The organism is Rhizobium sp. AC27/96, from assembly GCF_001692325.1.
GTDB lineage: Bacteria > Pseudomonadota > Alphaproteobacteria > Rhizobiales > Rhizobiaceae > Rhizobium.
Genome location: NZ_LXKN01000016.1, coordinates 56,600 through 100,591 on the forward strand (window position 1 = coordinate 56,600; position 43,992 = coordinate 100,591).

The following is a 43,992-nucleotide window of genomic DNA, read 5'->3' on the forward strand; positions in this document are numbered from 1 at the left end:
GCGCGCAGTCGCACCTGCTGACGATCGAGCGGAGGGATCGCAATGCGCCGATGCTGCTTCATGATGTGCTGACTCTCTTCAGGCAGGATCCACGCGCCAAGCTGATGATCAACGGCAAGTCGGGCCGGCCAGCGGTGATGGTGCCGACCCGCTCGATCATGCTGGACGACGGTTCTGTTCAGGCGCGCGTCTCACTGATCCGGCCGATGGACGAGCTGCGCTTCGAAGTCCGGCAGCTCGAAGAGACGTCCTGGGAGGGGGCTGACGAACAGGTCTTCGCCCTTGCCTGGGAGGCCGAAGTCGCGGCCGTGCCGGAATTCTCGACATCGGTAATGCATATCGTCAGCGGACTGCTCCTGCCGATCTGGAAACTGCTGCCGCAGGATTTCTGCCGCGTGCGGCGCCTGCAGACGGATGACGGTGAGCGCATCGTCGGCCGTGTCGTCGCGCCGGATCGTTTGGCCGGCCTTTGCCGCAACTTCGGGATCGACCAGACCATGGTGATCGCCCCGGAGCAAGCATGGGCGGCACTGATCGACGGATCCTCGTTCATCGGTCTTGCCGGCGACATGACGCTCCGCCGGGTGCGTGTGATGAACGAGTACCGCGTCGAGCTCATCGGCTTCATCGACGGCATGCGTGACTGGCTGCGGTCGGTCGGCCTGTTCTCCGAGATGATCAGTTGGAAGCTGCGTTTCTTCGTGCCGATCACTGACGAGGGGCCGGGCATTCTGTCGAAGCTGATGCAGCGTCACCGCCTCATCGACATTGCGCGCCGGTCGTAACGGAGGCCTGCCATGCTTTCCGCCTCCGATCTGGCGGACCGTCTCGCGCAAAACGCCGAGTCGGTCTGCCGCCACTATCTCTCCGCCGGCCGCCGGGCCGGCAATTACTGGCTCGTCGGCGACGTCGCCAACAACAAGGGCCGGTCTCTTTACGTGCATCTGATCGGCCCGCGCGCCGGCCGCTGGACGGACGCGGCGACCGGCCAGTTCGGCGATCTGCTCGATCTTGTCCGCGAGACCTGTGGCCTCGTCGATTTCCGCGACGTTGCCGAGGAGGCGCGTCATTTTCTCAGTCTGCCCCACCCCGAACCGGTGTCGGCCCGCAGGACCCGCGGCGGTGATGCCTCTCCGGTCGAGCGGCCGACGGCTGAACGGGCACGGCGGCTGTTTCGAATGACGCAGCCGTTGGCGGGTACGCTCGCAGACACCTATCTGCGTGAACGTGGTATTCTGCGGGCATCCACCCATGGCGCGCTCCGTTTCCACCCGTCCTGCTACTATCGCGATCTCGTGACGGGCCGGACGACCAGTTATCCGGCATTGGTCGCAGCCGTGACGGACGCCGCCGGAGCGATCACCGGCGTCCACCGCACCTATTTGTCCTCGGGGCTCGACCCGGATGGGGTCGGCAAGGCCAAGTTGGACGATCCCCGCCGCGCGCTGGGCGGGCTGCTCGGCAATGGCGTTCGCTTCCGCTTTCCGGTAAATGCGCCTGTGCCGGTCCTGGCGGCGGGCGAAGGCCTCGAAACCATGCTGTCGCTCTCGCATGTGCTGCCCGGCATGCCGATGGCGGCGGCGCTCACGGCCAATCACCTCGCTGCCTTCCGCTTCCCGCCCGGATGCCTGCGCATCTATATCGCGGCCGACGCTGATGCGGCGGGCCGGCATGGGATCGAGGGATTGAGCAGACGGGCTCAGGAGTGCGGGGTCCTGCCGCTGGTGCTGTCGCCCGAACTTGGCGACTTCAACGAGGATCTGCGCTGGCTGGGTCCCGACCGGCTGACCGCCAGCCTGCGGGCTCAACTCACCCCGGAAGACGCGATGGCTTATCTGCCCGCATGAGGCCGGAAGGGGCCGGTGGGCGGGGCCGGCGGCTTTGGTGAAGCACGGTCCGAGGATGCCTCCTGGGTGGGCGCGCCCGCGGGCCTGCCGAGAGGCGACCCTTACCACGCGGGCCTCCGGGCCTTCAGCGGGTCAGTCGGGTTTCTTCCCCTGCCGGTCGCAGGGCGACTCGGCATTCCTCGCGAAGCAAGAAACCCTTCTTCCGCCGCCCGGCGCTTCGCTGGGCCGCTGCGCTTTGCTTGCGGTTCCGGCCTCGGCCCGCGTGACCGGGTTGCCGTCAGGCCGCGAGAGGCGCGGCCCAGCGAACGGAGATCATCATGAACCTGATCCTTAACCCCGACGATACCTTCGAGCCCCACCACGCTTCGTCTCCCACCGACCGCTTCATCTATGAGATGCAGGTCTTCGGCTATCGCCCCTTCCAGGACGAGCCCGATCCACGGCCATTGCCGGAGGAGCCGCAAGTCCAGTCGGCCATCACCGCGATCTTCGACGGCTTCACCGAAATGCTCGGCGACACCCGGCTGGAGCCCGATCTCGAAGACCTGTTCTGGTCGATCCCCAACCTCTTCCATCGCGCCGGCGAGCGCATCCAGCGCGAACTCGACCGCAACGAGGAGGCGCAGCGTACCGGCCAGCGCGCGCAGGACGGCTCGGAGGTGAAGAGCGTCGAACTCGAACGCCTCATTGCCGAAGGCATCACGCTCTTGGAGCGCCGTAACGCGTTCGAGTTCATGCGCGACTATTCGGCCGACCTGTTCGAGGCACAGACCGGTTCGTCCTGGCGTCCGCGCACCGGCTCCAAGGTCAACCACGCCAACATGACGGCGGCGATGATCGATAGCAGAGATTTCCTGTCCGCCCGTCGCCGCGCCGAGACCGAGGTGCTGATCCCGGCCGGCACCAAGATCGCGTTTTCTGGCGGTATGGACTATAACGACCACGAACTGATCTGGGCGAAGCTCGACCAGGCGCATGCCAAGCACCCTGATATGGTGCTGCTGCACGGCGGCTCTCCGAAGGGCGCCGAGCGCATCGCCGCCTGCTGGGCCGAGGCCCGCAAGGTGACGCAGATCACCTTCAAGCCGAACTGGACGAAACACGCCAAGGCCGCGCCCTTCCGGCGAAACGACGACATGCTCTCCGTCATGCCGGCTGGCGTCATCGTGTTTCCCGGCTCGGGTATATCAGGCAACCTCGCCGACAAGGCACGTCGCCTTGGTATCCCGGTCTGGCAGAAGACAGGAGACGGCGCGTGAGCGCCATTTCTTGAAAATATGGAAAACATGGAGTATATGGAAACCGAAGCGGAGACCATATCGATGAAGCAGTTCACGACAGGCGATCTCAACAAACAAGTCGGCGACGTCACCGATGCGGCAAGCCGCGAGCCGGTCGTTCTCACCCGTCACAACAAGCCGCGTTTTGTGCTGATGAGCTACGAGCATTATGAGCGCATGCGCACCGGTGGCGATCCGCGCCGTGCCTATCATATCTCTGAAATGCCCAACGAGCATGTCGCACTGTTCGACGAGGCGCTCGATCGGTTGGCGCGCGGCGAAGGCTACGACGATGAGCCGTGAATTCCGCCCCGGTGAGGTCATCTCCTATCCCTATCTCTGGGCATGGCAGCAGCAGCGCGGCGAGACCGAGGGGCGCAAGCAGCGCCCGGTCTGCGTCGTCATCGCGATCCGTGGCACTAGCGACGGAAACACGCATCTGGCGCTTCTGGCCATCACCACCCAGCCGCCGCAGGCAGGCCGGAGCGCTCTCGAAATCCCTGATATCGAGCGCAAGCGCGCCGGCCTTGGCGACTTGAAGCAGAGCTGGATCATGGTCGACGAGTACAACTACGATATCGTCGAGCGCTCCTGGTACATCGAGCCCGATCAGGACATCCTCGGCCGCTTCAGCAAGTCCTTCATGGTGAAGATTGCCGGCATGTTCGCTGAGGCGCGGAGCCGATCCGGCCGAGTCAACCGCCTCGATTGAGGCGTGCCGGCATCCCGGGTGTGTCTTCCGCCGTTGGGTATCGCTGGCGCGCCGTCGATGCTCAATGCCGACCCTGGCAGCGTCGGCTGGCAGGCTGCCGGCCGTTCTCGACCGATCTTGGCACCTCTCCATCACCGGACGCCGGAGCAACGCCCCGAAATCATGCCCGGTCACCCACAAGAGCTTCAGTGCAACTGAAGTCCCGTCAGGGTGGATGGCAATTCGAATGCAGCGTTGACCGAAGCGGTCTGTGCAGACGGCGATAGGCTAGGTCGGGCGGATCAGACGCATCTAGTTCAGCCCATTGACAGCGAGAGTGCATTGACCTGAACGCCGGCAATGCCCGACACGAGCGCTGCACGTCCGGCGGGCCGCAAACCGGTCGCCACGACAGGACTCCCGCCGACGTCGCACTCAGAGACCATTCCCGTTCTTCATGTCGCCTTTCTAAGGGACCGGCCGCGACCAGCGTCAACCCGCAAGGGGTTCCCCTGCGCTGCGCTCCGGTGACGCCTGCGGCGCGGCCCCTTCTTCGGGCGCCATCGGGAATGGTCCCGATGCAACGAAGGAGACACCACCATGGCTACCACGATCGCAACCCTCACCGAAAAGACCGACGGCACACTCGAAGGCATCTTCGCCACCATCCGCGTCAACGCCCCGATCGCCCTCGTCCCGAACGCCAACAAGGCGAGCGAGGAAGCCCCGGACTACCGCATCATCCACCGCAAGACCGGCTTCGAGATCGGCGCAGGCTGGAACCGCATCTCCCGCCAGACCGGCGAGGAGTACATCTCTACGAAGCTCGAAGCACCCGAAATCGGCGTGATCTTCGGCAACGTCGCCCCCGCCCCCGGTGGCGAGCCCGGCAAGAAGGTCATCCTCTGGAACAGCCCGGCCTGAACCGGACCGCCGGCCCCGAAATCGGGGCCGGCGTCCTCATTCCAAAGGAGGCCGCCATGAGCCGCTACACGATCACTGTCACCCGAACCGCATCCCGCCACGCTGACCCGGATGCCACTATCGGCTACGACCGCCCGCTTCAGACGTTCTTCCTCCAAGCATTTCCGGACGCGGATGGCGAGGATCTTGAACTCTGGCTGGGCAGGGAGTTCCGGGAGTTCGAAACACTGTCGCAACTGAGGACCGCGGCAATCGCACGCGGTTTCGACTTCATACCCTTGGCGTCCGGCATTCTTCACAAGCTGCTGGACGACCATGCCCGCGAAGCGCATCACGCGGTCAGCGACACGATCATCCAGGATCTCCTTGAGCGGACGTCCGCGCGCTGATGCAAATTCAGAACGGAAATAGCCCGGCACGGCGCCGGACTATTTTTTTGCTTGTCTGGCAAGATTACTTGTTCAGCGCATCCTTGAGAGCCTTGGCTGGCGTGAACGCCAGTTTTTTCGCGGCGGCAACCTTGATCGTCGCGCCAGTCGCGGGATTGCGAGCCTCGCGCTCCGGCGTTTCTTTGACTTTAAACTTGCCGAAGCCGGGGAGGGAGGTCTCGTTGCCGGCCACCGCCGCCGCGGTGATCGAGGCGATGACCGCCTCGACGATGGCTTTTCCCTGAACCTTTGTAAGGCGGTGCTCGCCTGCAATCTTGTCGGCGATTTCATTGGTGGTGGTCATTTCATGTCTCCGCATCGTGTTTGACCCGGAATCCCTGCCATCGCCATCAGGAACTGTCATCGACACGCTGCTGCAAATGGCCGGAAACTCCGGGATCTCCACAGTTATTCACGTGCGACAGGTCAGATGACCCGAAGACGGGCATCGAGCCCGCCTTCGGTTTCGGGTGCGATACGGAGAGGAAATGTCTGCTCAGTCCGTCCGAGGATGTCATGGGTGCATGACGGCATCAAGGACGAGCGGTGCCCCCAATTTTGCCTCCGCTCCGGTTCCCTGCGCTCCGACAAAATCGGCTCCCCCACTCGCCGGCTCCGCCGGTCGCTGGCGCGATCCTTGACCCCGCCACGCCCCCATGACCGCGCGCGTCGTCTTTCACAAACGTCAAGGAGACGACGATGCTTCTGGAACAATACATTGAAGAGCTTTGCCTCGAACTGCGCGAAGCAATCGACCCGGCCGAACGCCGCGAAATCGAATCCGAGCTGGAGCTAGCACGCGCCGAACTGGCCGTGATCACCGCAGAGCAGGAAGGCGCAATCGACGCCGAGCCACCCTTCTGAGGGAGGCCTTTGCCATGTCGCCTGGTGTGATGCGCCGGGTCGACCGGCGCGTCACGCCCGAAGCATCGCTTGGCCGTCCCTCCATCCGTCATCGATCAAGCAATCACCTCTCGCGGTAAACGTGATCTCGGGCCGTAGCCGCGCCTCCGCTTCTGCCGCAGGAGTTGGAGGAAGAGCCCAACCGCTTCCTCTTCCGTCTCGAAATGATGGATCAGTCTTTGGCCTCTGGCACCGATGCGGCCCCATCGGCGGATCAGACAGGCTTCGCCGAACAGGTTGTGCTCGATCGACATCGCATAGTAGCGCGCCATGTTCTTCCTGGCGTCCGTGCGTTCGACATAGAGCTGGTAGCGCTGCGCGATCATGGAACACAGAATCGGACACGGAACTCTTTGCGTCCAACGACATATTTGAATCGGCCGGTGTTGATTGATTCACGGCGATGATGATTGGTGGATGACCCGGGCGAGCCGCTTGCGGCGGACGGTGCTATTCACTTTCGCTCACGGAGTCCGCAGGCGGTCTCCGCCCATTCGGGTCACGCCCCTCTCGCGGTTGCCGCGCCCTAGCGCGATTGTCGGGCGTCAGGGGAAGCGGAAAGACTGCAGGGCCGGCTGCGCTCGGCAAGCGGTCACGGCGCCTGCCGGCGCCGTGGTCTATCTCTCTCTGACTTCCTATTGTCGCATTCGCCCCGGCGGCCTCAAGGACATCGCGGCCCCTCCAATTTTTCCGCCGCGCCGCTGACGCGACACGACGAAAAAATCGGTTCCTCCGCTCGCCGCCGCTGGCGGTCGCTAATCGCGATCCTTGACCCCTTGGGTCGCCAATGCGGGCGCCTTTTCGTCAGAACGAAAAGGAGGCTTCTTATGTCTGATTTCAACTTTCTCATGTTCTATGCCAAGCTCGCTGGCTTCAAGCTTCTCGTGAGCGCAAACCGTATCGGTTGCGAGGATGAATTCTCAAAGACGCTCCACGACCGCCTGCTGGCCGGTCTCGATGCAGCGATCGACTCGACGCGCCACATCATGGATCTGCAGCGCGAGCTGCTTTCTGGAGATGATCCAGACGGCATGATCTCGTGCGAGCTTCAAGGTGCGGAAGAAATCCTCGCCCGCTGCAGGATTGTCCTGCTGGATGAGTTGGAGATCGATTTCGACACCCACGAATATCGGGTCGACGGCGGCGAGTGGTATAACGCACTGTCGGCAGACTGCGACGGCATCGAGATCAGCTATCCGACGACCGTCTCTGTGAGCGATACGGAGATCGGTCCCCTCGCTACGATCATCCGTGATATTGCGCGCGAGACCGGCATCGCCATCAGCGTTGCGCGCGTCGTCTACGATTGAGGTTGCAGGGCGAGAGGCGGCGGAGCCGCCTCTCGCCTTTCGTCTTTTGCGTTGGCTTGACCGCTTGCAGGCATCGAGCCTGCGCACGGTTTTGAGGAGAAAGACTTGCCGCCTCTCCCCTCAAACTCCCCTCTCCCTGTGGTGCGGGTCGAGACCCGCCCGGCCTTTCGGGCCGGTTAAGCGGACGCTGCCGCGACTTCCCCAAACAAGACGGAGAGGACGAGTACCTTGCGCTACGCCCTCATGCTTCGGGCATTCGCTCCAGGTGCTCGTCCTCTCCTGCGGGGCGCTCGCCGTCTCATCGTTCGCATGTCGTTGATACCCGTCACCTCCGGTGACGGTTCTCTCGACTGCTCACGACGACGGCTCGCTTCAGCATCTTCTAACCAATCGGCCTGGCCACCGTGCTGTTCCTCGGGCGCGGATCACAGGCCATAGCCTGTGATCGCTGTTGCTTTGTCTGACGACTCGCAACAGCATCGGCGCCTCGGGCACGGTGGCCAGGCCGATTGGTTAGAAGATGGCAGGATAGGCTATTGGTATACCATTAGCCGTTTCGCCCGAGGGGCGATCGCCTCAAAGGCGAGCGAGGGTTTCCCGGTCTTTCATTTCTCAAACGAAACAAGGCCATGAGGGAGAGACGTCGAGCCGGTAGGAGGGGAGGCTGGGAGCCGGCTCTTTGGGGCAAGAGTCTCCGGCCGCTGTGAAATGCAGCAGCATCTAGGAGATCAGGCGCTTGCGCTAATCGGCGAATGGGCGAACCCGTCGATAGGTGGTTCGCCGATTGGACCGGCTTGCGAATGTGCGAATAGGCGAATCCGTGCATATGTGAATAGGTGCGTCACCGTTTGGGCGTATCGGTACGTCGGCGAATGAGTGGAGCAGTGATTGGGCCATCGGGTGAAACGGCAGATCGGCGAAGCAGCAAATCCGTGAAATGGTGAGACACCGATCCGGCGAATGCGTGTTTAGGCGATCCCGTTAATCAGCGAATCGGTGAATACGCAGATCGCTCAATGGGTGTTTGCGTGGGCGCGCGATTGGGCGGCTCAGCGAACAGCTCATTCTGCGAACAGGCATTTGAGCGATCCGGCGCATCGGTGAATGAGGGATTCACCCATTTCGCGAAACGGTGAAAGCGCGTCCCCGCGGTCTGCGTCTTTGGACATTCCCTCAATTGGCAAGGTTATAATCGCAATCCTGGTTGCTGCGGTTTTCGCAACAACCAAGACGGCGACAACATGACTTCGGCAACGCCTCTATTGAAACCGTCAGCGTTAGCGGGGCCAACTGAGCGACGTGATCAACCGAGCATCTACATATCTACCACGGACCCCGACATGTCTAAGTATCAGGCTTTTTCCCGCTTGAGCAAGCCATCTGCTACTGATAAAATTATACCGGAGTATAAGTTATTCATTCGGTCAAAGCTGCGGACCAGGCGGTATTCAGTTTCTTCAAGAATGGGGTTTGACACTGATACACAATCGATCCCTCCTGACGAAAGAATGGTACAAGGTGCCATTTTCAGCGGACTGCCCGGGCTGTGGTGCACAGACGCGGTCCGCCGCTGTCGTGGTTGGCCCTTCGAGTTTGTTGGGTGACGCAGGGTCCGCGCCGGGATGCGAAATACTGGTGAAGTCCCACGGGCCACTTGATGCATTCGCATTCGTCGAGGCGCTGGGCGGCCAGACCGAAAATGTTGAGCGATCCGTCGTCAATCGCTTCCATAGCGCCTTCGCTTTTCTGGGCGGCCAATTGACATCGATTTGCGAACACTGCGCAGAAAATCTTCCACCCGCTGCAATCCGCTCCGCGGTCATGAACGGCTTTGTTCGACTTGGCCAAGAGCGCCTTCTAGTGAATGAGCGCTTGCTACTCTTTGCCTCTGACGCGGTGCTGACGGAGTTTTGTGGGGAGACCTCTATAGAGGAAAGCGCAATGCGCGATCCGGATTATGCACTCTTGCTAGTCTGCGACACGGAAAGCGAAATCGGCGAAACCGGCACGATCGAACTCTGGCATAGCGTTGCACGTGATGACTACACCATCGTGGTCAAAGGCCACGAGGGCCGCGAGATGTTGCGCGACGCCTTCAACGATGACCTGAAGGACGTCGTGACAACCATCTTCGACCTCGGTTTGATGCTCACCCAGCTTCACCTAGCTCAGCCATCCTCACCCTATTGCGGGCTTGCCCGCGATCTTTTTCTCGAAGCCCTCGAAAATGCCGGTTATCGGCAGGCAAGCTAGAAAGCAACACTATGCGGACTTTCACGAAGCTCTTCGGATCTCTGGCGGCGATTACTGTGCTGGCCGGATGTGCTCATCAGGTTGAGGGGCCGCGACCACAGCCGCGGGCGCCGTTTGCGTATCTCAGCCTCACAGCTTGCAAAGCCTATCGGGACAACATCGTCGAATGCGTGCTGGAATATGGCACCGAATTCGGACGCCAGCGTCTTGGTCCCGTCCAGGAGAGGGGCCTGTCGATTGCCGACGATGGCCAACGCTACCAAGTCGAGTCCTGCTATCAGGTGACGAGGATACAACCGGAATTGCCCAATTTCGTGTGCCGAATCTCTGTCGCCCGATCAGGTGCGGATGCTGGTTCGGTCCTGGTCAAGGGCGGGACGGCCGTACGTCTCGCCCGCATTTTGGGTGACCGCGAACAGCTCCAGTATCGCTGGAACCCAGACAAATGGTCACGCCTACGCGATTGATTCTTCTCGGGAAACCGTCGCTCCTACCTTTTGCCACGACGGCATAATTACACTCCAGTTAAATTTTTGGGTTGATTTCCGTGGAGGAATGCAGTTCAAATTCTTATACCGCAGTATAATTTGCACTGGTTCAGCCATGGAACGCGTCCCGCTTTCGCCTGAAAACAGACCGCACAACACACGGTCGCGAAGCGCACTGTGGATCGCCGGAACATCGGCCTTATTACTTACAGGTTTTGCCTCCGGCTCAGACGACAGCAGCGGTCATATTAGTTCGGGAATATCGCCACAGGTCGATCATCGTTCGAGCGGCATTGAGCCGAAGGCGGACAAGGTCGCGGTCCTACCGCCACCAAATCCGGCGTCATCTGGTTTTGTTGCTTCGTCGCAGGATGTGCCGACGATCGATTCCACCAACTTCGACGAGCGATTTAACGGACCGATCGTTGAAGATCTGTTCCGATCCAGCGCTGCCCCCTTGGATGTGATCGAAGGGTCGGACAGGGCTGGGCGATCATCCGGAGATGCGGCTGGCAGCACGAATGCACGGCGCGACAGCGCCGTGCATTCGCTTATCAGCGTCTACGCGCACGATCAGTCGTCCGGTCCTCCGATCAACGACCCGGCAACTGACCCTCAGATCGATGTCAGCGCGACGCCGACACAGGCCCGTCCCAGTCTTCTATCCGGAGTCCCGGAGGGCTATGCCAGGCTCGCACTGACAATCGCCGGAAAGGAGGACGTTGACCCGAATTGGGTGCTTTCGGTCATGCGAGCCGAGAATGCCAGTTTCGATCCACGCCTCGTCAGCCCCGCCGGCGCCGTCGGATTGATGCAGGTTATGCCGCGGATCGGTGATGCTTTCGGTGCGACTGATCTGACCGATCCCGAACAGAACATCCGCGCGGGCACGCGGTTTCTTCGCGTTCTGATCGCCAAGTACAGAAATCCTGTGCTGGTCGCTGCCGCCTATAATGCAGGCGAGCCCAACGTGGACCTTCGCCATTCCCTGCCGTTGATCCGCGAAACCGCCGACTACGTCACCCGTGTCGTCGGGTATTACACCGGCACAGCGGCCACGCCGATTGTCTCGCCCACAACCCGAACTTCGGCGAATGTTTCCAGCTCGCCGCGCCACAGTGGGCCTGCCGAGCGGGCAAAATCCCCCATGCTTGTTTTCTCAGCCGCAACGCCGATCCCGCCAGACGTTCGTCCTCAACATGAGGAGGAGCGGAAGAACACCGGTGGGCCGGTCAAAATTGTCAAGGAAGAGGTGTTTAGATGAATCCGATCGCGTTGGCAGTCCAGACGGCCATTCTCTACAGCAGCGTTGCCTGGTCCTCCATGGCCAGGCGAAAATGGCTCGGCAACGCCGCTATCGTGGTTGCCGCGAGCTTGATCCTGCTCATCAGTCAATACGAGCCGGCAGCGGCGCAAAACCTCGATCGTCTGCAACAGGCGGCAGATCGCCTGGTGCAGTTCTTCACCGGCCCGTTCGGTCGATCTGTCGGAGCAATCGCTTTCATCGGCATGTTTCTCGCCGCTGCCTTCGGATACTGGTCCTGGGGCGCCCTCCTGCGCGTCGCCGGTTGCCTTGCCGGCATGTTTGCCGCAGCCGAGCTCGTCGACTTCCTCGCCGGCGGGGGAGCATGACCATGGCGGCAGGAAACGACGCTGACGGTGGTGACGACTATATCGAATCCTATCCCGTCATCCTCGCGCTGACCCGCCCGCCGACGGTCATGGGGATTCCCTACACCTATTTCCTCGCTGAGTGCTTCGTCTCGCTGATGGCCTTCATGATCCTTGGATCCATCCTCTGGTTTCCGGTCTCGTTCGTCGTCCTGCACGGCATTCTCTATGTGCTCACCGTCAAGCTCGACCTCTGGTTCTTCGAGATTGTCGGACGCCTCAGCATGTGTGGCGTCAACCCGCTTGGCCGGAAGCTCGGTGGTGGCGTCAGAACCTACGGGGTGTGAGCGATGAACACGATGGCGAGATCGCTGAAAGGCAGTCTATCGAAGGGTTGGGAAATTTTCGCGGATCGCCGTGTCGCAACCCACGTCCCTTTCTATGTGCCGATCGAAAACGGCATCATTCGCCTGAAGAACGACTGCCTCGTCTCGACCCTGAAGCTCACCGGCTTTTCTTTCGAGACCGCCGATATCGAAACGATCAACATGCTGCAGCGGCAGCGTAACGCCGGCTTCCGTGCGATCTCCTCGATCGGCAGCTTCGCACTCTATACGCATGTGGTCAGACGTAAGGTCGCGCCGTCGTTGCCGTCCGTCTTCGCCGATCCCTTTATGCAGCGCCTCGATCACGTTTATCAGGCCAGCATCTCGAAGAACGAGATGTTCGTGAACGACACTTATGTTTCCCTCGTCGTGCGCCCAATGTTCCGGAAGGGCTCGGCGCTTTCCCGCCTCATGGGCGCCGGCGGCACGATCGTGCGCAAGGAACAATTCCGGGCAATGCGCGACAAGCTGATCGAGGCGACGCGGGCACTGGAGAAATCGCTTTCCGTCTATGCCCCGAAGGTTCTGCGCGACGTGCAACGCATACAGGTTGACGTCGGCGACAACAGGACGATCTTCCGCGACGTCTCAGAAGACATGGTGATTGACGAAGCAGCCCGCAAAGTCTGGTTCTCCGAACAATGCGAGTTCTTTTATACGCTCCTCAATGGCGGACGCGTCCGGCCGATCCGGCTTGGAAACATTCCGATCGACGAGATGTTGCCGGCCCGCAGGACATCGATCGGCAACCGCGTCATTCACCTGCAAGGCGACAGATCGGACGACGATCGTTACGCGGCGATGGTCTCTCTTAAAGAATATCCGCCAGAGACCGGTGCCGGTATGCTCGACTATGTCCTTAAACTGCCATTCGAGCTGGTGCTGACCCAGTCGATGTCCTTTGTCGACGATATGACGGCGCGTAGCCGGATCGAACGGCTGGACCGCCAGATGACGAAGGCCGACGAAGGCGGATCGAGTGTTCAGGCCAACCTTGACATCGCTCGGGACGAACTTGCCCGCAAACGGGTCGCTTTCACCGAGCATCATCTCACCGTGATGCCGATCGCGAAAACCACAGCCCAGCTTGACGACGCGGTCGCCCTGATCGGCAACGAACTTGGCGCACTCGGCGCCTCCTATGTCCGCGAGGACCTGAATGCGGAGCCCGCCTACTGGGCGCAACTGCCTGGCAACCAGGCCTACATCGCGCGCCGCGCACTGATCTCAACGCTGAACTGCGCCGGCTTAAGCAGCTTTCACGCCTATCCCTATGGCAAACCCGACGGCAACCACTGGGGGCCGGCGATCACGATCTTCGAGACGACGTCAGGCACGCCCTTCTTCTTCAACTTCCACCAGGGTGACGTCGGGCACACGACCGTTTTCGGCCCGACCGGGTCGGGTAAGACCGTCATCATGTCCTTTCTTATCCTGCAGGCCTACCGCGTTAGTCCCCACCTGAAGACGATCGTCTTCGACAAGGATCGCGGCCTCGACATCATGGTGCGGGCGGCGGGCGGAACCTACATGACGCTGGAGCCCGGCCAGCCGTCAGGTTGGAACCCGCTGCTGCTCGAGGATACTGAGGAGAACTGCGTTTTCCTCTACGGGCTCCTGAGCTTCATGCTGAAGCCGTCTAAGGAAGGCGAAAGCCTGACGCCGCAAGAAGAATCAATCATCCGCAATGCGATCAAATCCGTCCTCAAGACGAAGGACAGGTCGTACCGCCGTCTTTCGTCGTTGCGCGCACTGCTCGCCGGCAGCGAGAGGACCGAGGGCAGCCTGATCGCCCGGCTCGACAAATGGGTCGACAAGGGGCCTTACGCCTGGCTCTTCGACAATGCCGAGGACAATCTTGATATCTCGCGACCGATGATCGGCTTCGACATGACGTCGATCCTCGACGATCCGACGGTGCGCACCGCAGCCCTTCTCTACATGTTTCACCGGCTGGACGAGATCTACGACGGCAGGGCGCCGATCATCAATCTGATGGATGAAGCCTGGAAGCTGCTCGACGACGACGAGTTCAAGCGCACCATGAAGGACTACTTCAAAACCATCCGAAAGCGGAACGGTCTCGTCATCTTCGGCACGCAGTCGGCCGACGATGTGGTGCGCTCCAGCGTCAGCCGGACGATCATCGAACAGACATCGACGAACATCTTCTTTGCCAATCCGAAGGCGGATGAAGGCTCCTACATGGATCACTTTGGCCTGTCGCGGGCAGAGTTCGAATGGGTGAAGAACGGCGATCCGAGCTCGCGTTTCATGCTGATCAAGCAGGCAAAGAACAGCGTGATCGCCCGCGTGGACATGTCTCACATGCCGGACTTCATCAAGGTGCTGTCCGGTCGCGAGGAGACGGTCCGCGAGGTGGAGATGCTGCTCGACGAATATGGCGACGATCCAAAAAACTGGCTGTCGAAATTCTGCGACTGGGATGGGGTGGCGGTCGATGAGCAACGCAAAGCGTCTTGAGAGAGCCGCGGCCGGCGCTTTCGCCATCGTCGCACTTTTCGCCGGAACCGCGGGCCATGCGCAGCTACCGGTGATCGACAACGCTCGGCAAAAGATCCAGCAGGCGACCCTGAACTGGTATCAGTCCTATCAGGCCGATACTCGCAAGGTCAAAGGTGCCTCGGGCGGCACGACCGATAGCTTCGCGCCCGGTCAGGGTTCGGGGGCGCCCGCCGATTGCTCGGCCGACGGCATGGGTGGAAACGCTGCACCGGCTGCGCCAGCCCAGCGGACGCCGAGCCAGCAGGAAGTCGCCAGCATGGTCGAAGAGGAGGCGATCCGGCAGGGTGTCGATCCGAATTTCGCACTGGCGATCGCCGAGCAGGAGTCCCGCTTCCGCCAATCGGCACGGTCGGCGGTCGGCGCCACCGGTGTCATGCAACTGATGCCGGGTACCGCCGCGCAGCTCGGCGTCAACCCCTATGACACGCGCGACAATATTCGCGGCGGCGTCAAATACATCAAGCAGCTCCAGGGGATGTTCGGCGACCGCTACGACCTGATCGCCGCCGGCTACAATGCCGGCCCCTATCGGCTGTCGCTGCAGAACGGCCAGATTCCCAACATTCCGGAGACCCAGGACTACGTCAAAAAGGTCTCTGCTTATTATGCCCGCAACAAGGCTCAGAATGGCGATCGGACGCCAACGGAGGCCCCAACCGAGACCGAAACCGCCAGCTACGGGAATGGCTGCGGCGAGCAGTTGAAGAAGGCCGTCGACCGCAACACGCAGGCGCAGGTCGAGCGAGGTTCGGTGTGGAACGATCTGCTTGGAAAATCCATCGCAGCGAACCAGCAATATCTCCAGCGCCTGCAGGCGGGGCTGCAATCGTCGTCGGCAAGCCTGCGCGGCAGTGGTGGTGGAAATTCCGGAGATCACGACGGCTCGCTTGTCATGGCCGAGATTCGGTGCCCGACCAACATCATCGACACCGGTGGCACGCGCTGTTTTGCCGTGCCGACCTCTGCCACCACCGAACAAATCCAGCGCTGGCTGTCCGACCTGCAGGATGAGGCGCGCAGCAATGGCACGGTTGCGACCTTCACGGCGATGCAGGATCCAGCACTCGGCCTCGTCACGGTCGTCGATTCCCGGCCGACAGCAAACTGAACAACGAAGTGAGGTTAGGCATATGAAGACAGCAGTGATCGCACCGGCATTCGCCATCCTACTCGTCTCACACGCACATGCGCAGGTCCCCGTCAAAGATTCGGAGAACATCTCCATCAGTCAGGACATTAAGCGCCTGTCCTCCGAGATCCAGCAGGACACCTCCGTCGTCAAAGACAACACGACGAAAACCCTTCAAGCGATCACCGGAGACCGGACGCAGGATGCCAGCCAGTTTGCAAAGCTCGCGACCGGCAATGGCTTCAGCATGGGACAGGCGCCAGACTTTAGCACGGTGCTATCGAGCAACGCCGCAGTGTTCGGTGGGATCGGCGGCCAGTTCCAGAACACCGCAGCCAAACTGATCAACGGCCTCAACCTCGTGAAGATGGTGGTCGATACCGTCAAGGGCGGCGAACTCTCGGGCGCAAACCAGGCCTATTCGCAGGGGATCAATGCCCTGACGACGCTGACGGCCCTTACCGACGCGATGAACAGCGCCACGAAAGATCGGCAGAACTCGTTCATGCAGGCCACACAGCAGATCGGAACGGCGAAGGATCTGAAAGGGGCCTTGGAGGAGAACACCCAGATGGTGCTTCAGGGCAACCAGACCGCCAACGAGGCTGTCGGCTCGCTGAACAACCAGGTCATGCTCCTGAACCAGCAGTACAAGGCAGCCCTTGCAACGTCGTCGCAGAACCTCAAGACCTTCGCCCCGCTTCCCGACAGCGTGATGCGTGACGGTGCGACGCAGACGCAAGGCGCTTCGGTTCGCGATCAGCTGAAGGCCCTTGAGGATCAAAACCAGTGAGGGCGTTTCTTGTCTTGATGTTCACCGGTGCAGTGCTCGCCGGTTGCGCCGGAAAGTACGAGCAGCTCGCGAAATGCTCGGCTGACGAAAACCCTGTGCCGGCACTCGGTTTCGTATCCGAGCCCACGACCACGGCCGTTGAGAATGCGGTCGCGGGCGCCGTCAAGCACGATTGCGGCCCGATGCGACCGGTCAATAATTTTCAGGATGACACATGGATCCCGTCAGCTACGCAATAAATTTCTATGGCGACGCGCTTCGATATTTCGACAAGATCAACGAGGCCTCTCTGGAAAGGGCCTGGGGGCTGTTTGCCGAAAACAGCAACCTCGTTTCCGGCATCCTCGCGATATTCCTGATCCTCTATTTCCTCTGGGGCGCGCTCGGACTGTCTAGCGTTTCGCTTCAGGACATGGCGATCACAGCATTCAAGATCACGCTTGCCTATGCCCTCATCATGTCCTGGGCGCTCTTCTACGACAATATCGGCCAGTTCGTGCTGTCGGCGCCCCAGGATCTGGGATCCGCGATATCTTCAGCGATGGGTGGGCAATCGGCCGGAACGGACATCGCCCAGCAAGTCGCCAGCATGTCGCGAAAAGTCTACGACTTTGCCATGCAGCTCTTCAATTCCTACGAGTCCGGATGGCTGCCGAATGTGACAGGCGCCGTCGTCGTCTTTATCGTGCTGGTCTTCGGACTGCTGCCGATGCTGCTGATCCTCACAGGCGTCACGCTCTTTGCCAAGATGATCACCGCCGTCATGCTTGCAATCGGTCCGATCGCCATTCTCTGCTATTTCTTCGGCATTACCCGCTTTGTCTTCGACGCCTGGGTGAGGGGCGTTGCCTACGGCATGTTCATGCTGCTCTTTACCTATATCATGGCCGGGCTGTCGTTCGGATTCCTGATCGGCATGATGGATACGATCAACGGCGACATGGCCACCAAGGAGAACGCACTGGCGATCGTGCTCGCCATGGTGCTCTACCTCGCGCTGATCTCCTATTTCATCTTCCAGGTACCGGATTTCGCCCGGACCTTCGCCTACGGCGCGGCCTTCTCCAGCGTTCCGGGCGGGGGTGGCGTGGACACGGCCTACAATACCGCGCGCAGGCGCCTCTCCTCCAGTAATTCCCGCGCCGGCCAGGCTGCGGCAATAGCACTTAGCACGCTAGCCGGCCCAAGGGGCGCCGTGACGGCCGCGGCACTTGCGGGTCGCGGCAGTGTCGCGGGCGCCGGCGCTCTCGGCCGTATGCTTACCAATCGCCGTCGCAACAGCGAATGAGGCTGTGGCGACGAGGATCAGAGATTTACTCATTGCGACTTCGAGGTTTGAGATTTGGCATTGTTCAAAAGGCAATTGAAGCCGGCGCCGGCCGATCGTGTCCCCGGCCCGCAAGACATCTACGATCAACACCTCTCATGGGGGGAGAAGAACCGCTCGCTGCGGACATTGATCGGTCTCATCCTGCTGGTCTTTGCAGTGGCAGGCTGGATCGTCGCGGGCGTTCTGTCCTTTTCCGTTGCGCAGCTCTTTCCGCTCGTTCGAACCGAGGTCGTGCCGCTGATCGTCGACAAGAACACCGGCTACATGGAGACAGTGACGACGCTCGACAAGGACCGCTCGAACGTCTCCGAAATCCAGGCCGTTCGCGCCTCGTTTGTGGGTAACTACGTCATCCGCCGCGAGACCTACGATCCCCGCTATCTCTCCGAAAACTTCGACATGATCGCCCTCTGGTCGGATCCCGATGCGGCAGCCTTCAAGGATTATTCGGAGTGGATGAACCCTTCCAATCCGAGAGGCCCGGTCAAGACCATGGGAACGACTGGCGAGATCCGGCCGGAAATCCTGTCGGTCAATCCGCTCAACGCCTCGACCATGTCAGTGCGCTTCGAGACGAGAGAGCGGGAGCGGGGAGGCGAGGTCGTCAATCGGTGGTCCGCGACGGTTCGCTACCGGCAGATCAATCTGCCTGCCAGCAATCGGGTTAGGCTCTATAACCCGCTCGGCTTCGTGGTCACCGAATATGTGAAAGTTCCTGAAACCATGCCTTCGGGGCTCGTTCAATGAGTCGGAGGATGGCTGGAATGATCATGTCACTGCTCCTGGCAACATCATCGGCGCAGGCCGAGCTCATTGCCCGGCCTGGCAGGCTCGATCCTCGGGTGCGGACCTTGCCCTATTCGGCCGAGCAGGTCTTCGTCGTGACCGGCACTTACGGGATGGTGACGACCATCCTGTTCGGTGCCGATGAGGAGATCACGCAGGTCGTCGCCGGTGACACGGTCTCCTGGCAGATACTCACATCGGCTGACAGGCGCTCCCTCACCCTGAAGCCGATGGAAAAAGACGCGCCGACCAACCTCTCGGTCGTGACCACAAAGCGCACCTATTCGTTCGATCTGGAGGTGAACGAGAGCAAGGCCATCCAGAACCAGACCTTCAAGCTGCAGTTCATGTACCCAGAAGACGCTGGTTTAAAGGGCACGGCCGAGCTTTGGAAGCAGGCGCAGGACGCCGAGCGCAATCCCAACATCAAGAACATCCGCCGTGACAAGGTCAATTACGACTATGGCTTCAAGGGCAGCGATACCGCCAAGCCACTGTGGGTGTTCGACGACGGCCTGAAGACCTTCATGAAATTCACCGGCGATGTGCCGGCGATCTTTATCGTCGATAACAAACGGCGGGAGAGCCTCGTCAATTATCGCCGTGAGGCGGACTACATCGTCATCGACACGGTCTCGCGGCAGTGGACGCTGCGCTACGGCACCGAGAACGAGACCTGCCTGTTCAATCTCAAGACCGCTCCAGCCGATGTGCCGGCGCCGATAGAGGGAGCGGTGGCGCCCAAGCGGCTGGGCTCGGCGGGCGTCAGCGCCGCATCAAAATCACGATAGGGAGGCACGATGTCTGATCCGAACTATCACTCCATCGAAAACGACACAGCGATTGGCGGGCAGGTGAGGCGCTCGGGCATCGGGCTGATGCGGCCGGTCGCCGTGGTGGCGGCGATCGCCGGCATCGGCGTCGTTCTCTATTTCCTGTTTTCCGGCGGGGAGCGGGAACCGACAGTCGACAACACCCCACGGGAAGAGTTCCGTCCGGTCCAGGCGCCGAGAAACGAAGGTTTCAATCCGCCGGCGCCGCCGCCCTTGCCGACTGTCCAGGTGCCCGAGGCGCCACCTCCGCCACCACCCCCTCCGCCGGCCCCTGTGATCCCGGCCCCGGTCCAGATCGCGCCGCCGGTCGATGTCGATTGCTCAAGGGGAAACAACCCGGACAATCCAAAATGCATCGAGCTCGCCCGGCAGGCTAAGCTTCTCGAGCGCGTGCGCTCTACAGCCGTTGTCTTCGATCAGTCCGAACAAACGAACGGTGCAGCACGGGCTTCGTCCGATACTTCAGGAGCTGGTCTGTTCGGGGCGAACAGCACGGCCGGAGCATCTACGGCGATTGGGGACACTGGCGGGGCGGTCGATGGTGATCGCGCCTTTCTGAAAGCGATGGGTGGCCAGGGGGTGGAGGTCTCGGTCGCCGCCGAGAACCGCCGTATCGATGCCTGGATCCCGCAGGGCACGATGATCCGCGGCACGCTGGAGACGGCGGTCAATTCCGACCTTGCCGGCATGGTGAAGGCGATCGTCCGAGAGGATGTCTATTCCTTCGACGGCCGGCGCATCCTGATACCCGCCGGCTCCTCGCTGATCGGCGACTACAAGTCTGGTGTGGAACGCGGCCAGGAACGCCTGTTCATCGTCTGGACGCGCATGATCCGCGGCGACGGCGTTTCGGTCCAGCTCGGCTCCTACGGTACGGACCGTCTCGGCCGCTCCGGCATGACAGGTGTCGTCGATCGGAAATATTGGGAGCGGTTCGGACCGCCGGCGCTCCTGACCATGATCGGCGGGGTGACGCAATACATTGCCCAGCTCGGTCAGAAACAGGATCGCAACATCACGATCGTCAATACGGACGGAACCGTGACCAGCATTCCCCAGGATAACGGCACCACGTCACAGGATCGCGCGCGCGAGATCGCCTCCGAGACCATCGCATCGGGCATCCAGCAATTGGCGACCGAGGCCTTCCAGGATACGCGCAACATCAAGCCGACGATCCATATTGCTCAGGGCTCCGATATTACGGTGTTCGTGACGCGGGACCTTGATTTCTCGGATCTCTATCCGGACCCGGTGCGCGAAGAGTTCGACCGCTTGCGCAGAAAGAAGGCCGCCAAATGAACGCGCGCCTGTCGATCTCCGCCGAACAGCATTTTCTCTCCGAGGCGCTCGAACCCATCCGACCTTTTCTCGACGATCCCGTGGTGGTCGAGATTTCTTGCCAGCGCAGCAACGAAATCTGGCTCGAGCGGATCGGCCAGCTCAGCATGATCAGGCAAGAGATCGATGGGCTTGATCAGGAGGCGATCCGCCATATGGCGTCCCGCGCTGCCTCGTTCACCAAGCAGACCGTCAATGCCGAACGTCCGCTGCTCTCGGCGACGCTCACCGACGGCGAGCGCGTCCAGTTCGTGCTCAATCCGACGTCGGCCACTGGTCACGCCTTTTCCATCCGCAAGCAATTCATCCGACGCTTCGACCTCGACGATTACGAGAGAGCCGGAGCTTTCCGCTTCACCAAGGTGACGGGAGACGACTATATCGATGATGTCGATATCGAGTTATCGCGCCTGCTGCGGGCCGGAAGGACGCGCGCGTTTCTGGAGCTCGCGGCGATCAACCATCGCAGCATGTTGATCTCGGGCGGCACGTCCACCGGCAAAACGACATTCCTCAATACGATGCTGACGGCGATCCCGGACCATGAGCGTTTTATCCTGATGCAGGACACGGCCGAGCTTGAACCGCGCCAGGAAAACGTCGTCTCGCTGCTCGTCTCGAAAGGCGGCCAGGGCGAGGCGCGAGTCACGATGACCGACCTTCTGGCCTCTGCACTGCGCCTCAGGCCCGACCGGATCTTCATGGGCGAACTACGCGGCGACGAGGCTTTCGACTTCCTGAACGCGATCAACACCGGTCATCCGGGATCGATGTCGACCATCCACGCGAATTCTCCGCATCATGCCTTCAACCGGCTGTCGACCCTGGTGCTCAACAGCAATGTTCGCATGGAGCGCGACGACATCATCCGCTACATCCGCTCGATCATCCCGATCGTGGTCCAGTTGAAGAAGAGCGATGCTGCCGGCGGCCGCGGTGTCAGCGAGATCTATTTTGCAGACGAGGTGGACGAAGATGGCAAGCGTATCCACGGGCGCAGAGGCTGAACGCCCGAAGTGGACGAAGTTTCAGGAGGTCTCGGCCTTCACATTCCCGGTCGCCGTTCTCGGCGCCGTGCTGATATGGCTGCTGTTCTTCACGCTGATCTACGACCTGTACGTCACATCCTTCGGGTCGACCTCCTATTACGACTACATTGCGCAGGCCCGCGTTCTCGACAGTATTGCCTACACATGGTCGGTCATCCGCGCGCGAAACACCGTCGGACTCTCGATCTTGGCTCTAGTCCTGGCCTCGCCGTTTCTGTTTTTCCTTTTGTGCTTGTGGATGCTCAAAGGCGGCAGGGCGCTGTCGCGCAAGATCCTCTACCTCCTGCATATCCGGTCGATGTTCACCTTGATCGCGCATACCGCACTCATCTTCGCGGCTGCTTATGCCGCCGTGATCGTCTACGGCGTTGTCTTCTATCTCGTCGCAAGCAGAGCTGGTGGGTATGCCGCTATCGCCGATTATTATGGGGCCCATCTCGCGGCGATGTATCAGGTCCCCTTTGGAGCCACCGACGCGGCCGGTACGTTTCAGCGGCCGTCACGCCAGATAGTGCTTGCGGCGCTCGCCGGTCTGGCCGCGGCGGGAGCGCTGGTTGGGTTTCCGATTGGGGCGGCGATCCAGAAACGCCAGCGCATGATCATGGGCAAGGCGCGGCTGGCGACCCTGAAAGATGCCGCCGATTTCCGGCTGCGCGATAAGCACGGGATTGTGCTCGGTCTCAAGCAGGGCCTTCTTCTGCGCAACGATGGCGACCAGCATGTTATGGTCATCGGCTCGCCGGGACAGGGCAAGTCGCGCGGCTTCGTCATTCCGACGATGATGAGCTTCAAGGGATCGCAGATGGTCCTCGACATGAGCGGCGAGCTGTTCGAGGAGACGTCGGGCTATCTGAAGGACCGGGGCTACGAGATTTTCCTGCTGGCACCAGGATCCAAATTTACAGACGGTTACAATCCACTCGACCTGATCAGTGCCGATCCCAACCAGCGGATCACCGACCTGCAGAAACTGACGCAGATGTTGCTGCCGGAGCGCCTGCGGTCCGATTCCTCCGACTTCTGGGAGGAGAGTGCCAGAATTCTGCTCACGGCGATGCTCGGCTTCGTGCTTGAATGCCCTGATACCCGCAAGTCGCTGAGCGAACTCTACCGCATTCTCAATTCGATGTCGGACGAGCGGAAGGCGATCATCCAGCTGCTGGAAAACTACGAGGCGGTCCTTTCCGACCAGACCCGCATGCAGCTCACGAAGTTTGCCGGCCGGCACGAAAAACTCGGGGAAGGTATCGCGGCGGAGATCGTTGCCAAGCTCAATTTCTTACAGAACCCTCTCGTGGAGGCGCTGACCTCGATTACCACGATCCCGATCGACACGATCAGAACGCGAAAATTGGTGATCTTCATCCAGGCTGACTGGAACGCGATGCAGATCTACGAGCGACTGATCTCGATGTTCATCCAGCAGATGGCCGACAAGCTCGTGCAGATGGGACCGCTACGCAATGGCGAGCACGAAGTGCTGATGATGCTCGACGAGTTCGGCAATGGCGGCCGCATAGACACCGTGCTGACTCTTGCGCCGCTGATCCGCAAGAACGGCGTTCGCTTCGTCTTCATCCTGCAGGACGGTGCCCAGCTCGAGCGGCTTTACCAGCGCTCTGGCCAGAAGATTCTGATGGGAGCTTCGACGATCAAGCTGTTCATGAACTTCCAGAACCAGGAGGACGCGGCCGCCGTCTCAGCCGCCGCCGGAAGGACGACGGAGTGGGTAGAGCAGTCCTCCTATTCCCATCGGCATGGTCGCAGGCAACGATCGATCTCGAAGGTGCCGGTGTCGGTCGACCTTCTTCCCGTCAACACGTTGATGATGATGAAGCCGGAGGAAGCGATCCTTCAGGTCACCGGCATGCCGCTCATGCGCATCATGAAGCTCGACTCGGGTGGCGAGCGGATGTTTTCGAAGGTTCAGAAGTTCAAGCCAGTAATCAGGCCCTGCATGGAGCCGGTCGAGTGGACGATCGCTGATAGCGAGGCCGTCTGGCCCGGCGCGCCAGCGCCTGAAACAACGCCGTTCGCAAGAACGGCGAGCCAATTGTCGGGCGCCGGAATGGACGTCGATTTGGGTGCCATCGAGCGACCCCGGGAGGCACAGAGCGTCCGCTTCATCGTCAAGGAGGGCGTACGTCATGTCTATATCTCGTCGCTCGATGAACTTCGTCAGCGTCTGGATCTCGACGAAACGCGCGAAGCCGGCGTCTCGGAGGACGAGCCTCGGGAGGAAAACCAGAAAGCTGAGCAGAACAAGCGACCCGGTACGACGGCCAATCCCCCAGCAACGCGCCCAGCTGCGCGCGGTTCCGGTCCCATGGAGGTCGAGAACGTCCGTATCGAGATAGATCAGGCGAAGCTGGATCGTAATGTCTATCAGGGATCTCCACGACCTCGACATCGGCTTGATCGCACTTCGGATATCCAAGACGAGGCTGGAACTTCCCCTGGATCGGTCCTCCTGCGGCGACAGGAGGTCCGGGGCGCATTCGGAGCGGACATCAAGGCCTTGAACGACGCAATTTTTGAGCAGGCTGACGCGGGCTCGCTCGACCCGATGGAGTTGAACGCCGATGTCGAGCTCTTGATCGGAACCCTCTCCGGACGCTTGGCTGAGGACAGTTCGAAGGCATTTCTGCGCGAATTTGCCAATCTTGCTCGCGATCCGCTGCGCGAAGACAGCGCGCGACATGACGACGCCGACCGGGTTGAATAGGCGGTAAGTGCCGAAATGGGGAATACGCGCCTGAGATTGGGATGGGACATTTGCCAGTTTTAATTTGGGCTGACGGAAGGAGAAGATGCATGGCCGAAATCAGATACCTCGCAAATCGAAATTTCTATAAAGACGACGGTTTCGAACGGATTGTCGCGGCAGCCAAGGCTAACGCCGGCCGCTGGCTGATGATCAAGGAGCGTGTCGTGGAGAAGCGCGCTATCAAGGCACAACTTTTACGCCGGGGAGTAGGTGTAGATGAGGACCACCTGTTTCCGACGGACCTGACGCCGACGATCGCCGAACTCGCGGAAGGGCTTGTGTCCGCCATATTCGGCAGCTGCCCACCGGAGATACGATCCCGTGCTCAGGTGGCTCTGATCGAGGCAGCGGAATCCGAGCTTGATGGCGAGTGGGCACACCCATCCCGGGGCGCCTGAGAGCCGCCCAAGATATTTCTACCACGTGGATCATCGACCCGGCGTTCCGCCGCAAGTTTCAGCGATCTCCTAACTTGTCGACGACCCACGCCTGCAGCCGCCGCCCAGTATTTTCAGAATTCGGTCCGGTAAGGTCCTCCGGAAAAATGCCGAAGATTGGCCCGAGGTGCTTCATTCGCGGAATGGTTTTTTCCTTGGCCTCCCGATATTCCTCCGTCTCCATCCCGAAGGCCTCAACGAGGAGTCTGCGCGGTGGGTGATCTCTATATGCAATTTCCAAGACGAAGTCTGGTCTGCAAAGACCTATGGGCGTTTCCGACGCGAAGAGTGGCTTGATAATGGAGATCCGGAGTTCTGGCGCAGCGTCGAAGAGCGATTGCTGAAGCCAGAATAGCAGATGGGAAACGTCACGCTCAAATCCGGACTCGACGGGGAAAAGCGTATCGCCGTTGTAGACCGGCTGGGCGTAGGCCTGCACAGCCCGAGCCGGGCCTTCATCGTCTTCCTGAAAATCCACGTTCAGAAGGGTCAGAAATGGCCCTCGACTTGCCGGATCGCCGCGGAGCGGCTGTCGAACCTTCGCAAGGATGTCCATTGTTCGCGAGGAAGATGCTGGCATGATCGCCTGCGTGGATACGCTGGTTGAGAACAGCAGCATGAACCCGGTGCGGCGAAGTCCTTCAAGCCAGTCGGGGCGGGAGGTCGCAAGCAACCGTTGCCAACGGCTGTCGGGATTCCAATAGTCCGCAGCCCAGGTCGATAGAAGCGCATTTAGTGTCCAGGTCCTGAGCACCCTGAGTTCCCTCGCGGCCGAGCGCAGCCGGGCGAGCTGATTGCCGAGTTTGAGATCGGGCTCGTCCTGTAGCGGCGGGACCACGTTGGTGCCCGCCTTCTCGAGCATTCGCCACAGGATGCCTCCGAGTCGTGATGGCCGGTCGTTTCGTTCTGTCGACCGGGAGGGATCTTGACCTGAGACATCGGCAAGGCGGATGGGAATGGCGGGAAGTGCATCGATGTAGGTGCGATCCGATCTCGGCAGTGGGCGAAGATGAAAGCTACGATCGAAGAGGGCGGGGTCGGCGTCCTTGTCGACATGGAATGGACAGGATGGCGCGTGATTTGGTCGCTTGTCGTGTCGGCCGGGGACCTCATCCTTCGCGGTTAGCCGTCGCAGGGTAAACGTGCGTTCCTGCTGGATCGGGGCAAGTAGCGGCTGGTGTCGCCCGCCCAGACAGTCGCATTCGATCCAGCCATTCATAACCTTGACGCGCCGGATAATCGCAAGCGCGATCACCTCGTCGTCGTTGGAGGCAGCGTTGCCGTACCATGCCCGTAACGCGACCGCCTCGCGGTCGCTCAGTTCAGACAACACATGGGTCGAGCTGTTGCGGACCACGATACGCATGGTTTGCCGTCAATATCCGATCGACCAAAGGCTGAAGCCGAGATATCCGACACCCGCGGCACCAGCGACGGCGATGGCCGTCTCCGCCCAACCGCGAATGTCCCAAAAGCTGCCTTTCCCTGTGCGAGCACCTTCAATCGCAACGGACAGGAAGATGTAGGAGGGGATGACCATCGCATAGCCCAGGGTCAGACTATCTCTAAAGGCCACCCGAGCAGCGACGAATGCGAGTGCCAGGAACAGGGCCGCTATTCCTAACCGCCGCGTGTCAAACCGATAGCCAAACCGCTCGAGCCACACCATCAGTTTTCTCCCTTTGATAGAACCGACAAAAATTTAACCGCAGTTAAAGTTTGGCGCAATTGGAGATTGGTGTACAAACACGGGGAAACATCAATAACAGCGGGAAGCAGGGCCTGACTGGAGCATCCTTCTCGCGGCGTGCAATCGGTCTCTTGCACCGGCTGTCGGCCGCGGTGTATTGAGCGTAACGGACTTGTGAACAGTCGCATGCTAGAGATGAACAACAACCGTTTGCGCTTACCTTCTTGGTCTCAGAATAACGTCATGCATCGAATGAGCGGTAGAACTCTGAAATATTCAAGCAGCTGTCGGCGCGCTCTCGCTTCCCCTTATCGGCGCCTACCGTACGGCGACGCGTTCATGGACCCTCCGGGTGAGGATATCATTCGATGACGCGGGTGAGGGACGATGGCGCTGATCAGCTTTCGAACATGGTTGACCTGAAGTCGCTCTCCTTTCAGGAGCGGCTCGCCATCGGTCTGATGCGATTGAAGGCCCAGCGCCGGTTGACGAACAAGGACCTGGCCGAGCAGCTCGGCGTGTCGGAAGCCTATATGTCTCAGGTCACCCGCGGCATGCGGGATGTCAAGCTGTCGACCCTCGACAAGATGCAGCGCGAGTGGAATGTCACGATCGAGGATTTGTTCAGGGTTTCGGACAGTGACCTTGCTCGGATAGCGGCATGGCGAGCCCGTCGCAGGAAAAAGAAAGCCACTGACGAGCCGACGTAAGTTCTGGCGCGTGACACGCATTCGACGCGGGCTAGTGATTCAGGTTGAACCAGAACCTTTGCTTCACGCCTTGTTCGTCAGGAATATCGAAGAAATAGGGATCCGCGCGGCGCGGCCGCCGCGTCGCGATCTGCTCAGTGCAGCTATCGCCTCGATCGCCGAAGGTCCGCCGTATCACGGCTCCCCTTAGGTCGGCGTCAGAAGCGCGCTGACCGGCAGACCGGCAAATATCGACGGTCTTGATGCATTGATCGGGCTCGCCTCCCCCGCCGTTGTTTCCTTGCGAGCTATAGCCCACCGTCGTTCCTACCGGGCAGTCTTCGTAGGTTTCGTGACCCGGCTTGCCGGCATTGGCCTCATGGCAGATTGGCCACGAAAACCCCGGCTCCTTCATGGCCGCAATGAGCTTTGTCATGGGCGGAACGCAGTAGGGAACCCCGTGCCAAGACGGGTTCTGCGACGCCGCGCAAAGGAGAACTTGGCATCCCCAGGATGCATCCTCGGCATTCGCCGGGGTCGCCGATGGCGCAGAGGCCGAACTAACTATGATTGCGGCCAATATCAGCGTCGGTCTCATTGTTCGCTCCTTCAGATTGTTCATTGAATCTGCGTCCAGGCGCCGTCAATTTTCGCAAAGGAAAGGACGCCCGGTTGCCTGGCCCCGGCAAATGACCCCGTCGTCGTTGTAATGATGCCAGCGCACGTCACACCCGGCGCGGCTTGACGCGGTTTGCATTCAGAAATCCGCATTGACCGCCCCGACTTCGCAATTGCGGCGCTCGCCTCATCGTCGTTGGGAGCGTCACCGCTCGTCTTCTGTAGCGCTTCGTCTTTTAGCCGGGTGATCTCGTGTTCGAGATCGATCTCCTGGCCGCTCTTCCTCACTTCGTTGATCGCATAGCCGCCGAATGCGCCTAACAGGAAGGCGATTACCGCCGCTAGGACCGCGCCACCGGAAAGCTTGTTCATCGCCAGCTTCAGTATCCCTCGATCCCAAGGCGTTTCAGGATGGCGGCCGGATCGGTCTCGCAGTCTCTCTTCCACTCACTATGCTTTGCACAGGCATAGGCGTACTGGCTGAGATCGGCTGATGAGAGATCGGCAAGCCTGTTGCCGACAGCTTTCCACCGTTGCACCTCGGCAGGATCGCAACCCGCCCCTCCGGCTCCGCAAAAGCCGGGATCGCGCTGCTCGATCTGCTTCTGTGTGGCGCCGTCCTGCGCGATCGCTACCGAAGCGGAGCCGGACATCAATATGAGCGCTACAGCGGTTCCAATAATGCGGTTCATTCAACCTCCATGTGCTTCATTAGGTGTCAGTGACTTGGCGGGGCCCACGGGCAAGGGCAGGGGCAAGTCGCCGTCAGGTTCCAGTGAAGAGGCCCTCGATTTGTCCCCGGTCGCCACCGACGCGGTGTAGAGCCAAGGAGGAAGAAGATCCGGCGACGACCAGACGCCGTATCCGAGGCCGCGGGCCTTCCTCTCGATATCGAAATAGGCGGGGACCTGAGGTTCGCCGCGGTAGTTGAACGCGTAGCCAATGCCTTCTGCAATAGCCGTGGCGGCGAGGTTCGTCTCACCAACAAAGCAGTGCGCGAGGACCAGACCGTTCGCGTCGCGAGCAATGGGTGCGCAGTTGACGTCCTGCCCAAGTGTGCGGAGGATCATCCAGGCCCGCGAAACTTGACCTGCCGGCCAGTCGACGCCATCGCTTGTTGCTGTTTGTTCGAGGCGAGGGGCTTCGTATCCTGCAAGCCGCACGGTTTGTCCGCTCTTCCTGAATTCAAAGGTTGTGGCGTCCACGACCTGGACTTTTCCGAAGATCTGCCGGGGGATATCGGCCGGTCTGTTTTGCGCCGAAGCGGCGGTCGCCGTCATCATCATCAGCAACATCGACAATGATGCACCTCTCATCGCTGCGCTCCCGCTTGGCCGGCCAGGACTGCGACGGGATGAGGCATGTCGGAGTAGGCCCAAAGGCCTGCGCGTGCCGATCTTGCACTTTCTTCAGCCACCCTGTAGCCGGGAACGATCAAATGGCCGCTGGTGTCGACGGCGGCGAATCCCCACCCCTCGGCAATCATATAGGTCGCCAGATCATAACGCCGCTGGCCTGATGTCGTTTGGCAGGCCACCACAGCATTGTTTTGGTCGAGATCCTTGATCGTCGCGCAGACGGGCTTCGTGTCCTTGATCAATGCCTGTGCCATGATCAGATTGAGCTCTCCGCAGTCCCTGATGACGCCGGGAGAAATCGTGACAGAGGTTCCGCGGAGACACGTTTGCAGGCCGTAAAGACGATATCGCCGCCCGGCGGAAAGCCAGGTGTCGCCGGTTTCGAATTGCGCTTGCACCGGAAACGGGACAAATTGGGTTCGATCGCTTTCTTGGCTGCCTGCGGTAGTACCTTCGCTCTTAAGCGCCTGAATAGGGATGATCGGCGCCTGGAGGCGAGGAGGTTCTGGGTGGCTCGTCCCGGCGAGCATCGGCATGATCGATATGCCTGCAAAGAGGCCGGAAGCTGCGAGCGTGGACATCAACATCAGGAACCTCATCGCGATCAGTTCATGGAAGGATTGGCGCGATAGCGCTCACCGTAGGGATGCGTGAAGTGGGCGTTCGCCCAGATTCCAGTCTTTGTTCTCTTCGCGTTTTCCTCTGCCTGCGCATATTCCGGGAATATCGCGCGGCCGGCACGGTCACGGGCAGCAAACGCCAATCCCTTGGCGATAAGCACCTCCGAAAGCGATTGTGCGTCGCCGTCCTTCACGAAAAAGCACTCGGCAAAGCGCACAGTCGGCGTGCCTGTGTTTTGCCCGAGGAAATGGCACGGAAATGCGTTGCCAGCGACCGCCTTGGCTTCGCCGAGCGTGGCGGTCAAACCGGCGAGTGAAACCATCGCGCATGTCGTCCGCAGGCCAGCGAATTCCACCTCTTCGACCGAGAGACAGCCTTGGACACCCGCCAGTTTGACGATGGTCCCATCGGAGGCAAGAAACGCGCTCCCGCTCAGGGCGCCCTCAGGCATGATCGTTTGCAGGTCGAGCCGCTCGACTATCGATGAGGTATCGAGGATTGTTTCGGGAGGAGGGATCAGATCGCGCCCCTCTGCGTAAGCCTTCTGATAGGAGTTGACGACTCTCGAAGCAGCATCGTCCTCCGCGGCAATCGCCAGGGCGTCCTGCGTGCATGCAATGGTGCAAAAAAGGAGGCGAGTAAGCCGCCGCGCGCCGGGGTTCATGCGTGAATCCGTCATCAATTGGCTGTCGCGAAGCATGCACAAAATTATACTGCAGTGCAAGTCTGGAAATACCGCGAGGATTGCGATATGTTTGGTCTGACACTCAAATGTGCGCACGGAGAAGGTAGATGTCAGCACATCGAAAGGCCATCAGGGTCGTGACTTTTCCCTTCAGGGCAATGTGGTTTCTGGTCTTAGTCGCCAACCTTCTGGTCGTCACGGCTGCCTGTGTGGTGATCGCCGCCTTCCTGGCCTACGGCCTTGCGCTGACGCTATCTTACCTCTTGCTACCGACGGAATGGACGCGGGCGCTCTGGCAATGGGCGGCGGACCTTTACGAGCAGTCCCACTGGTTCAAAGGCGCGACAATCACCTTCTTCGTGCTCCTTTTCCTGCCGATCCTGAAGTTCTGGCCGGGGAGCGATCCCAAGGCAGATGCAGCCCGGGAGCGCGAAGCCAACAGGCTCAACGATGATCTGGTCGCGGCCCGCCAGCAGGCGCAGAGCCAAGCGAATCTTCGAGGCTGAGGGCTCCATGACAGGAAAACCACTTTCGCTCGCGATCTCGACCTTCAAGGGTGGCGCCGGCAAATCAACCTTGAACGTCAATGTTGCAGCCGAGTTCGCCCAGCAGGGCCACAGGACACTGCTCATCGATTGCGACGAGCAGGAATCGTCGACGCGGTGGTACAATGTCTCCATAAAACGGGGATTGCTCCCCACCGACGGCACGCTGCTGCATCTGCGGGTCGCGCCGGATGACCGGTTTGCAGATCGCCTCGCGGAGGCACCTGCGGCGGATATTCGAATCTACGATGTCGGCGGATACGTTCACCAGCGGGCAATCGAGGTCTATCACGAATGCGATGCAGTCCTCATTCCTGTCATACCCGAACCGACGGCCGCGACTTCAGCCATCAAGGTGGCGACGATCCTCAAGGAGATTTCCAGGAAGCGGGTGCAGGGTCCAATTCCATATGCGGCGATCTGGAACTACGTGGACATGATCGCCCTCAAGCACAATCGCTCCCTTCCGGAAGTCCATGCCATCCTGACAAGCGGCCGAATTCCGATGGTCGACACGGTCATTCGGAAGAGCAATCATTTCAGCGATGTCGGCGCCGGCTTCGGGTCGCTCTATTCCAAGCTCGCCAGCATCGAGAACAATCCGACGCTGACGCCGTCGGCCAAGCGGCGCGCCTCAGAAAGCGTGCTTGACGCGATAGATCTCGTAAAAAAGATCAATAACGAGTTCATCGGCCTTCTGCAGGCGGAGGCTGCCTGAGCGCGATGTCGAGGGAAAGAACGCCGGCTGGCAATATTCTCGCCCTTGCCCGATCGAGAGAGGATCAGGCGAGGGACGTGGAGGAGGATGCGACCTCCTACATGCCGACAAGCCTCGATCTCGACAAGCTGATGCCGGAGGATCCTCCCCAGGCGCAGGAGCCGAGCGTCAATACGGAGCCAAGGTCAAAGCTCGGCCGTCCTCCAGCCAGAAGAGAAATTCCGGAAGAGCAGGCGATAGAAGCCGACGAAATTACGGGATCCGTGAAGAGGAAGCGTATTTCCCTCTACCTCGACGATGACGTGCTGACGAAGATTTTCCGCGTATCGCTGGAACGGCATGAGCAGCTCTCATCGGCGACCCACAGACTGATCCTCGAAGCGCTGAAGGCGAGGGGGCTGTAGGCAGATGCGCGAACCGGCCGTCATGTTCCGTCTACCGGCCCATGTCCTGAGCAACGTGGAGCTGCTTGCCGGCCGGCTCGATATTTCCGTCAATCTTGTCGCAAAGCTCATCGTCACCAGGGAGATTATGCATATACCTGCGATCCTCGAAGAGCACGAACGGCAGCTGGCAAACATGCACCAGTTCCTCCGCGAGCTCGCCTTCCGGAACGAGGAGTTTCTGTCGGAAGAGCGCGACCAAGCCATCCTCGCCGCCGCCATCATGACCAAGCTGGGCGAGGTGATGGCCGCCGTGGATTCGATCCGCGATGCAGCCTTTGTGAGACCATCCACTTTTATCGCCGACCTGATCAGGAAACACGATGAACGACCTCTCCAGAAGTCGCTCGGGGTCTAAGCCTGAAGGCCGCAGACTACCGAGCTATTTCGACCTCATCGAGGATGAGCTTCGACGCCGCGGCGGCGGTGGCGGTGGAACCAAAAAGGCGCCGGTGAGGGCAAAGGTGGGGGTCCCCTCGGTTGGGCGGAACGCCGGCGCGGCGACAGCCTTAAGTCGGGCGAGTGGCAATAACGCCGTCGTCGTCAAGGTGTTGTCGTATGGAGCAGGTGCGGCCTCGGCTCGCAACGTGCTTGCCTATCAAAGCAAGGAGGAAAAGGCACATGATCAGGATGGCCGTGAGGTCACCGATCTTAGCGAAGAAGTCCGATCCTGGGAGCGGGAGTTCGGAAACAGGAAAGGAAGCAAGGACGTTTTACGGTTGACCTATGAGCTGGAGAGTACCGACCGGGAACACGTTGCCCGCGCATTGAGTTCGCTTGCGTCCGACGGGTTCCGCGATGTTGGTGATTCCGATCGGACCTACGCGTTCAGCGTTAGCGAGGGCGTAAAGGGACAAACCCGTCTGAACCTGGCGCTGGTGATCGCGCACGAGAAAAGGGACCGATCCGATCGGGGCAGCCAGAATCGCATAGCCGCCGAAATGGATGACGTGCACGCGATCGATGCGCGTGTGGACAGAGCATTGCGGATGGAAGGAGTGGCGCCAGTCTCGCGCTATCCGGTGGAGTTTTCGAGCGGTCCGAAGGGGCTGGCCGCGACGCTCCATGCGATGCAGCGGCAAGGCGCGGAGGTCACGCTTTCGACGAAGGCCCACATCGAGGAGCGCCCGGGCAGGAGCGGCCGCTATTATCAAGCCACGGACCGGCGCGAGATGACGACAAGCGATCATAAGCAGCTTACGGTCGAGAGTAAGATAGTCGCCGCGCTGATGCAGACCCGTCAGCCGCGCGATTTCATGCATCTGTTGTTGTCGGGCCCAGCCAATGTCGACCGTGACCGATTTGTCCTGGCTGGTCGTGACTTTCTAAAAGAGCAGTTCTCCGGCCACCGATATGCCTATGCTGTCCACAATCGCAACGACCTTGAGAAGCATCCGCATCTGCATGTGATCGTCGCGCTACGCAATGCCAGCGGCAAGATGCTCAACCCCAATATCCGCGACTTCACCGAGTGGCGCACCCGCTTCGCCGAAAAGGCGCGGGAGCGCGGAATAGCGATTGATCGTCAAAAGCGTGTCGAGCGTGCTGGTCCACCGCCCATCAAACGATGGGAATGGGAGATGTTTCACCGCATGGGCGCGACAGCACCCACGAATGTTGTCGACAAGGTGATCTCCAAGCTTCGCGACACGCCCACCGCGCCGAAGCTGGAAGACGCGAGGAAGCGGTTTGATCAGACCCGACACTCAGTTGGGCGCGCCATCCAAATGCTGGAAGGCATTGCTAAGGACCGAAGTGCACCGAGCACGGCGCGGGAACTGAGCCACGATCTGTCGCTCGGCCTGCAGCGCGAATACCGTCGGTTGGAAGTAGCCGTGCGCGACGGACATGATCCTACCAGAATGAAAGGAGAAGAACACATGCTGCGATCCACACCCATCAGTGCTGCTCAGTCGAAAGCGGCGAAGGAGATGCTGGCGACCACTGCCCTCAGCGTTGCGGCAAAGATTGCCAATCCCGCCGATCGGCTGCTCTTCGAGCAAGCGACCAATGTCATCGGCAAGGTCGTCGGGCTGCAACTCGACTCTCGTGTAACCAAGAATCGAGATCGCGCAGAGGTCGGTAAGGCGAAACGCTCTTCGGATAGCTTGGAAACGAAGTCTGCGACTGGTCGCGACCACGTAGCGGAGCAGGGACTCGATAACAAGACTTCGAGCAACCGTACCGTCGATCAATCCCGCATAGCACGCTCAAATGCCGACCACGATAGCTCTGAGAAAAATCGCACGGAACGCCAAGGTAATCAACGGCGTGACCGCGATCAGTCAAAATCGATCAAACTTCGCCCACCACAGTATAAGGATCGGGATCGAAGCCGGTAGCTGAATGGCCTGCGTGAGCAAGGCCGCTTTTGTAGAACTGGCCCTGATGCCGAAATGAGACTTACGGCAGTTTCAAAGCGTGCTTGATCGTCGTTTTAAGCCAGACCATTGTGGCCTGCGTATCGATGTCGGAGGAGCCAGCGGCACTTGATCCTGGATAAAGAATTTCCGTGAAAACAGGCGTCTTTTTGCTGAAACGAGAGAAATTTCCTTTGCGCACCACGACCGTCATCGTCGGATCGACTTCATACCATTCAGTCAGTTTCAATATCACATCGAGGTCAGAGGTCGAGGGCCAGTGCCGGGTTTGACCCTGGCTCGGTGAATGGATCGCCTCCATCCAGAAGTCGGGTACGGCGCCCGAGACCTTCAGAAGATCGTCGAGCAACCGCGTAAGCGTTGCACTATCAATGCGTGCGCTACGATCGAATGGGGAAGCCGTATGGTACGAAATGAACCCGAAGCGGATGTTGATGTCGCGCAACTCCTGAAGCATTGCCAGGAATCTTGTGTCGATATCTCCCAGCGTCTGGTCTCCAAACTCCGGCCTGTGCCGTAGCAGCAAGTCATCACGCTCAAAAATGACTAAGCCAACTGAACCCTCTCGTCTTTGAATGCCGCGATCGTCGAGTACGACCGTCTCCATAGCTGCTCTCATACCGGCTTCGCTTCCTTCAAACGCTGCAATCCGCAGTCGGTGGCCGTGTAACATTGGGTTAGTCCGAACCGCGACTGAGTTGCGAGACGCCTTCCAGTTTTTGATAATTGATAAAAACGACGATTACCGCAGATTGCACGATATGATGCGAAACCAACCGAAACGAAACGAAATGGCGCCAGCAAGTCCTTGTTAATATTTTCGAATTTTTACAGAGACGGCTCGGGGAAGATTTCCTTTTTTTGGGCCTCGAGTCTGGCCCCAGATGAAATTCTTGGCTTCCGGGCTTGGCAGGAAATTCTCCGGGTAAGGGGATTGTCCAAAGTACATGCAAAGACGGGTCGCTAAAACCAACCGGCTCATGTACGTGGGCGTCTCGACGTCTCAATCTATGATGTAGCGGCGCGCGACAAAAAACGCTTCAGGCTCCAACCTGCCAAGAAAATGTACGGGGGCGTCGCGAGCGAATAGTGACCGCAGTTCAGCTTCAGAACGCTCGGCTTCGCTCCTGCTTGTTGCAGTTTTCGGATGAAGCTTTTGGTTAGCGCGGGCAACACTACTTTGTCTCTTGTTGCGAAGACCACGTGAAGCGCGAGTTCGGGCCGTGCCAATTTGTGCGCGAAATTCTCCAAATTCAGCGGACCCCATGCCCTCCGCAGATCCGTGAGTCCAATGGCCGGTTCTAAGCTCTCGCGGATCGAGCGCGTCGCGCGTCCAGTCCAAACCATGTCTGCAAGACTTCCAGCCGTCAAAAACAGCGAAGCTTTCGATACGGCCGGTTCATGCGCTGCGATCAGACCCGCCACCCACGAACCCAGACTCATGCCAAGAACCGAGATCTCTCCGTAGCCTTCGCTCTTCAGCCACCGGATGAGTTTCCGCCCATCCCATACAGCCTGCCTTACAGATTGGATCGTGCGGCCGAGATTTGAGCTGAGCATATAATCGGCGTACAGCGCGCCGGGTCGGCTGCGTTCGAAATGATAGGGCATAGCAATCTCCACGACCGTGATCCCACGTTTCGAGAAGAATCCGGCGATCTGGCGTTGTCGGGCGCGGGCATTCCAATGATGGAAAATGACCAGAACCTGATCGCGCGAGCCACTTTCGGTGAGTTTTGCCCAAACGGTGTTGTTCTCGTCCACGTCGGTGGCGATCTCCGAAGGGAACGTGAGCCACCCGTCGTGCCTTTCAAACCCTTGCACGCTCCGTCCCGGCTCATCGTAAAAGCTTGGATCGGACACAGCGTGGTCCGCAAGGACACAAAACTCCTCGAGAGAGTCTGCCTCCTCCGCACCGGGGAAGGCGCGGCCGGAGTCGAGGATGAAATCCGTCGCTTCCTTAACTTCTTCACCGCGTTGGGCTCGACGTTCGTCCCAACGATCCAGCCACCTATGATACACCCTGATTGCTCTCCGATTTGCGCGATCGCGGCAGCCCGAACTCTGGATCAAAGAGGCCGTATGTCGCAACCAGCACTCCCGCGATGAGAATGATTGAAAAGCCGTCAAAGGCATCGATCAACAAATAAGTGGCGAAGAGCAGGCCAACGACCGCCGACATCTTCCACAAAGCCTCACGGAACCGCGCTCCGACGTTCAGGCGGATGGAGCCGTAAAGAAAGACGACACACGCCGAAATGGCGACAAGGAGACTGCTGTAGTGCGTCGGCATTCTGTAGCCGAAGGTGTTGGCGGCGTGATGGTCACGATATACGACCGAAAACAAATCGTGGACTATCCAGGTTACAATATCCGCTCCGTCCGAGCTCAGGTATGAGCTTTGAACTTTCATACATATGGCAACGAGGATACCAACGATGGTGCACCGGAAAATTCCCCGCATGACTCTGATGCGGACTACGCAGTCTGGATGATGCTCCCCTCCAAGCAGCGGCATCAATCCTTCTTCTATTCTCCAGAAATCGTGGATGATCGTGTGGAGCAAAATAAGACCCGCGAAGAACAGATAGAAGCAGAGGCACATGTACAGGTACGCGAGCCCAGTGAAAACGATCTCCACCGGCACTGATATGAGATCAGGTTGTACGTTTGCCACCGTGCCCCAACTCGTGGCGTAGTCGCCACCACCTTGCAACAGTGGGATCAAGCACACGCCAATCCATTGAAAAACACCGGCGAATATCACGCAAATCACGAAAACCGCCGCGTACGAGTAAGAATAAGCCTGGACGTTGCGCGCCCAGGAGACCTTGCGTTCAAACCTGTTTGTTTGCGCCAACAGCCTGTAGCGCGCGTCCTGTTTCCAAAGGAGTAGCAGCTCTGTCACAAACGAAAAAAATAGCGGTAAAAGTATCATGAACAGGAACGTCCAGTTCGGAGCCCACAGGAAGCCGACCTGCTTTACGACCCCATCTGGCCGACTATATGTAACGCTGTGTATCCCCACGATGTACGACAAAAATCCGAGGGCAGAGGCGCCAGCGAATGTGGACGCGGGGAGGTTCAAGGGAGATCCGCTACCAAAAAGCGCCTCCGTTCGTTGGGCCAAGCTGAGGCCTTTTTTTTGCGGAACGCGCTCGTCGTCTTGTCCCTCGGCGTCCGCAGGCTGCATCTGAATTTGCCCGGTCACCGGGCCGGGATCTGCAGCAGAAGTCGCTTTCTTTAAACCTCGTCTCTTGGCAGTGAGACGAGCTTGAGCCGCGCTAAGCTCCAGGAGCCATTCGCTCGTCGCTTCCCTATCATCGCAGCCGAAGATCCGAGCCAACCAGTTGATATTGGAAGGGCTGATCCCCTTGTCGTTCTCTTGAAACCATAGTTGGACCGTGCGTAAATCGACTCCGGCCCGATTGGAGTCGATCTGCGTAATCGCCTCTGCCAGGAGCTCCGGAGTCCATGGCCCCTGTGGAAAGCCGTCAATGCCGACCGGACGGCCCGCACCCACAGCAGCTAACTGCTTAAACAGTTCTTTGAAGTCGCTGCCGTCCTTGGGCGGAGCGACAAATATCTTCCCGTTCTTTTCCAATGGTTCAGACGCTCAAATGTGTTCAGTTTTCCCATATGCACAGCGGGCCCTCCGCCTTGTGATGCCCTTCCGATCGGTGCCGTGGAGTCCCTTCTCGTCCTCATCGAAGCAATGGGGAAACTGCCACAGACGACTCCTCGTCCGTCAGAGCGAAGTCGGCGCTGCTTGGTGACAGCTTTATATACCGAGAATGTCCGGGCGAAAAGAAAAAAGCAGCTCCTGCGTGTGTAGGATGCGCAGAAGGTTGGTGCGAAAATAGTAAATAAAGTGTGATTAAATAACGGCTTAAGAGAAAGCGGAGCGCCCGTACCGCCAAGAAATAAGCGGCCAATACTTCAATCAGGAATTGAATCGCATAATCCAGTTTATGGAACTCGTCGCATTATGAAGACCCTCTTGGAATCATGGTATCCTGGAGCGCTCCCCATTGGACTAACAGGTTCGGCTAGGCGATCAACGTGTTTGGAGGGCCGCGATCTGAACGCCAACGAGCTTCATCAAGTGGTCCAGTTCCCACCATCCACATTATAAGTTTGGCCAACAATATAATCGGCTTCCTGACTTGCCAAGAACACGGCCATTCCTACCAAATCTTGTGCGGTGCCCATGCGGCCGAATGACACTGCCGCGCCAACCATCTTTTTCTTTTCTCCTAAAGGTCGATTCTCGTACTTGGCAAACAGAGCATCTACGCCGTCCCAATGCTCTCCATCGACGACGCCTGGTGCAATCGCATTGACGTTGATACCAAATTTTATGAGGTCCAGCCCTGCCGATTGTGTGAAACTAATGATTGCGGCCTTGGTCGCACAGTAAACGGCGACCAACGCCTCACCCCTCCTCCCCGCTTGGCTAGCCATATTGATGATCTTTCCCCCACGTCCTCGCACAATCATAGATCTCGCCGCCGATTGCATTGTAAACAGCGACCCGCCCACGTTAATCGCAAACAATTTCTCGAAGCTTGGACGTGTTATATCGACGATCGGAGCAAGATCGAAAATTGCTGCGTTATTGATTAGGATATCGATTCCGCCAGTATTGTCGTCAACGGCGTGGATGGCCGCTTCGATCGAGGATTGATCTGTCACATCCATCTTAACCGGATACGCCCGCTGACCAATATCACGTGCTGTTTCGGTTGCTTTTTTGATGTCGATATCCGCGATTGCAACTGTGGCTCCTTCACGCGCGTAGGCTTCGGCGAAGGCGCGGCCAATACCTCTCGCGGATCCAGTTATCAATGCGGATTTCCCTTCAAGGCGTCCGTTCATTGCTTAAGTCCTTCCTCGTTAAATTTGTGAATGAGCGTCTTGTCCGGCGTCAGGTAGACGGTGTCGCCCGCCTTGGCCGCGAACTCGCCACCGCCACGTGCCGTCACCGGGCCAATGCCATCGACGTCGATATGCAGGAACGTATCGGAGCCAAGATGCTCGGCGACCGTGACCCTGCCCTTCCACTCACCGCTCTCGTTCGACAGCATCACATGCTCCGGACGAATGCCGATCGTGTGCGCGCCGAGCTGTGCTGCCGTCTGGCCCTTGACGAAATTCATCTTCGGCGAGCCGATGAAGCCGGCGACGAAGAGATTGCGCGGGTTCTTGTAGAGCTCCAGCGGCGAGCCGACCTGCTCGATATTGCCCTTATTCAGCACCACGATCTTGTCGGCCATGGTCATGGCTTCCACCTGGTCGTGGGTGACGTAGATCATCGTGGTCTTAAGCTGCTGGTGCAGCTCGCTGATCTCGATGCGCATATTGACGCGCAGCGCGGCATCGAGGTTCGACAGCGGTTCGTCGAACAGGAAGGCCGACGGCTGGCGGACGATCGCGCGGCCGATGGCGACGCGCTGGCGCTGGCCACCCGAAAGCTGGCGCGGCTTGCGCTCCAGATAGTCGGTGAGGTTGAGCACCCGCGCGGCATCCGAGACCTTCTTGTCGATCTCGGCCTTGTCCATACCCGCCATCTTCAGCGGGAAGGCGATGTTGTTGCGCACGCTCATATGCGGATAGAGCGCATAGGACTGGAACACCATCGCCAGGCCACGCTCGGACGGCGCCTTTTCGGTGGCATCCTTGCCGTCGATGACGATCTTACCGGCGGAGACATCCTCAAGCCCGGCGATCAGCCGGAGCAGCGTGGACTTGCCGCAGCCCGACGGGCCGACGAAGACGACGAATTCGCCGTCCTGGATATCGAGATCGATCGAAGGGATGACCTTGGCTTCGCCGAAGACCTTCGAGACTTTCTGAAGGGTAATGCTGCCCATGTTTCTCTCCCTGTCGTCTTATTTCACCGCGCCGAACGTCAGGCCGCGGACGAGTTGCTTCTGCGAGAACCAGCCGAGGATCAGGATCGGGGCAATCGCCATTGTCGAGGCTGCCGAAAGCTTTGCATAGAACAGGCCTTCGGGGCTGGAATAGGAAGCGATGAAGGCCGTCAGCGGCGCCGCCTTGGAGGCGGAGAGGTTGAGGGTCCAGAAGGCTTCGTTCCAGGCAAGGATGATGTTGAGCAGCAGCGTCGAAGCGATGCCCGGCACCGCCATCGGCGTCAGCACATAGATGATTTCCTTGGCGAGCGAGGCGCCGTCCATGCGGGCGGCCTCGAGAATTTCGCCAGGGATTTCCTTGAAGTAGGTGTAGAGCATCCAGACGATGATCGGCAGGTTGATCAGCGTCAGCACGATCACCAGACCCAGACGGCTGTCGAGCAGGCCGGTATTGCGGAACATCAGGTAGATCGGGATGAGCGCGCCGACAGGCGGCATCATCTTCGTCGACAACATCCACATCAGGACATCCTTGGTGCGCTTGGTCGGCGAGAACGCCATGGCCCAGGCAGCCGGGATGGCGATGATCAGGCCGATCAGCGTCGAGCCGAAGGAGATGATCACCGAGTTCATGAAGTGAGCCAGATAGTTCGAGCGGCTCTGTACTTCCGCATAGTTCTCGGTCGTCCAGTGGAAGAACAGGAACTGCGGCGGCGAGGCGATCGCATCGGCTTCCGACTTGAAGCTGGTCAGAAAGGTCCAGAGGATCGGGAAGAAGATCAGGATCCCGAGCGTCCAGGCAATCGCGGTCATGATGACCTTGCGCTGTGTGGTGACTTTGCGAGCCATCTTACGCCTCCAGATTCTTGCCGACGAGGCGGACAAGGAAGATCGCGACGATATTGGCGAGGATGACAGCGACGATACCGCCTGCCGAAGCACCGCCGATATCGAACTGCAGAAGCGCCTGCACATAGACAAGATAGGTCAAGTTGGTGCTCTGCGTGCCGGGACCGCCATTGGTGGTGACCAGGATTTCGGCGAAGACCGACAGCAGGAAGATCGTCTGGATCAGGATGACCACGGTGATGGCGCGGGCCATGTGCGGCAGCACGATATAGATGAATTTCGAGACAACGCCGGCGCCGTCCATCTCGGCGGCTTCCTGCTGCTCTTCGTCGAGCGACTGCAAGGCCGTCAGCATGATCAGCGTCGCGAAGGGCAGCCACTGCCAGGCAACGATCAGGATGATCGAGAACAGCGGCGCATTCGCCAGCCAGTCATAGGGCTGCAATCCGAGCGCCTTGGCGAGATGCGCGAAGAGCCCGTTGACCGGGTTCATGAACATGTTCTTCCAGACAAGCGCAGCGACCGTCGGCATGACGAAGAACGGCGCGATCACCAGGATGCGGACGATGCCCTGCCCATAGATTATCCTGGTTCAGCAAGATCGCGAAGGCGATGCCCCCAATAACCGTGATCAACAACACACCGAGCACCATCGGCTGCAGCCCCAAGGGCGTCCGTAGGAGGAAGCAATGGAAAGAACACCCGATCGGCCCATATGAACTGCCCCCACTTTCGACCGGACACTCAGCATAAGCAGGAAGGCTCAAGCACAGGCTTGAGGATATGTGTGGACGCCTCCGGGTGCGCAAGAAGAATCTTTGTTTGACGGCGTCGAAGTTTGGTGCGGACATGTGTTCGGCTTCTTTTGCGACGAAGCACCGCCGCCAGCCAGTATGGATTACGCGAGCTCGATCCACTTCAGGCTTACGTGCTGTCAGCACTTATCCTCAATCTGGTTCTCCGAGCCCCGTTCAAACTCTTCGGCCATGCAATCCTTAGACCTTCATTGCTGCGCGGGAATTCGTCAGGGCTGGCTGCATGTAAGACCCTCCGTGCTTTAGAATTGCCCAGGCGACGCGAGCCATCTTGTTCGCTAGCGCTACGATCGCGAGCATCGGTGGCTTTCTGTGGAGGATGCTGGCAAGCCAAGCGCTTGGCTTGATCTTCCCACGCCTTACCCAAGAAACGACGGCACTGGCCCCCATGATCAGCAGACGTCTGAGCGTCCGTTCGCCCATCTTGGATATTCGTCCGAACCGCTGCTTTCCTCCGGTGGATCGCTCGAGCGGGGTTAAGCCAACCCATGCCGCGAAGTCACGTCCCTTCCGGAAAGTCGCCGGATCGGGAGCCAGGGCCGCGATTGCTGCCGCTGTCACAGGTCCGATCCCTGGCACAGAAGTCAATCGACGCGCATCAAGGTCGTCACGCGCCCGCTTTTGGATTTCCCTGTCGAACTCTGTTAGCTGAGCTTCACACGATGAGAGATGCTGCCATAGTGAACGCAGGATGCCTTGAGCTGCGGGCGGCAGATTATCATCACTCTCGATGACCTCCTGCATCTTTGCAGAAGCGGCGGCACCCTGAGAGAAGATGTAACCAAATTCCGCCAAATGGCGTCGTATCGCATTCAGAAGCTGGGTCTTCTGGCGTACCACCAGATCTCGTGCGCGAAAGACAATACTCGCGGCCTGCGATGCCTCACTCTTCACATGAACGAAGCGCATGTCCGGCCGCTGCGCCGCCTCCGCGATGGCCTCGGCGTCAGCAGCATCGTTCTTCTGCCTCTTCACAAACGGCTTGACGTAATCCGGAGGTATCAGAAGCACTTCATGCCCCAACTCTTGCAACTGCCGCCCCCAATAATGCGCGGTGCCGCAAGCCTCCATCGCTACCCGGCAGTGGGGAAGTGACATCAGCAGCGTGATGAGTTGAGCTCGCCGGACCTGTCGGCGGAAAACGACATGTCCGTCTGCAGCTACGGCATGCAGTTGGAAAACATGCTTGGCGACATCCAAGCCGATGAGAACGATCTGGGTCATTGGGTCAACCTCCTGGTGCTGGACATCCTCGATACTGCCACAAGGTGGCGAAGGAGGCGTCCACTCCATCAGGCTTATGTCTAACGAGTTTCGACAGGTTGATCTGATGATCGGTGACGTCCGGCGGCGACGCTGGACAACCGAACGCAAACTGCAGATCATCGAGGAAAGCTATGCCGCCGGGGAGACCGTTTCCTCCGCGGCGCGGCGGCATGGAGTTGCGCCAAATCTTCTGTATCGCTGGCGCAGGCTCCTGAGCGAGGGAGGTGCGATGGCCGTGGATTCTGACGAGCCAGTGATCGGCAATTCCGAGGTGAAGAAGCTGGAAGATCGAGTGCGCGAGCTTGAGCGTATCCTCGGGCGCAAGACGT

General features: G+C 59.6%; 49 protein-coding genes and 1 pseudogene (1 of these 50 running past the window's edge). 32 read left to right on the plus strand and 18 right to left on the minus strand.

Annotated features, from left to right (window positions below):
• From A6U86_RS13050 to A6U86_RS13080, 7 genes are all read left to right on the plus strand, one after another.
• Positions 1–785: the final stretch of a bifunctional class I SAM-dependent methyltransferase/DEAD/DEAH box helicase gene (locus A6U86_RS13050; protein ID WP_047636041.1), read on the plus strand. 3,634 nt of this gene lie to the left of the window's left edge; the window shows 785 of its 4,419 coding nt (coding positions 3,635–4,419); its start codon lies beyond the left edge, outside the window; it ends in the stop codon at positions 783–785.
• Positions 786–797: 12 nt separating this feature from the next.
• Complete coding sequence (locus A6U86_RS13055) at positions 798–1,847, plus strand: toprim domain-containing protein (protein WP_068391587.1); 1,050 nt, start codon at positions 798–800, stop codon at positions 1,845–1,847.
• A 317-nt stretch (positions 1,848–2,164) separates the two neighbouring features.
• Positions 2,165–3,106, plus strand: a complete 942-nt coding sequence (locus A6U86_RS13060; RefSeq protein ID WP_047636039.1) for a DUF2493 domain-containing protein — start codon at positions 2,165–2,167, stop codon at positions 3,104–3,106.
• A gap of 63 nt (positions 3,107–3,169) precedes the next feature.
• A complete protein-coding gene (locus A6U86_RS13065) occupies positions 3,170–3,430 on the plus strand; it encodes a type II toxin-antitoxin system Phd/YefM family antitoxin (protein WP_047636077.1) in 261 nt (86 codons plus the stop codon).
• A complete protein-coding gene (locus A6U86_RS13070) occupies positions 3,420–3,839 on the plus strand; it encodes a hypothetical protein (protein WP_047636038.1) in 420 nt (139 codons plus the stop codon). Before A6U86_RS13065 ends, A6U86_RS13070 begins: the two co-directional genes overlap by 11 nt.
• A gap of 579 nt (positions 3,840–4,418) precedes the next feature.
• Entirely contained in the window at positions 4,419–4,742 is a 324-nt protein-coding gene (locus tag A6U86_RS13075; protein ID WP_047636037.1) for a DUF736 family protein, read from the plus strand.
• A gap of 56 nt (positions 4,743–4,798) precedes the next feature.
• Positions 4,799–5,131: a hypothetical protein gene (locus A6U86_RS13080; RefSeq protein WP_047636036.1), complete on the plus strand. Its 333-nt coding sequence runs from the start codon at positions 4,799–4,801 to the stop codon at positions 5,129–5,131.
• A 64-nt stretch (positions 5,132–5,195) separates the two neighbouring features.
• Here A6U86_RS13080 and A6U86_RS13085 read toward each other — a convergent pair whose 3' ends face one another.
• A complete protein-coding gene (locus A6U86_RS13085; protein ID WP_275507241.1) occupies positions 5,196–5,489 on the minus strand; it encodes an HU family DNA-binding protein in 294 nt (97 codons plus the stop codon).
• A gap of 380 nt (positions 5,490–5,869) precedes the next feature.
• Here A6U86_RS13085 and A6U86_RS35615 point away from each other — a divergent pair, with 380 nt between their 5' ends.
• The gene (locus A6U86_RS35615) at positions 5,870–6,034 is read left to right on the plus strand and encodes a hypothetical protein (RefSeq protein ID WP_168600508.1); all 165 of its coding nucleotides are present in this window, start codon (positions 5,870–5,872) and stop codon (positions 6,032–6,034) included.
• A 95-nt stretch (positions 6,035–6,129) separates the two neighbouring features.
• Here A6U86_RS35615 and A6U86_RS13090 read toward each other — a convergent pair whose 3' ends face one another.
• The gene (locus A6U86_RS13090) at positions 6,130–6,399 is read right to left on the minus strand and encodes a WGR domain-containing protein (RefSeq protein WP_047636034.1); all 270 of its coding nucleotides are present in this window, start codon (positions 6,397–6,399) and stop codon (positions 6,130–6,132) included.
• 501 nt (positions 6,400–6,900) lie between these two features.
• Here A6U86_RS13090 and A6U86_RS13095 point away from each other — a divergent pair.
• The 17 genes from A6U86_RS13095 to A6U86_RS13175 all read left to right on the plus strand — a co-directional run bounded on the left by A6U86_RS13095 (position 6,901) and on the right by A6U86_RS13175 (position 25,073).
• The gene (locus A6U86_RS13095) at positions 6,901–7,383 is read left to right on the plus strand and encodes a hypothetical protein (RefSeq protein ID WP_047636033.1); all 483 of its coding nucleotides are present in this window, start codon (positions 6,901–6,903) and stop codon (positions 7,381–7,383) included.
• A gap of 1,470 nt (positions 7,384–8,853) precedes the next feature.
• Positions 8,854–9,636 carry a hypothetical protein gene (locus A6U86_RS13100; RefSeq protein ID WP_244509913.1) on the plus strand — a complete coding sequence of 261 codons (783 nt, stop codon included), beginning with the start codon at positions 8,854–8,856 and terminating at the stop codon, positions 9,634–9,636.
• Between the two features lie 11 nt (positions 9,637–9,647).
• Positions 9,648–10,103, plus strand: a complete 456-nt coding sequence (locus A6U86_RS13105) for a hypothetical protein (RefSeq protein ID WP_047636032.1) — start codon at positions 9,648–9,650, stop codon at positions 10,101–10,103.
• On the plus strand, positions 10,042–11,388 hold the full coding sequence (locus A6U86_RS13110; protein WP_244509915.1) for a lytic transglycosylase domain-containing protein: 1,347 nt from the start codon (positions 10,042–10,044) through the stop codon (positions 11,386–11,388). The genes A6U86_RS13105 and A6U86_RS13110 overlap by 62 nt, the downstream gene beginning before the upstream one ends.
• Positions 11,385–11,756: a TrbC/VirB2 family protein gene (locus A6U86_RS13115; protein WP_047636030.1), complete on the plus strand. Its 372-nt coding sequence runs from the start codon at positions 11,385–11,387 to the stop codon at positions 11,754–11,756. Before A6U86_RS13110 ends, A6U86_RS13115 begins: the two co-directional genes overlap by 4 nt.
• A gap of 2 nt (positions 11,757–11,758) precedes the next feature.
• Positions 11,759–12,082, plus strand: a complete 324-nt coding sequence (locus tag A6U86_RS13120; protein ID WP_244509917.1) for a VirB3 family type IV secretion system protein — start codon at positions 11,759–11,761, stop codon at positions 12,080–12,082.
• Between the two features lie 3 nt (positions 12,083–12,085).
• A complete protein-coding gene (locus A6U86_RS13125) occupies positions 12,086–14,605 on the plus strand; it encodes a VirB4 family type IV secretion/conjugal transfer ATPase (protein ID WP_047636028.1) in 2,520 nt (839 codons plus the stop codon).
• Positions 14,583–15,755 (plus strand): lytic transglycosylase domain-containing protein, encoded by a 1,173-nt coding sequence (locus tag A6U86_RS13130; protein ID WP_047636027.1) that lies wholly within the window; start codon positions 14,583–14,585, stop codon positions 15,753–15,755. The genes A6U86_RS13125 and A6U86_RS13130 overlap by 23 nt, the downstream gene beginning before the upstream one ends.
• A gap of 22 nt (positions 15,756–15,777) precedes the next feature.
• A complete protein-coding gene (locus A6U86_RS13135; protein ID WP_047636026.1) occupies positions 15,778–16,569 on the plus strand; it encodes a hypothetical protein in 792 nt (263 codons plus the stop codon).
• Positions 16,566–16,808 (plus strand): hypothetical protein, encoded by a 243-nt coding sequence (locus tag A6U86_RS13140; protein WP_052227961.1) that lies wholly within the window; start codon positions 16,566–16,568, stop codon positions 16,806–16,808. Before A6U86_RS13135 ends, A6U86_RS13140 begins: the two co-directional genes overlap by 4 nt.
• Positions 16,784–17,857: a type IV secretion system protein gene (locus A6U86_RS13145; RefSeq protein ID WP_047636025.1), complete on the plus strand. Its 1,074-nt coding sequence runs from the start codon at positions 16,784–16,786 to the stop codon at positions 17,855–17,857. Before A6U86_RS13140 ends, A6U86_RS13145 begins: the two co-directional genes overlap by 25 nt.
• 54 nt (positions 17,858–17,911) lie before the next feature.
• Entirely contained in the window at positions 17,912–18,646 is a 735-nt protein-coding gene (locus tag A6U86_RS13150; RefSeq protein WP_047636024.1) for a virB8 family protein, read from the plus strand.
• 17 nt (positions 18,647–18,663) lie between these two features.
• A complete protein-coding gene (locus A6U86_RS13155; RefSeq protein ID WP_244509919.1) occupies positions 18,664–19,476 on the plus strand; it encodes a TrbG/VirB9 family P-type conjugative transfer protein in 813 nt (270 codons plus the stop codon).
• A gap of 9 nt (positions 19,477–19,485) precedes the next feature.
• Positions 19,486–20,820, plus strand: coding sequence for a type IV secretion system protein VirB10 (gene virB10 / locus A6U86_RS13160; RefSeq protein WP_047636022.1), 1,335 nt, complete (start codon positions 19,486–19,488; stop codon positions 20,818–20,820).
• The gene (virB11, locus tag A6U86_RS13165; RefSeq protein WP_047636021.1) at positions 20,817–21,866 is read left to right on the plus strand and encodes a P-type DNA transfer ATPase VirB11; all 1,050 of its coding nucleotides are present in this window, start codon (positions 20,817–20,819) and stop codon (positions 21,864–21,866) included. The genes virB10 and virB11 overlap by 4 nt, the downstream gene beginning before the upstream one ends.
• Positions 21,835–24,633, plus strand: a complete 2,799-nt coding sequence (locus A6U86_RS13170) for a type IV secretory system conjugative DNA transfer family protein (protein ID WP_047636020.1) — start codon at positions 21,835–21,837, stop codon at positions 24,631–24,633. Before virB11 ends, A6U86_RS13170 begins: the two co-directional genes overlap by 32 nt.
• Positions 24,634–24,722: 89 nt before the next feature.
• Complete coding sequence (locus A6U86_RS13175; protein WP_047636019.1) at positions 24,723–25,073, plus strand: hypothetical protein; 351 nt, start codon at positions 24,723–24,725, stop codon at positions 25,071–25,073.
• A 58-nt stretch (positions 25,074–25,131) separates the two neighbouring features.
• Here the strand turns inward: A6U86_RS13175 and A6U86_RS13180 are convergent, their stop codons facing one another.
• Positions 25,132–26,478: a hypothetical protein gene (locus tag A6U86_RS13180; RefSeq protein WP_047636018.1), complete on the minus strand. Its 1,347-nt coding sequence runs from the start codon at positions 26,476–26,478 to the stop codon at positions 25,132–25,134.
• Between the two features lie 9 nt (positions 26,479–26,487).
• Entirely contained in the window at positions 26,488–26,781 is a 294-nt protein-coding gene (locus tag A6U86_RS13185) for a hypothetical protein (protein WP_047636017.1), read from the minus strand.
• A gap of 389 nt (positions 26,782–27,170) precedes the next feature.
• Between A6U86_RS13185 and A6U86_RS13190 the strand changes: the two genes are divergently transcribed.
• Positions 27,171–27,512 carry a helix-turn-helix domain-containing protein gene (locus A6U86_RS13190; RefSeq protein WP_047636016.1) on the plus strand — a complete coding sequence of 114 codons (342 nt, stop codon included), beginning with the start codon at positions 27,171–27,173 and terminating at the stop codon, positions 27,510–27,512.
• A gap of 31 nt (positions 27,513–27,543) precedes the next feature.
• Here the strand turns inward: A6U86_RS13190 and A6U86_RS13195 are convergent, their stop codons facing one another.
• The 6 genes from A6U86_RS13195 to A6U86_RS13220 all read right to left on the minus strand — a co-directional run bounded on the left by A6U86_RS13195 (position 27,544) and on the right by A6U86_RS13220 (position 30,752).
• Positions 27,544–27,927 carry a hypothetical protein gene (locus tag A6U86_RS13195; RefSeq protein WP_343287069.1) on the minus strand — a complete coding sequence of 128 codons (384 nt, stop codon included), beginning with the start codon at positions 27,925–27,927 and terminating at the stop codon, positions 27,544–27,546.
• A gap of 182 nt (positions 27,928–28,109) precedes the next feature.
• A complete protein-coding gene (locus A6U86_RS13200) occupies positions 28,110–28,481 on the minus strand; it encodes a hypothetical protein (RefSeq protein ID WP_047636015.1) in 372 nt (123 codons plus the stop codon).
• Positions 28,482–28,489: 8 nt separating this feature from the next.
• Positions 28,490–28,801, minus strand: coding sequence for a hypothetical protein (locus A6U86_RS13205; protein ID WP_047636014.1), 312 nt, complete (start codon positions 28,799–28,801; stop codon positions 28,490–28,492).
• Positions 28,802–29,425 carry a thermonuclease family protein gene (locus tag A6U86_RS13210; RefSeq protein ID WP_047636013.1) on the minus strand — a complete coding sequence of 208 codons (624 nt, stop codon included), beginning with the start codon at positions 29,423–29,425 and terminating at the stop codon, positions 28,802–28,804.
• Positions 29,422–30,003 carry a thermonuclease family protein gene (locus tag A6U86_RS13215; RefSeq protein WP_244509921.1) on the minus strand — a complete coding sequence of 194 codons (582 nt, stop codon included), beginning with the start codon at positions 30,001–30,003 and terminating at the stop codon, positions 29,422–29,424. The genes A6U86_RS13210 and A6U86_RS13215 overlap by 4 nt, the downstream gene beginning before the upstream one ends.
• Before the next feature lie 68 nt (positions 30,004–30,071).
• Positions 30,072–30,752 carry a thermonuclease family protein gene (locus tag A6U86_RS13220; RefSeq protein WP_047636073.1) on the minus strand — a complete coding sequence of 227 codons (681 nt, stop codon included), beginning with the start codon at positions 30,750–30,752 and terminating at the stop codon, positions 30,072–30,074.
• 128 nt (positions 30,753–30,880) lie between these two features.
• Between A6U86_RS13220 and A6U86_RS13225 the strand changes: the two genes are divergently transcribed.
• The 5 genes from A6U86_RS13225 to A6U86_RS13245 are packed head-to-tail and all read left to right on the plus strand — an operon-like array spanning position 30,881 to position 34,821.
• Positions 30,881–31,279, plus strand: coding sequence for a hypothetical protein (locus A6U86_RS13225; RefSeq protein ID WP_047636011.1), 399 nt, complete (start codon positions 30,881–30,883; stop codon positions 31,277–31,279).
• A 7-nt stretch (positions 31,280–31,286) separates the two neighbouring features.
• Positions 31,287–32,036 (plus strand): ParA family protein, encoded by a 750-nt coding sequence (locus A6U86_RS13230; RefSeq protein WP_068391590.1) that lies wholly within the window; start codon positions 31,287–31,289, stop codon positions 32,034–32,036.
• Between the two features lie 5 nt (positions 32,037–32,041).
• A complete protein-coding gene (locus A6U86_RS13235; RefSeq protein ID WP_047636009.1) occupies positions 32,042–32,440 on the plus strand; it encodes a hypothetical protein in 399 nt (132 codons plus the stop codon).
• A gap of 4 nt (positions 32,441–32,444) precedes the next feature.
• Entirely contained in the window at positions 32,445–32,837 is a 393-nt protein-coding gene (locus A6U86_RS13240; RefSeq protein WP_047636008.1) for a hypothetical protein, read from the plus strand.
• Positions 32,803–34,821 (plus strand): hypothetical protein, encoded by a 2,019-nt coding sequence (locus tag A6U86_RS13245; protein ID WP_047636007.1) that lies wholly within the window; start codon positions 32,803–32,805, stop codon positions 34,819–34,821. Before A6U86_RS13240 ends, A6U86_RS13245 begins: the two co-directional genes overlap by 35 nt.
• A gap of 61 nt (positions 34,822–34,882) precedes the next feature.
• Here the strand turns inward: A6U86_RS13245 and A6U86_RS13250 are convergent, their stop codons facing one another.
• From A6U86_RS13250 to A6U86_RS13285, 8 genes and pseudogenes are all read right to left on the minus strand, one after another.
• Positions 34,883–35,467, minus strand: a complete 585-nt coding sequence (locus A6U86_RS13250; protein ID WP_047636006.1) for a hypothetical protein — start codon at positions 35,465–35,467, stop codon at positions 34,883–34,885.
• A 401-nt stretch (positions 35,468–35,868) separates the two neighbouring features.
• A complete protein-coding gene (locus A6U86_RS13255; RefSeq protein ID WP_047636005.1) occupies positions 35,869–36,882 on the minus strand; it encodes an alpha/beta fold hydrolase in 1,014 nt (337 codons plus the stop codon).
• Positions 36,872–38,464 (minus strand): RcgA family putative transporter, encoded by a 1,593-nt coding sequence (locus tag A6U86_RS13260; protein ID WP_047636004.1) that lies wholly within the window; start codon positions 38,462–38,464, stop codon positions 36,872–36,874. The genes A6U86_RS13255 and A6U86_RS13260 overlap by 11 nt, the downstream gene beginning before the upstream one ends.
• Before the next feature lie 497 nt (positions 38,465–38,961).
• Positions 38,962–39,738, minus strand: coding sequence for an L-iditol 2-dehydrogenase (locus tag A6U86_RS13265; protein ID WP_047636003.1), 777 nt, complete (start codon positions 39,736–39,738; stop codon positions 38,962–38,964).
• On the minus strand, positions 39,735–40,733 hold the full coding sequence (locus tag A6U86_RS13270; protein ID WP_047636002.1) for an ABC transporter ATP-binding protein: 999 nt from the start codon (positions 40,731–40,733) through the stop codon (positions 39,735–39,737). The genes A6U86_RS13265 and A6U86_RS13270 overlap by 4 nt, the downstream gene beginning before the upstream one ends.
• Before the next feature lie 18 nt (positions 40,734–40,751).
• Entirely contained in the window at positions 40,752–41,582 is an 831-nt protein-coding gene (locus A6U86_RS13275; RefSeq protein ID WP_047636001.1) for a carbohydrate ABC transporter permease, read from the minus strand.
• Position 41,583: 1 nt separating this feature from the next.
• Positions 41,584–42,235, minus strand: a pseudogene (locus A6U86_RS13280) (carbohydrate ABC transporter permease); the annotation flags it as partial.
• A gap of 342 nt (positions 42,236–42,577) precedes the next feature.
• The gene (locus A6U86_RS13285) at positions 42,578–43,621 is read right to left on the minus strand and encodes an IS110 family transposase (RefSeq protein WP_068391593.1); all 1,044 of its coding nucleotides are present in this window, start codon (positions 43,619–43,621) and stop codon (positions 42,578–42,580) included.
• Between the two features lie 76 nt (positions 43,622–43,697).
• Here A6U86_RS13285 and A6U86_RS13290 point away from each other — a divergent pair.
• The coding region (locus A6U86_RS13290) for a transposase (protein ID WP_068391606.1) at positions 43,698–43,992 on the plus strand (295 nt) is incomplete at its 3' end.

What these genes read in the sequence shown, in the direction of transcription:
- A6U86_RS13055 (WP_068391587.1), top strand. Translation starts at nt 798, where the DNA reads ATGCTTTCCGCCTCCGATCTGGCGGACCGTCTCGCGCAAAACGCCGAG.
- A6U86_RS13060 (WP_047636039.1), top strand. Translation starts at nt 2,165, where the DNA reads ATGAACCTGATCCTTAACCCCGACGATACCTTCGAGCCCCACCACGCT.
- A6U86_RS13065 (WP_047636077.1), top strand. Translation starts at nt 3,170, where the DNA reads ATGAAGCAGTTCACGACAGGCGATCTCAACAAACAAGTCGGCGACGTC.
- A6U86_RS13070 (WP_047636038.1), top strand. Translation starts at nt 3,420, where the DNA reads ATGAGCCGTGAATTCCGCCCCGGTGAGGTCATCTCCTATCCCTATCTC.
- A6U86_RS13075 (WP_047636037.1), top strand. Translation starts at nt 4,419, where the DNA reads ATGGCTACCACGATCGCAACCCTCACCGAAAAGACCGACGGCACACTC.
- A6U86_RS13080 (WP_047636036.1), top strand. Translation starts at nt 4,799, where the DNA reads ATGAGCCGCTACACGATCACTGTCACCCGAACCGCATCCCGCCACGCT.
- A6U86_RS13085 (WP_275507241.1), bottom strand. Translation starts at nt 5,489, where the DNA reads ATGCGGAGACATGAAATGACCACCACCAATGAAATCGCCGACAAGATT.
- A6U86_RS35615 (WP_168600508.1), top strand. Translation starts at nt 5,870, where the DNA reads ATGCTTCTGGAACAATACATTGAAGAGCTTTGCCTCGAACTGCGCGAA.
- A6U86_RS13090 (WP_047636034.1), bottom strand. Translation starts at nt 6,399, where the DNA reads ATGATCGCGCAGCGCTACCAGCTCTATGTCGAACGCACGGACGCCAGG.
- A6U86_RS13095 (WP_047636033.1), top strand. Translation starts at nt 6,901, where the DNA reads ATGTCTGATTTCAACTTTCTCATGTTCTATGCCAAGCTCGCTGGCTTC.
- A6U86_RS13105 (WP_047636032.1), top strand. Translation starts at nt 9,648, where the DNA reads ATGCGGACTTTCACGAAGCTCTTCGGATCTCTGGCGGCGATTACTGTG.
- A6U86_RS13115 (WP_047636030.1), top strand. Translation starts at nt 11,385, where the DNA reads ATGAATCCGATCGCGTTGGCAGTCCAGACGGCCATTCTCTACAGCAGC.
- A6U86_RS13120 (WP_244509917.1), top strand. Translation starts at nt 11,759, where the DNA reads ATGGCGGCAGGAAACGACGCTGACGGTGGTGACGACTATATCGAATCC.
- A6U86_RS13125 (WP_047636028.1), top strand. Translation starts at nt 12,086, where the DNA reads ATGAACACGATGGCGAGATCGCTGAAAGGCAGTCTATCGAAGGGTTGG.
- A6U86_RS13130 (WP_047636027.1), top strand. Translation starts at nt 14,583, where the DNA reads ATGAGCAACGCAAAGCGTCTTGAGAGAGCCGCGGCCGGCGCTTTCGCC.
- A6U86_RS13135 (WP_047636026.1), top strand. Translation starts at nt 15,778, where the DNA reads ATGAAGACAGCAGTGATCGCACCGGCATTCGCCATCCTACTCGTCTCA.
- A6U86_RS13145 (WP_047636025.1), top strand. Translation starts at nt 16,784, where the DNA reads ATGGATCCCGTCAGCTACGCAATAAATTTCTATGGCGACGCGCTTCGA.
- A6U86_RS13155 (WP_244509919.1), top strand. Translation starts at nt 18,664, where the DNA reads ATGATCATGTCACTGCTCCTGGCAACATCATCGGCGCAGGCCGAGCTC.
- virB10 (WP_047636022.1), top strand. Translation starts at nt 19,486, where the DNA reads ATGTCTGATCCGAACTATCACTCCATCGAAAACGACACAGCGATTGGC.
- virB11 (WP_047636021.1), top strand. Translation starts at nt 20,817, where the DNA reads ATGAACGCGCGCCTGTCGATCTCCGCCGAACAGCATTTTCTCTCCGAG.
- A6U86_RS13170 (WP_047636020.1), top strand. Translation starts at nt 21,835, where the DNA reads ATGGCAAGCGTATCCACGGGCGCAGAGGCTGAACGCCCGAAGTGGACG.
- A6U86_RS13175 (WP_047636019.1), top strand. Translation starts at nt 24,723, where the DNA reads ATGGCCGAAATCAGATACCTCGCAAATCGAAATTTCTATAAAGACGAC.
- A6U86_RS13180 (WP_047636018.1), bottom strand. Translation starts at nt 26,478, where the DNA reads ATGCGTATCGTGGTCCGCAACAGCTCGACCCATGTGTTGTCTGAACTG.
- A6U86_RS13185 (WP_047636017.1), bottom strand. Translation starts at nt 26,781, where the DNA reads ATGGTGTGGCTCGAGCGGTTTGGCTATCGGTTTGACACGCGGCGGTTA.
- A6U86_RS13190 (WP_047636016.1), top strand. Translation starts at nt 27,171, where the DNA reads ATGACGCGGGTGAGGGACGATGGCGCTGATCAGCTTTCGAACATGGTT.
- A6U86_RS13195 (WP_343287069.1), bottom strand. Translation starts at nt 27,927, where the DNA reads ATGACAAAGCTCATTGCGGCCATGAAGGAGCCGGGGTTTTCGTGGCCA.
- A6U86_RS13200 (WP_047636015.1), bottom strand. Translation starts at nt 28,481, where the DNA reads ATGAACAAGCTTTCCGGTGGCGCGGTCCTAGCGGCGGTAATCGCCTTC.
- A6U86_RS13205 (WP_047636014.1), bottom strand. Translation starts at nt 28,801, where the DNA reads ATGAACCGCATTATTGGAACCGCTGTAGCGCTCATATTGATGTCCGGC.
- A6U86_RS13210 (WP_047636013.1), bottom strand. Translation starts at nt 29,425, where the DNA reads ATGAGAGGTGCATCATTGTCGATGTTGCTGATGATGATGACGGCGACC.
- A6U86_RS13215 (WP_244509921.1), bottom strand. Translation starts at nt 30,003, where the DNA reads ATGCCGATGCTCGCCGGGACGAGCCACCCAGAACCTCCTCGCCTCCAG.
- A6U86_RS13220 (WP_047636073.1), bottom strand. Translation starts at nt 30,752, where the DNA reads ATGAACCCCGGCGCGCGGCGGCTTACTCGCCTCCTTTTTTGCACCATT.
- A6U86_RS13225 (WP_047636011.1), top strand. Translation starts at nt 30,881, where the DNA reads ATGTCAGCACATCGAAAGGCCATCAGGGTCGTGACTTTTCCCTTCAGG.
- A6U86_RS13230 (WP_068391590.1), top strand. Translation starts at nt 31,287, where the DNA reads ATGACAGGAAAACCACTTTCGCTCGCGATCTCGACCTTCAAGGGTGGC.
- A6U86_RS13235 (WP_047636009.1), top strand. Translation starts at nt 32,042, where the DNA reads ATGTCGAGGGAAAGAACGCCGGCTGGCAATATTCTCGCCCTTGCCCGA.
- A6U86_RS13240 (WP_047636008.1), top strand. Translation starts at nt 32,445, where the DNA reads ATGCGCGAACCGGCCGTCATGTTCCGTCTACCGGCCCATGTCCTGAGC.
- A6U86_RS13245 (WP_047636007.1), top strand. Translation starts at nt 32,803, where the DNA reads ATGAACGACCTCTCCAGAAGTCGCTCGGGGTCTAAGCCTGAAGGCCGC.
- A6U86_RS13250 (WP_047636006.1), bottom strand. Translation starts at nt 35,467, where the DNA reads ATGGAGACGGTCGTACTCGACGATCGCGGCATTCAAAGACGAGAGGGT.
- A6U86_RS13265 (WP_047636003.1), bottom strand. Translation starts at nt 39,738, where the DNA reads ATGAACGGACGCCTTGAAGGGAAATCCGCATTGATAACTGGATCCGCG.
- A6U86_RS13270 (WP_047636002.1), bottom strand. Translation starts at nt 40,733, where the DNA reads ATGGGCAGCATTACCCTTCAGAAAGTCTCGAAGGTCTTCGGCGAAGCC.
- A6U86_RS13275 (WP_047636001.1), bottom strand. Translation starts at nt 41,582, where the DNA reads ATGGCTCGCAAAGTCACCACACAGCGCAAGGTCATCATGACCGCGATT.
- A6U86_RS13285 (WP_068391593.1), bottom strand. Translation starts at nt 43,621, where the DNA reads ATGACCCAGATCGTTCTCATCGGCTTGGATGTCGCCAAGCATGTTTTC.